Annotated in this window: 38 protein-coding genes and 2 tRNA genes; 21 read left to right on the top strand and 19 right to left on the bottom strand. The window is 60.1% G+C overall.

Features of this window, described 5'->3' with window-relative positions:
* Positions 1–291: 291 nt before the first annotated feature.
* On the top strand, positions 292–513 hold the full coding sequence (locus tag ACILSE_RS21145) for a hypothetical protein (RefSeq protein ID WP_395719429.1): 222 nt from the start codon (positions 292–294) through the stop codon (positions 511–513).
* 120 nt (positions 514–633) lie between these two features.
* On the opposite strand, the gene ACILSE_RS21140 is transcribed toward ACILSE_RS21145, so the two are convergent.
* Positions 634–3,177, bottom strand: a complete 2,544-nt coding sequence (locus ACILSE_RS21140) for a peptidase MA family metallohydrolase (RefSeq protein WP_395719428.1) — start codon at positions 3,175–3,177, stop codon at positions 634–636.
* A gap of 381 nt (positions 3,178–3,558) precedes the next feature.
* Here ACILSE_RS21140 and ACILSE_RS21135 point away from each other — a divergent pair, with 381 nt between their 5' ends.
* The 3 genes from ACILSE_RS21135 to ACILSE_RS21125 all read left to right on the top strand — a co-directional run bounded on the left by ACILSE_RS21135 (position 3,559) and on the right by ACILSE_RS21125 (position 4,758).
* Complete coding sequence (locus ACILSE_RS21135) at positions 3,559–3,861, top strand: hypothetical protein (RefSeq protein WP_395719427.1); 303 nt, start codon at positions 3,559–3,561, stop codon at positions 3,859–3,861.
* 37 nt (positions 3,862–3,898) lie between these two features.
* Positions 3,899–4,030, top strand: a complete 132-nt coding sequence (locus tag ACILSE_RS21130; protein ID WP_395719426.1) for a hypothetical protein — start codon at positions 3,899–3,901, stop codon at positions 4,028–4,030.
* 161 nt (positions 4,031–4,191) lie between these two features.
* On the top strand, positions 4,192–4,758 hold the full coding sequence (locus ACILSE_RS21125) for an elongation factor P (protein WP_395719425.1): 567 nt from the start codon (positions 4,192–4,194) through the stop codon (positions 4,756–4,758).
* 49 nt (positions 4,759–4,807) lie between these two features.
* Here ACILSE_RS21125 and ACILSE_RS21120 read toward each other — a convergent pair whose 3' ends face one another.
* The 5 genes from ACILSE_RS21120 to ACILSE_RS21100 form a co-directional block, all read right to left on the bottom strand.
* Positions 4,808–6,595 carry an ABC transporter ATP-binding protein gene (locus tag ACILSE_RS21120; RefSeq protein WP_395719424.1) on the bottom strand — a complete coding sequence of 596 codons (1,788 nt, stop codon included), beginning with the start codon at positions 6,593–6,595 and terminating at the stop codon, positions 4,808–4,810.
* A 94-nt stretch (positions 6,596–6,689) separates the two neighbouring features.
* Complete coding sequence (locus tag ACILSE_RS21115; RefSeq protein ID WP_395719423.1) at positions 6,690–6,911, bottom strand: hypothetical protein; 222 nt, start codon at positions 6,909–6,911, stop codon at positions 6,690–6,692.
* A 15-nt stretch (positions 6,912–6,926) separates the two neighbouring features.
* Positions 6,927–8,210 carry a class I SAM-dependent methyltransferase gene (locus ACILSE_RS21110; RefSeq protein WP_395719422.1) on the bottom strand — a complete coding sequence of 428 codons (1,284 nt, stop codon included), beginning with the start codon at positions 8,208–8,210 and terminating at the stop codon, positions 6,927–6,929.
* A 50-nt stretch (positions 8,211–8,260) separates the two neighbouring features.
* Entirely contained in the window at positions 8,261–9,205 is a 945-nt protein-coding gene (locus ACILSE_RS21105) for a GDP-L-fucose synthase family protein (RefSeq protein WP_395719421.1), read from the bottom strand.
* A 76-nt stretch (positions 9,206–9,281) separates the two neighbouring features.
* Positions 9,282–9,356, bottom strand: a tRNA-Glu gene (locus ACILSE_RS21100).
* A gap of 1,582 nt (positions 9,357–10,938) precedes the next feature.
* On the opposite strand from ACILSE_RS21100, the gene ACILSE_RS21095 reads away from it, so the two are divergent.
* The 4 genes from ACILSE_RS21095 to ACILSE_RS21080 all read left to right on the top strand — a co-directional run bounded on the left by ACILSE_RS21095 (position 10,939) and on the right by ACILSE_RS21080 (position 14,688).
* Positions 10,939–12,606, top strand: a complete 1,668-nt coding sequence (locus ACILSE_RS21095) for a hypothetical protein (RefSeq protein ID WP_395719420.1) — start codon at positions 10,939–10,941, stop codon at positions 12,604–12,606.
* A 62-nt stretch (positions 12,607–12,668) separates the two neighbouring features.
* A complete protein-coding gene (locus ACILSE_RS21090; RefSeq protein WP_395719419.1) occupies positions 12,669–13,313 on the top strand; it encodes a GTP-binding protein in 645 nt (214 codons plus the stop codon).
* A 20-nt stretch (positions 13,314–13,333) separates the two neighbouring features.
* Positions 13,334–13,732: a hypothetical protein gene (locus tag ACILSE_RS21085; protein ID WP_395719418.1), complete on the top strand. Its 399-nt coding sequence runs from the start codon at positions 13,334–13,336 to the stop codon at positions 13,730–13,732.
* A gap of 5 nt (positions 13,733–13,737) precedes the next feature.
* Entirely contained in the window at positions 13,738–14,688 is a 951-nt protein-coding gene (locus tag ACILSE_RS21080) for an FAD:protein FMN transferase (protein WP_395719417.1), read from the top strand.
* Positions 14,689–14,702: 14 nt separating this feature from the next.
* Here ACILSE_RS21080 and ACILSE_RS21075 read toward each other — a convergent pair whose 3' ends face one another.
* Positions 14,703–15,746 carry a zinc-binding dehydrogenase gene (locus ACILSE_RS21075; RefSeq protein WP_395719416.1) on the bottom strand — a complete coding sequence of 348 codons (1,044 nt, stop codon included), beginning with the start codon at positions 15,744–15,746 and terminating at the stop codon, positions 14,703–14,705.
* Positions 15,747–15,854: 108 nt separating this feature from the next.
* Here ACILSE_RS21075 and ACILSE_RS21070 point away from each other — a divergent pair, with 108 nt between their 5' ends.
* From ACILSE_RS21070 to ACILSE_RS21060, 3 genes are all read left to right on the top strand, one after another.
* Positions 15,855–16,754, top strand: a complete 900-nt coding sequence (locus tag ACILSE_RS21070) for a sterol desaturase family protein (RefSeq protein ID WP_395719415.1) — start codon at positions 15,855–15,857, stop codon at positions 16,752–16,754.
* A gap of 88 nt (positions 16,755–16,842) precedes the next feature.
* Entirely contained in the window at positions 16,843–18,318 is a 1,476-nt protein-coding gene (locus tag ACILSE_RS21065; RefSeq protein ID WP_395719414.1) for a TIGR04222 domain-containing membrane protein, read from the top strand.
* 78 nt (positions 18,319–18,396) lie between these two features.
* Positions 18,397–18,471 (top strand) — tRNA-Arg (locus ACILSE_RS21060).
* Positions 18,472–18,714: 243 nt separating this feature from the next.
* On the opposite strand, the gene ACILSE_RS21055 is transcribed toward ACILSE_RS21060, so the two are convergent.
* The 3 genes from ACILSE_RS21055 to ACILSE_RS21045 form a co-directional block, all read right to left on the bottom strand.
* Entirely contained in the window at positions 18,715–19,599 is an 885-nt protein-coding gene (locus tag ACILSE_RS21055; protein WP_395719413.1) for an ImmA/IrrE family metallo-endopeptidase, read from the bottom strand.
* 114 nt (positions 19,600–19,713) lie between these two features.
* Entirely contained in the window at positions 19,714–21,753 is a 2,040-nt protein-coding gene (locus ACILSE_RS21050; RefSeq protein ID WP_395719412.1) for a restriction endonuclease, read from the bottom strand.
* A complete protein-coding gene (locus tag ACILSE_RS21045; RefSeq protein ID WP_395719411.1) occupies positions 21,750–22,214 on the bottom strand; it encodes a hypothetical protein in 465 nt (154 codons plus the stop codon). Before ACILSE_RS21045 ends, ACILSE_RS21050 begins: the two co-directional genes overlap by 4 nt.
* A gap of 432 nt (positions 22,215–22,646) precedes the next feature.
* On the opposite strand from ACILSE_RS21045, the gene ACILSE_RS21040 reads away from it, so the two are divergent.
* On the top strand, positions 22,647–23,384 hold the full coding sequence (locus ACILSE_RS21040) for an NAD-dependent deacylase (RefSeq protein WP_395719410.1): 738 nt from the start codon (positions 22,647–22,649) through the stop codon (positions 23,382–23,384).
* Positions 23,385–23,595: 211 nt separating this feature from the next.
* On the opposite strand, the gene ACILSE_RS21035 is transcribed toward ACILSE_RS21040, so the two are convergent.
* The 5 genes from ACILSE_RS21035 to xerC form a co-directional block, all read right to left on the bottom strand.
* Positions 23,596–24,351, bottom strand: a complete 756-nt coding sequence (locus ACILSE_RS21035; RefSeq protein ID WP_395719409.1) for a hypothetical protein — start codon at positions 24,349–24,351, stop codon at positions 23,596–23,598.
* 6 nt (positions 24,352–24,357) lie between these two features.
* Complete coding sequence (locus ACILSE_RS21030) at positions 24,358–24,792, bottom strand: type II toxin-antitoxin system VapC family toxin (protein ID WP_395719408.1); 435 nt, start codon at positions 24,790–24,792, stop codon at positions 24,358–24,360.
* Positions 24,789–25,046 (bottom strand): type II toxin-antitoxin system Phd/YefM family antitoxin, encoded by a 258-nt coding sequence (locus ACILSE_RS21025; protein ID WP_395719407.1) that lies wholly within the window; start codon positions 25,044–25,046, stop codon positions 24,789–24,791. The genes ACILSE_RS21030 and ACILSE_RS21025 overlap by 4 nt, the downstream gene beginning before the upstream one ends.
* 849 nt (positions 25,047–25,895) lie before the next feature.
* Positions 25,896–26,123, bottom strand: coding sequence for a helix-turn-helix transcriptional regulator (locus ACILSE_RS21020; protein WP_395719406.1), 228 nt, complete (start codon positions 26,121–26,123; stop codon positions 25,896–25,898).
* A 207-nt stretch (positions 26,124–26,330) separates the two neighbouring features.
* Complete coding sequence (gene xerC, locus ACILSE_RS21015) at positions 26,331–27,503, bottom strand: tyrosine recombinase XerC (protein ID WP_395719405.1); 1,173 nt, start codon at positions 27,501–27,503, stop codon at positions 26,331–26,333.
* Between the two features lie 221 nt (positions 27,504–27,724).
* Between xerC and ACILSE_RS21010 the strand changes: the two genes are divergently transcribed.
* A complete protein-coding gene (locus ACILSE_RS21010) occupies positions 27,725–28,408 on the top strand; it encodes an LON peptidase substrate-binding domain-containing protein (protein ID WP_395719404.1) in 684 nt (227 codons plus the stop codon).
* A 3-nt stretch (positions 28,409–28,411) separates the two neighbouring features.
* Here the strand turns inward: ACILSE_RS21010 and ACILSE_RS21005 are convergent, their stop codons facing one another.
* From ACILSE_RS21005 to ACILSE_RS20995, 3 genes are all read right to left on the bottom strand, one after another.
* Positions 28,412–29,215 carry a fumarylacetoacetate hydrolase family protein gene (locus ACILSE_RS21005; protein ID WP_395719403.1) on the bottom strand — a complete coding sequence of 268 codons (804 nt, stop codon included), beginning with the start codon at positions 29,213–29,215 and terminating at the stop codon, positions 28,412–28,414.
* 3 nt (positions 29,216–29,218) lie between these two features.
* A complete protein-coding gene (gene hisA / locus ACILSE_RS21000) occupies positions 29,219–29,989 on the bottom strand; it encodes a phosphoribosylformimino-5-aminoimidazole carboxamide ribotide isomerase (RefSeq protein WP_395719402.1) in 771 nt (256 codons plus the stop codon).
* Positions 29,990–30,065: 76 nt separating this feature from the next.
* Complete coding sequence (locus ACILSE_RS20995) at positions 30,066–32,516, bottom strand: VIT domain-containing protein (RefSeq protein ID WP_395719401.1); 2,451 nt, start codon at positions 32,514–32,516, stop codon at positions 30,066–30,068.
* 294 nt (positions 32,517–32,810) lie between these two features.
* On the opposite strand from ACILSE_RS20995, the gene ACILSE_RS20990 reads away from it, so the two are divergent.
* From ACILSE_RS20990 to ACILSE_RS20975, 4 genes are all read left to right on the top strand, one after another.
* Positions 32,811–35,102, top strand: coding sequence for an FdhF/YdeP family oxidoreductase (locus tag ACILSE_RS20990; RefSeq protein WP_395719400.1), 2,292 nt, complete (start codon positions 32,811–32,813; stop codon positions 35,100–35,102).
* Positions 35,103–35,313: 211 nt separating this feature from the next.
* Positions 35,314–36,978: a 2-isopropylmalate synthase gene (gene leuA / locus ACILSE_RS20985; protein WP_395719399.1), complete on the top strand. Its 1,665-nt coding sequence runs from the start codon at positions 35,314–35,316 to the stop codon at positions 36,976–36,978.
* Between the two features lie 167 nt (positions 36,979–37,145).
* Positions 37,146–37,892 carry a hypothetical protein gene (locus ACILSE_RS20980; protein WP_395719398.1) on the top strand — a complete coding sequence of 249 codons (747 nt, stop codon included), beginning with the start codon at positions 37,146–37,148 and terminating at the stop codon, positions 37,890–37,892.
* A 41-nt stretch (positions 37,893–37,933) separates the two neighbouring features.
* Positions 37,934–38,527, top strand: a complete 594-nt coding sequence (locus ACILSE_RS20975; RefSeq protein ID WP_395719397.1) for an HAD family hydrolase — start codon at positions 37,934–37,936, stop codon at positions 38,525–38,527.
* Between the two features lie 74 nt (positions 38,528–38,601).
* Here the strand turns inward: ACILSE_RS20975 and rsmA are convergent, their stop codons facing one another.
* The gene (gene rsmA / locus ACILSE_RS20970; RefSeq protein WP_395719396.1) at positions 38,602–39,951 is read right to left on the bottom strand and encodes a 16S rRNA (adenine(1518)-N(6)/adenine(1519)-N(6))-dimethyltransferase RsmA; all 1,350 of its coding nucleotides are present in this window, start codon (positions 39,949–39,951) and stop codon (positions 38,602–38,604) included.
* A gap of 93 nt (positions 39,952–40,044) precedes the next feature.
* Between rsmA and panD the strand changes: the two genes are divergently transcribed.
* The 4 genes from panD (at position 40,045) to ACILSE_RS20950 (ending at position 43,901) form a co-directional block, all read left to right on the top strand.
* Complete coding sequence (panD, locus tag ACILSE_RS20965; RefSeq protein ID WP_395719395.1) at positions 40,045–40,395, top strand: aspartate 1-decarboxylase; 351 nt, start codon at positions 40,045–40,047, stop codon at positions 40,393–40,395.
* A gap of 162 nt (positions 40,396–40,557) precedes the next feature.
* Positions 40,558–41,325 (top strand): RNA polymerase sigma factor, encoded by a 768-nt coding sequence (locus ACILSE_RS20960; RefSeq protein ID WP_395719394.1) that lies wholly within the window; start codon positions 40,558–40,560, stop codon positions 41,323–41,325.
* A 900-nt stretch (positions 41,326–42,225) separates the two neighbouring features.
* Positions 42,226–42,405 carry a hypothetical protein gene (locus tag ACILSE_RS20955; protein ID WP_395719393.1) on the top strand — a complete coding sequence of 60 codons (180 nt, stop codon included), beginning with the start codon at positions 42,226–42,228 and terminating at the stop codon, positions 42,403–42,405.
* Positions 42,406–43,247: 842 nt separating this feature from the next.
* On the top strand, positions 43,248–43,901 hold the full coding sequence (locus ACILSE_RS20950; RefSeq protein ID WP_395719392.1) for a serine/threonine-protein kinase: 654 nt from the start codon (positions 43,248–43,250) through the stop codon (positions 43,899–43,901).
* Positions 43,902–43,999: the final 98 nt, after the last annotated feature.

Here is a 43,999-nt window from a genome sequence, read left to right as displayed (position 1 = left end):
GAAAAGATCAAACGCATGCAACGCGTGGCCACCCGGTATGACAAAACCGATGTTTCATTCATGGCTTTTGTCCTTCTTGCCATCTGCACTTTATCCCTCAGAAACCAATTTTAAAACACGCCCTAGTTAGGCGACTATGTATCGCGTGTTCCTAAACAACGAAGAAATTGGGACAACTTCGCTGGAGTCCGCTGATCCTCCGATGGGCGTCGTTTCCGGCAAGATTGCGTTCCATTCCTCCGCTTCGCCATACCGTCTTTTCTGGATCATTGCCGACTGCATAACGTCACCGTGAACGAGGAAGATCCGAAATATGAGTTCATCGACACACAGACGATTCCCGATCTTCACGTTCTTCGCTCCGACGGATTCGAGATCAGCGGCATCGGACGGTGTATTACCGGCTTCAGAGACGAAGGACACGAAATCACTATCCTTGGTATTCCGTATCCTTTCTACACAGAGGAGTTCCCGCACCACCGCAAAGCCTACGATGAACAGTTCAAGGCATAACCATGCGCTGCAGCGAGCAACTCCGGCTGTCACGCTGGCCGCTTCCGCCGCCACCTTGCCATCCGCCGCACAGCCAGCGCGCCAGCCTCCGCAGTCGCTGAGCTTGGGGTCGTTAGCTCTTCATAACTTCCACTCCCGCAGCATCGCCAATCCTTCGCGATTGCGTGGGGCGAGGGCCAGTGAGTCGAGCAGGTGACGTTTGGCCTCCGTGGCATCGCTTTCCTTCAACAGCTCGGCCAGTTTGAAGTGCGTCTGCGCCGCGCTGCCGGGATCGAGGATCAGCACGCGTTCGTAGGCGGCGATGGCCTCGGTGTTTTCCTTCAAGGCGGCATGCGCCTCCGCCAGCGCCCGCTGCGGCGTCACGAGGAACGGATTCAGCGCCGTGGCACGCTGCGCGTTCGACTTCACCTCCGCCCAGCGTTGTTTCGGCGCATCCAGTTCGATCAGACGCAGAAACGTGCTCTGCGCGCTCGATGATTGGGCCGCGCTCTTCCGCAGGACGGCGATTTCCTCGACCTCGCGCTTCAACTGGCGCAGCGCCATCACCTTGAGGCTGTAGCCGCTCTCCGCGCTGAAATCCTCCGGCAGCAGTTGGATCAAAACATCGGCCAGTCTGAGCACCTCAGGCCAGTTTTTCTGGTTCACCATTTCCTGCGCGTATTTCCGCGTCGCGGGCAGGTTGTTCGGATGCTCCTTCAAAAACGTGGAGAACGAGCCTTCATCAAAAGGATTCAATTCCTCCGGCTTCGGATCTTCCCAGTCGGCCTTGGCTCCAAAACCGAGCGCCCTGCCCTTGATGAACTTGGTGAAGCCTTTCTCGATCTCGTCCAGATCGTCGGTGTGCGACGCGATGGCGTCGTTGATGCGTTTTCCGGCGGCGAGATCACGCAGGATGCCCTGGAACTTCTCCTTGCCGTATTTCTCCAGCAGATACTCGACGACCTGGCTCGACTCGAAGTAGGCGAACATGAGGTGGTCCTGCGTCTCCGCGTTCATGAACGCGCCGCTGAGCCGCGAGACGGGCGTCAGCGTCTCCTCGTCGAGCACCATTTCGCGAAACGTCGCGTCCATCGGCATGCCCCACGCCGGATCGCGCTGGCGCTCCTCATACACGCTGATGCCCTCGCTCAACCAGCGCGGCATGCGGTTCTTCGTCACGCTGAGCGTGATCACATGACAAAACTCATGCCACAGCGTGCTTTCCCAGTTGTTGCGGCCATGAGCGAGGCTGCCAGGGCTGTTCATCGTCACCACCGTGCCGAAGCACACGCCCAGCATCCCCTGCCCGCCCAGCGCACCGAACGTGCGGATGGCGAAGTCCTGCTGCGCGCCGAAAAACTCCACCAGGACCGGCCTTTTCAGCTCCAGGCCATATTTCGGCGCGAGGACGGCCTTCGCATCCCGCAGCAGCTCCAGCGCGCGCTCGCCATAGATCGGCCAGTCGCGCTTCGGCATCTTCAGCGTGAAGTCCTCGAACGTCTTCGTGACGTAGCCGCCCATTTCCTTCTCCAGCAGGCCAAGGTTGTGCGCCTGGATGTTGTAGCCGTCCTCCGTGCGGATCGCTGCGGCCAGCTTCCAGGCCTCCTCCTCTTCACCGAGACGCAGCAGGTCATGGCAGAGCTGCACTTTGGCCGGCAGATACTTCGGATCAAACTCCAGCGCCTTCCGTTGATGCGCCGCGCTCTCCGCAAACCGATAGGCTCGCGACAAACAACGACCGATGATGTGATCCACCGCCGGATTTTTGTCCCAGCGCTTCAGCGCCTCCGCCCTCGCCGCGTCCATCTTCTTCTTGTCGGCATGAAACAGATGCGCCACCACCGCGCGCAGCGACCACGCCTGCGGATGGCCCTCATCATGATCGAGCACCTGCTGCACCGCCGCCTCGGCCTCGACAAACTTTTCACCGCCGACGAGCAGCTCGGCCCGCAGCAGATGCGCCGCCTTGTGATGCGGATTCAATTCAAGCGCCTTCGCGAGGTTCTCGACCGCCTTCTCGCGATCACTCGAGCGAAACGCCTCCGCCAGCCCAAGCCGAAGCGCCGCGGTCTCGCCATGCGCCTTCAAACCAGCGCGAAACACGTCCGCGGCCCGCTTCGCATCATCTTTGTCGAGCGCGAGATGCCCCTCGGCCAGATACGCGGCCTCCAGTTTCGCGTCCTTGCCCTGCGCGGTCTTGAAATACTGGGCGATGACCTTCTGTGCGTCCGCTCCAAACACCAGCGCCGCCTTCCCGAGCATCACGGTCTCCAGCGCGGTGCGATCCTTCGCCGGTTTCGCCTTCGCAGCTTCGTTCAAGGCTTTCAAAGCCTCCGCCATCACCTCCGTACTGCCGAGCATCTTCGCGAAATCATGCCGCAGCATGAGCAGCTCGAAATGACCCGGGAAAAACACCAGCGCCGTGCGCGATTCCTCGAGCGCTGTCTCGATCTGGCCGAGTTCGACCAACGCCTTCAGCCGGTAAATCCGCCACTCCGGCGCCTTCAGCCCCTTTTCCACCGCCGCCTCGCCAATGCGCGCCACGAGTTCGTAATCTCCGCGCGCCAGCAATTCACCCACCGGTCCCAGATTGCGGTCCTCGAAGATTTTTTCGAGGTCGATCTGCTGCGCGTGCAAGGCGGAGGTCGTGATGAAAAGCAGCAGAAGGGCTGGAAGCAGGCGCATAATTTCAAATCGCGTTCAAACACACGCTTCTCGCACAAGTTGTGCCGGATTAAGCGGCGATCAGACACTGCTAAACGAAAAGATAAACGACCCAACTCAACTTCGCCTGCCTGGCGCCAAAATCCAAATAAGCAACGCCTCTGTCGCACAAATTTGGCGCCCTGATGCCACCAGAAGCTGTAACTCTGTCGCCAGCCTTCAGTTTGGCAGCCCGATCATTCTCACTTTTGGGCAACTCTGGATGGGGGTATTTCGAGGCGGGCTAAAAAAGCGGATTTACAGCTTCAAAAAAAGGGGGGCTTCATCCCAGTCACGTGTGGCTTAGGCGGTGACTGCTTTGAGCCGCGACGGAAGCATTCCCCTAAGATTACTTCGCACATCTTGAGGAAGCCAGCGCTCGTGGATGCGACGGCCTGTTCACGCTCGACATGGGCCACGGCGACGATCTCCCGTGCCACCTTTGCGGGGCTGTCGGATGCACGCTCGGCAGTGAACTTCAACAGGTCGGCGCTGCGGACCACCGTGGCGGCCAAAAACGCGACCTTCAAGAAACTGCGCAAACGCATGCGCGACCTGATCAAGGAGCTGGACTTCCTGATGGCCCGGGATGATCCGCGCCGACGGCGCTTCGGTCTGAGACGTGCCTGCGGCCGAAAACGATTCCGCACCCGGTGGTGCAGGTGACGCTCACCGCGCTAGGCGACGGCCTGGTGGAAGTGAGGTGACCCCTGCCCCGCATCCGAAACGCTACCGCGTGCAGATGCACCTTGCGGGCGCGGAAGTCTTCGATCCCGTCATCACCGTACACGACACCGAAGCGGTGCTCCAGCATCTCGCGCCGGCAGCACGATAGAAGTCCGTGTGATCGCCGCGAACAAGCTGGATGAAGCCGCCCCAAGTCCGGTCGCGACGGTGGTGGTGAGTTGAGGGCGACGGCCACTTTAGTCCATCGTCCCACGGACCCCGAACCCGCGCTTGCAAAGCGCCTTAAACTCGCCATGGACTCTGGCTCTTATGCCAGCCACCCCCGTCATCAATCTCCGCAAAGGACACGCCGTCCGCTACAACAACGACATTTGCGTCGTCTCCGACTTCGAACTCAAGACGCCGCCGCGCATGGCCTCGTTCGTACAGATGTCCGTCCGCAGCATCACCATCGGCAAGATGTACAACCTGCGCATGACCTCCAACGAGTCGCTGGAGTCCGTGAACCTCTCCCGTGACGCCCACGAGTACAGCTACAAGGACGGCGACGGCTACCACTTCATGCACCCGGATACCTTCGAGGACGTGCTCCTCGGCGAGGACATGGTGAAGGACGCGAAGAACTACCTCATCGAAGGCCAGAAGTACCTCATCCTCCTCGCTGACGACGTGGTCGCCGGCATCGAACTGCCGGCCTCCGTGATCATGACCGTCGCCGAATCCCCCGAGGGCGTGAAGGGCGACTCCGCCAACAATGTGTACAAAGAAGCCATCATGGAGACCGGCCTGCGCGTGCAGGTCCCCCTCTTCATCGGCCCCGGCGACAAAATCAGCGTGAAGACCGAGGACGGCACCTACCTTGGCCGCTCGAACTGAGTTTCGCCCGGTTGATTCGATTCAAGACGACGCCTGACTGTGAAAGCAGTCAGGCGTTTTTGTTGAGTGATGAATCACGACTCCCCTCTCCTTGATCGAAGGCGAGCGCGGCCATCTCGCGGTAGTAGGAACAGGATTGGAGGAGGGTTTCGTGTGTGCCGTGAGCGAGGACGCGGCCTTGGTGAAGGACGTAGATGGCGTCGGCGGCGGTGATGGTGCTGAGGCGGTGCGCGATGACGAGGCTGGTGCGGTTGGCGCGGAGTTTGGCGAGCGCCTGCTGGATGAGCTGCTCGGATTTCACATCGACCGATGAGGTGGCTTCATCGAGCAGCAGAATCGGTGCGTCTTTGAGGAAGGCGCGGGCCAGGGCGAGGCGCTGACGCTCGCCACCGCTCAACAAAACGCCGCGTTCGCCGACCTCGGCATCGAGACCTTTGGGAAGACGCTTGATGAAGTCTTCGGCACAGGCATTGCGCAGCGCGGACCACAGTTCGTCGTCGGTGGCGTTGGTTTTGCCGAGCAGGAGGTTGTCGCGCACGGTTCCGGCGAAGAGGAACGACTCCTGCGTGACGTAGGCGAGCGATTGGCGCAGCGAGCGTTTGCTGATTTGTGTCAGAGGAATGCCATCGAGCGTGATGGTGCCGCTTTGCGGATCGTAGAAGCGGGTGAGGAGCTGGAAGAGGGTGCTTTTGCCGGAACCGGTGGCACCGACGATGGCGATGGTTTGATGACGCTGCGCAGAGAGCGAGATGTCGTGCAGCACGGGCTTGTCCTCGCGATAAGCGAAGGAAACGGAGCGGAATTCGATGTCGCCGCGGATGTTTTCGAGCGCCTGGCCGGAATCGAGGTCCTCCTCGGTTTCGTCATCGAGGATGGCGAAGACGCGTTTCGCGGCAGCGAGGCCGTTCAGCAGTGTTTGATTGACGCCGTGGAGGCGGGCGATGGGTTCGTAGAGGAATCCGACGAGCAGGATGAACTGCATCAACTGGCCGGGCGTCATGCTGCCCTGCACGCACCACCACGAACCGGCCATGAGCAGCAGCACGAGGCCGAGATTGCCGAGCAAGGTCATGGACGGCGCGTAAAACGCCCACGCGGCCATGAGACGCGTTTGTTTGTCTTTGAGACGATGGCTGGCGGCGAGGAATTTTTCCTGACGCATGTCCTCCGCAGTGAAACTCTTGATTTGACGGATGCCGGTGAGTGTGTCGTGCAGCGTGGCGTTGAGCGCGCTCGTGGCTTCACGCGCGGCGGTGGCGCGTGGAGAAACCCAGCGCGAATAAATCCATCCACCGGCGGCAATGAACGGCGTGGGGGCGAGAACCAATAGCGCGAGCTTCGTGTCCGCGATAAGCATGACCACGGCCGTGATGAGTATCTGGAGAACGGCAATGAGGCCCTGTTCGATGCCTTCGAGGATCACGCGCTGTGTGGCGGGCACGTCGTCGGCGAGCTTGGTGAGGATGTCGCCTGTGCTTTGATGATCGAACCAGCGCAGCGGCAGGAGTTCGACCTTGCGATGAAGCTGTCCGCGCAAATCGGTGATCATGCGCTGCTCGAAGGTGCAGTTCACGCGGGTGCGGAAGTAGAACAACGTTTCGCGCAAGGTGAAGGCGAGGATGGCGAGTCCGCCGGCCTGCCAGATGAGATCGGTGCCGCGCTGCGGGATGATTTCGTCGATGAACCAGCGCACCACGCCGGGAAACACGAAGATGAGCGACGTACCACCGACGGCGAGAGCAAACTGCAGCGCCGCGATGCGCCAATGGCCGCGTGCAAACGTGAGCAGGCAACGCAGAGCACTGCGGTTCGTCATTGGCTCTGGCTTGTCGTCCATGCGAAGGCTAGACGAGCGAGCGCGGAGCGGGATTCAAGTGGATGTGGCGGACAAGCCTGAGACAGTGTTTCGTCAGGGCAGGATCTTTTTGAGGTCATTCCCAACCAGCAACTCCACCGATCACAATATAAGCAATCAAAAGACTGAATGCGATGCCTGCCAGGCCGCATAAAACATCCATCGTGATGTAAAGCCAGCTCTCGTGCTTCCATCGTTCTCGCATTTGACGGCGGAACGAAGGTGAGAAGATAAACCGCCACCCGCCGAGCGTCGCACGAAACCAATCGGCGAACTCGAGCGTGTCAAAGAGCGACATATGCTTGGCTTTGACCTAGCCGACGAGATGCACTTTGGGCATCGGAACGACGAACTTGCCGCCGCGGGCGAGGAACTCGGTCTCGCGGGTGAGGAACTCGGGCATGAAGTGCCAGGGCAGCACGAGGTAATAGTCCGGCTTCGCGGCGCGGGACTCTTCCTCGGAGATGATCTTGATCTGCGTGCCGATGGTGTACTTGCCCCACTTCACCGGATTGCGGTCGGCGATGGCAGGCACGAGGTCGGGCGTGACATTGCAGTATTGCAGCGTGGTGCTGCCCTTGGTCGATGCGCCATAGCCGTGGACGAGCTTGCCCTCGGCCTTCGCTTTCTTCAGGAAGGCGGTGAGGTCGGTGCGGATGCGCTCGATGTTGTCGCGGAAGACGGCGTAGGGCGCGTCGGAGTCGATCGCCATTTCGAATTCGCGGATGCGCAGCTCCTGCACGCGGGCAGCGGCTTCAGCGCTCGGTTTGACCTGGCCGGCATGGGCGACAACGAGGCGGAAGCTGCCGCCGTTCACGTCGTTGAGGTGCACGTCGATGACTTCGAGACCGTGGTCGCCAAAGAGGCGCTCCAGCACTGCAAGCGAGTAGTATTCGAGGTGCTCGTGGCAGATGGTGTCGAAGCTGTTGATGTCGAGCATTGCGGGCAGGTAGCTCTGCTCGAGAATCCAGATGCCGTCGGTGGCGAGGACGCTGGCGATGTCCTGCACGAAGGCGTGCGGGTTCTCCAAGTCGTAGAACATGGAAATGCTGGTGACGACGCGGGCTTTTTCGACGGCGTGAGCGCTTTTGAAGGCGCGGGCGCTGAAGAAGTCGTTCACAACCTGGAAGCCTTTGGCGCGCGCTTTGAGAGCTACGTCGGAAGGATCGATGCCGATGTGGCGCAGGCCCTGCGTTTTGTAGCTGGAGAGGAGGGTGCCGTCGTTGCAACCGATGTCGAGCACAATGTCGTTCGCCTTGAGCGTGACGGTCTGCTCCACCAGCGCCGTGATGCCGGCGAGGTTGTCGCGCATGGACTGGTTGATGCCAGATTCGTAGTAGTAGCGGTGGTAGAGCACCTTCGGCGGCACGGAATGGCGCATCTGCACGAGGCCGCAGGCGTTTTCATCGACGGAAGGGTCGCAACGGACGAGATCGAGCGGAACCTTGCGCTTGATGAGCGCGCTGCCGTCCTCGCTGGCGAGGACGCCTCCGATGAACTGGTCGCCGAGGCTGACGACGGGCGTGAGGCTGCGTGAACCGCAGATGCGGCAGGTGTTGCGGGTGATGAGAACGGGTCGGAAAGCCTGGATTGCCATAGGGTCAATTGGCATAGGTGCGCAGGCGTGTCCAGCCGGACTTCACGTGTTCAAGTTCTCGCCGTCGCACGGTTCTCAAGAAACCAGCGATAGGTGTGCGCGACGCCTTCACGAAAACCCGTCTTCGCTTTCCAGCCAAGCTTTTCCATGCGGCTGATGTCGAGTAGACGACGTGGATTGCCATCCGGCTGCGAGGTGTCCCATCGAATCTCGCCTTGATAGCCGACAATCTCGCGGATGATCTCGGCGGCCTCACGAATGCTGATCTCCCACCCGCAGCCGATGTTGATGATCTCGGAGCTGCTGTAGTTCTCAAGCAGGAAGGCGCAGGCCGAGGCGAGGTCGTCAACGAAGAGGAACTCACGTTTCGGTGTGCCACTGCCCCAAAGCGTCACCGTCGGCGCATTCGTCCGCTTTGCCTCATGGAAACGGCGGACAAGGGATGGCAGCACGTGGGAGTGCTCGGGATCGAAGTTGTCGAAGGGGCCGTAAAGATTCGCCGGCATGCCACAGATGAAATCGCGGCCGTGCTGATGGCGGTAGCCCTGGCAGAGCTTGATTCCGGCGATCTTGGCAACGCCGTAGGGAGCGTTCGTTTCCTCCATCGGCCCGGTGAGCAGGCTGTCCTCGCGGATGGGCATCTCGACCACCTTGGGATAGATGCAGGTGCTGCCGAGGAAGAGCACCTTCTTCGCATCGTAACGATGCGCGGCGGAGAGGACCGAGTTCTGAATCTGCAGGTTGTCGAGCAGGAAATCGACCGGCTGCGTGTAGCTGGCCTTAATGCCGCCAACCTTCGCGGCGGCGAGAATCACGTATTCGGGGCGCTCGGCTTCGAAGAATGCATTGGTGGCCTGCTGATCCCGCAGGTCGAGTTCCGCGCGGCTGCGGGTGATGATCTGCCACTGAGGTTTGTCGGCATAAAAGCGCAGCAGCGCACGACCGACGAGACCGTTGTGACCAGTGATGAAAAGCTTGCCTCCGGATAAAGACATGAAGCTCGTTTAGCGAGCGTGTTTACCGGTGTCCAGCGGAGCTTCTCATTTGGCTCCAGCTTTGCTGGAGAAGAAGTGGCGACCCCTACGAGAATCGAACTCGTGTCGCATCCGTGAAAGGGATGTGTCCTAACCGCTAGACGAAGGGGTCATTTGCTCGGGACGAGCGGGCCGGGATAGTGCGTTCGATGCGCGATTGCGCAAGGGAAAATTCATGTGGATTCAAAATCTTCAACCCAGCTCTCCCTGGCACGCTTTCAGCATCATTTGAGTCAAGTGACCCGCCGCCGCTGTTTGTTACGATTGCACACAAGGCGACGGCCCCTGCGATGGCTTCAGAAAAACCATGAAAAAATCTTGAACTGCGACGCTGCAATATTTAATCTCACTTAATCAACGCAAATACCGGGGTATTTGTTTATAAAAACTAGATTTTCCACACAGGCTTGCTACTTTGCTGAGTCGGGCCGCTTCATCCTCTGATGAGTTTTTCGTTCCGAAGTTTGTTCCAGCGCGAAGCCGGTTCCCCTGAACCGGCCCAGGCAGGTCAACAGCACTTCCCGAAAACGCATCCGGGCATGACGGACGCGATGAATACCAGTCACTCCCTCATGCAAGCATCTCCCACACTGCAAGCTCCCGCCGGTGCCTCTCCATTCCAAATCGGCGGCAATCCCCTTTTTAAAACAGCGGGCAAGGAGCCGATTTCCGCGCCTCCGATCAATTCGTCCTCCGGCATGTCCCCGTTCGCCATCGCCGGCGCCACGCCAACCAACGCGCCGCTCACGGTTGGAGATGTGATTGACCAGCTTCCGCCCGAGGTCGTGCGCGCCGGAGCCCTCCCCGCCGAACAGCCATTGTCCCTGCCGCCGGCGCTGCTGGAAAATGCCCTGCGCAGCGGGCAGGCGGCGCTGCCCGTGTTTGAATTGTATCGTGTCTGTCCGGCACTTTTCCAAATGCCCATCTCTCCCCAAGATCCACGGCTGGTGCCGTTGCCGGCGGCAAAGCTCCCTGGCTTGATCCTTCAGGCACGAGAGGGACAGGAGGCTGCTGGAAAGAACGCAATGCATCCCGCTTCCCCGTCGCCTTTCTCTCTGGCGCAGCTCTCCTCCCATCCTCCGGCATCCACTTTTCAACTGGCCGCAAAACCGGAAGTAGAAGCTGCTACGGCCCAACCGTTCCCGATGAGTCCTTTTGCCGTGGCCGCTCCGGCGCATGCGCCGTCGGAATCCGCCTCAGCCGCGCCTGCATCTCCGTTCTCCATCAAACCGGCGGCGGAAAACACGGCTCCAAGCCCGTTTTCGATCAAACAGGAACCGCAGACGGCCAGTCCGTTCTCGATCAAGCCCGCCTCACCACAAGAACCAGCGCCAACTCAGCCGCAACCTGGCTTCTCCGCAGGAAACTCTCCTTTTAGCTTGATCCAGCCTGTGGCCTCACCTTTTGCGGCATCGGCTTCTGCTTCTCCATTTGCAGCCGTGCCGTCGGCGGCATCCTCTTCTCCATTCGCCGCAGCATCAGCGCCTGGCTCGAACTCTCCGCAGGATTCCATTAGCAGCCTCTTCACTGCAAAAGCACCTGAACCAAGTCCGACACCGACACCACAGGCAACAACATCCGCACCTCCTAGTCTGCCCTTTGGCTCCGCTTTTGCGGCAGCGATGAAGGAACCCGATCGGGCGCATTCCCCTGCTCCGCAACCATTCGCTCCTGTGCAGGCAACGACGCCCCCCATGCCTGCTCCAAACAGCGCCGCCTCCGGCATGGCAAAGCTCGGTTTCTCAGCCGTGCTGGCTGGTTACAGCGTCGAGGAGCTGGGCTTCAACCCGGTCATGGTCCCCGCTTGGATCACGACCAGCGTTCCTGCCAGCACGCTGAACGAGCAGATTTCCTCCGGCAGCGTCACCATTGAGCTCGGAGCGCTCGTGGACGGTCTTTCGGACATCGGCTTCCGCAACACACTCACCGCTGCGAAACGCGATGTTCGGATCAAACTGCCGCAAAACGAGGTTTTTCACGCGCTCACAAGCATGTCAGCCGCTCCGGCGGTTTCAGCGCCACCATCTGCGCCGCAGCAGGAGACCGCCTTCCGACCCGCCGCACCTGCGAGTAACGCCTTTGTTATCCAGCCCGGCGCGCCCGCAGGGCAGGTCACGCGCGTCGAGCCTGCCAGCCCTCCATCCCCATTCGCCGCTCCTTCGGCGCAAACCATCGCACCTCAGGCGGTCCAGCCAACGCCACATCCCCTTTCCGCGTTCGCCTCTCCGTCTGTGGCGAGCGAAGGGGCAGCCCAGCCTTCCTTCCCGCAACCAGCATCCTCGTCACTGTTCGCTCCGAAATTCGGCGCGGCCCTGAATCCCTTCGCGCAAAGCCAGCCTCCTGCACCCCAGGCAGAAGCTGCTCCAGCCGCCGCCCCTGCTCCTCAACAGCCTTTCGGAGGCACTTCTCCATTCGCATTCACACCGCCCGTTCCCTCCGAAGCACCGGTCAAAGCACATCCTCAGCCATCCTCCAACCCGGTGCAACCGCTCGCAGGTGTCTTCCAGCCTTTTGGCAGCCCGCCTCCTTCCCAGCCTGCTTCAGTTCAGGCACCTTTGACTAAACCCTTCGATCCTTTTGCGGCCTCCTCAGGCCAGCCAAGTTCTCCATTGCTCAAACCGCAGCAGGAATCCGGTTTCAGCAGCGCCCAATTGCTCGGGCAGGCCCAGGCTCCGCTCGCGCCCCAAACGCCCGGGATGTTTTCTCCGCCGCCGGCAAATCTCTTCAAACCCGCGCCTGAGTTTGGCGAGCCACCTCACGCGCATGAACCCGCCAGAGCCCCGGCCGCCACCCGTGGCCTGTTCGGAGCACCTCCGCCCGCCAGCGCCCCCCTCTTTTCTGAAGCAGCGCCATCCGCCAAGTCCGCCTCAGAGTTCAAACCGGCCCCGACTCCAGCACAATCTGCGGCCTCTCCGGCCAAAATGACGCCGGTGAAGCATTCCTTCCTCGGCCTCTCCCCCGTGGACACGCAAACCGACCAGCTTCTCCTCCGCGCCCTGCTTGGAACCGAGGAAAACCTCGCCGCGCCGCGAGTGGTCGAGCTGCTCGCCACCCAGCACGGCCTCAGCGCCTGCGTCTGCCTGCATGGCTCGCACGTGCTCAGCCACGCCGACGCCTCAAAGCCAGACTCCACCGAGTTCCAGCGCCAGGCGCCCGAGATCGCCCGCCAACTCCGCGGACTCGCGCCGCTCATCGGCATCGAAGGCGCGGAAACCTTCACCTTGAACGCGAGCGGCCGCCTACTCACCTTCTGCTTCCCAGGCAGCACAATCGTCGCCGTCCTGCACGATGACGAGCCATCCATCGGCCTGCGTGACAAGATCACCCTCATCGCCCGCGAACTCTCCCGCATGCTCGGTTAGAATGGATGGCTCCATCCGGGGCATTCATCGTTCGTCATTTTGGTTTCGTCATTTCTTCCGTCATGCCCAGCATCAACCACGACGAGCACACGATCAGCTTCAAGATCGTCTATTGCGGCACTCCGCTCAGCGGGAAGACCACCAACCTCCAGCAGATCCACGCCAAGCTCGACCCCAAAGGCTGCTCCGACCTCGTCTCGCTCTCCACCGCCCAGGATCGCACGTTGTTTTTTGACTTTCTCGCCGTCGAGGCCGACGCGCTCCCCGGCTACAAGACCACCTTTCATCTCTACACCGTCCCCGGTCAGGTCACCTACAACGCCACGCTCCAGCTCGTGCTCCGTCAGGCCGACGGAGTCGTTTTTGTCATCGATTCCCAGATGGACCGTCAGCGTGACAACTTGCAGTCCCTGCAAAGCCTGGAGGCCAACCTGCGCATGAACGGGAGCGCGCTCGAACGGCTGCCCATCGTGCTCCAATACAACAAGCGCGACCTCCCCAACGCCGCGCCAGTCGAATACCTCGAATACCTCTTCAACAACCGGCCCGCTCCTTTCCTCAGCTTCGGATCCGACGCCCGCACCGGTCGCAACGTCCTCGCCACGCTCAACGCCATCTCCCAGGCCGTCCTCCATCAGTTCCGCCTGCGCACGGCTGCCGAAAACTCGCCGGACGAGCTTCCCACCGAAGCCCTCGCCTCGGCTTGAGCATCACCTCCGCCTTGAAAATGGAACTCGCATCCCTGGCAGCCATTCCCGGTGTCATACAAGCCGCCGTGGCGGACGAATCAGGCTGCGTCATCGCATGCGCGGGCGGGAGCGAGCCTCCCTCCACCGTCATTCTCGTCCTCGCCCACGCCACCCTCTCCGCCGCGAACGAGCTGGGCCACCGCGGCGGCGGCGGTGAATGCGCTGACATCATCCAGCAGCACGCCAATGGCGTCATTTACCTTCGCAGCCTGCCGCGGCGCCGACTTTTGCTCGCCCGCTGTCAAAGCATGGATTCCATCCCCGCGCTCCGCGCCGCCTGCCAGCACCTCGCTGGGTCTGATGCAGCCGTTGAGGCAAAGCCGGCCGTCCCTGTCCTCGATCTCTCCTCCGCCCTTCACGCCGAGCCCGCGTGGTGAAAATAATGTTCCGGTTCGTCATCTCCAGTCTCAGCCTCTCCTGCGCTCTCCATGCGCAAGAACTGAAGCGTTTCGACTACACCGCGCCCTTGATGGCCACCACCTTCCGCATCTCCCTGCATGCGGAATCCAAGGAGAAGGCCGAAACCGCCGCCGACGCCGCCTTCAAGCACATCGCCTTCCTCAACACCGTCTTCTCCGACTACGAGCCCAACAGCGAGCTCATGCGGCTCTGCAACGCCGGTCCTGGCACGCCCTTCAAAGCCAGCCCCGCGTTGTTTGACCTCATCTCCCGCTCCCTCGACTTCGCCCGCCTCACTGACGGTTCTTTTGACATCACCTGCGGCAACCTCTCGCAGCTCTGGCGGCGCACCAAACGCGTCAAAAAACTGCCGCCTGCAGACCGTCTCGCCAAAGCCCTCGCCGCCACCGACTGGCGTGCCGTCCAGCTCGATGCTAAGGCGCAAATCATAACGCTGACAAAGTCCGGCATGCTCCTCGACCTCGGCGGCATCGCCAAAGGCTACGCCGCGGATGCCGCTTTGCGCATTCTGCGCGAAAACGGCATCAACCGCGCACTCGTCATGGCGGGTGGGGACATCGCCATCGGCGACCCGCCGCCCGGTGAAGACGCCTGGGACATCAAACTGCGCACCTTCACCAAACCCGCCCCCGGCGGCGAGGAACTGATGGAGACCGTCCGCCTCAAAAACTGCGGCGTCTCCACATCAGGAGATCTCTATCAGTTCACCGAGATCGACGGCGTGCGTTACTCGCACATCGTCTCTCCGAAGACCGGCCTCGGACTCACCGACCGAATCGCCTGCACCGTCATCGCCCCCAACTGTACCACCAGCGATGCCTTGGCGACCACCATGTGTGTCCTGGGAAAAGAACGCGGCGAATCTCTTGCCGCCGCACAACCGGGAGTGACCGTCAAATTTGCCAAGCCTTGAAGCTAGAAGCTTGATCAAACATACTCCAGCAACGCCTTGATCACCTTCCGCTCGCTCACGGCCTTGAAAGCATCCGCGATGTGCTCCAGCGGGAAACGATGGGTGATGAAGTCGGCGGAGTTGAGCTTGCCTTCGCGAATCCACTGGCAGAGCGCGGTTTGGGCTTCCTTTTCGTAGCGCCGCGTGGGCCACTGGTGGACGAAGAGGTTGAAGTTGAAGTCGGCTTTCGCCTTGTCGATGTGCAGGACGCCATGTGTGAGGACGCCGTAAATGCAGTGCGAGCCGCCGCGACGCAGCAGCGGCAGCCCCTGCTGCACGATGTCGGGATGTCCGACGGCGTCGATGACCGCGTCGAGCTTGTTCCCGCGAATCTTCGCGAGTTCGCTGATCTCCACATCGCCGGGTTTGAACGCCGCGTCGGCTCCAAAAGCCAGCGCCTTGGCCTGTTTGTCCGCATGGCGGTCCACAATGCCGATCCAACCCAGTCCGAAGAGCCGTCCGAGCTTCACGAAGCTCAGGCCGACTGGGCCAGCGCCGAAGATGAGCACGTCATCGCCGGGCTGGAGATGGAAATCGCGAAACGCGCCCAAGACCTCGCGCCAGGTGCAGAGCAGCACGGCCTGTTCCGGCGGAATGTCCGCGTCCACGCGGGTTTGAATCTCGAAGACCTCCACCCAGCCATGCGCTTCATCGGCCACGCCATCAGCGACCATCGCGTCGTGATCGTTCGCCAGCGTGAACTCGCCAAAGCCGCCCCAGCCGGAGTCCACGCCCTCTTTTTGAAGATCAAAAACCAATCCGCCGACGGCCTGATCACCCACCTTGAAGTTTTTCACCTTCTCACCGACCTCGACGACAATGCCGACGCTCTCATGGCCCAGCGCGAAGGGAAATTTGTCCTCCATGCCCGGAAACGTACCGCCGAGCAGCTCCGAATCCGTGCGATTGCACAGGCAGGCGCATTCTGTGCGTACCAGCGCCTGATACGGCCCCGGCCTCGGCTGCGGCGTGTCGAGGATGGCGAGCTCTCCGGGTGAGGTGGCGATGACAGACTTCATGGGCTGCGCATCGGAACACGCGGCCCGTGCGAGCGCAAGCTGGGAGATGTCATTCGCCATATCCACACTGGAAATCTGCCTGTTTCTTGCTTTGAGAACATTCGCCCCATGCTTCGCACGCTGCTCGATTACCTGCTCTGGCCCCTGATTCTCCTCGCCGCTCTGATTCCGACGGGAATCGGCATCGCCAACGGCCACGGACCGCTGGCCTTCAACCTCACCTACTTCAGCCTCGCCGCGCTGCTGTTCGTGCTGGAGAAAGTTCGCCCGCATGAAAAGCGGTGGCTGGAGTCGGACGGCCAGGAAATCCCCGATCTGGCCCACACCGCCTTCACGAAATCTTTCGTGCAGTTGCTCGTCGTTTCAGCCGCCCAATTCGGCCTCGCCAGCGTGGTGGGTGGCGATCAAGGCACGGGGCTATGGCCGAATCACTGGCCGGTTTTCGCCCAGGTCTTGCTCGGTCTCGTCATTGCGGAGTTTGGCCTCTACTGGGCGCATCGCGTTGCCCATGAATGGATGCCGCTGTGGTATTTCCACGCCGTACATCACAGCTCGAAGAAGCTTTGGTTCTTCAACACCGGCCGCTTTCACATCATCGACACGCTCAAAAGCATGATCTTTTCCGCTCCGCTGCTCGCGCTGGCGGGCGCGCCGAAGTTTGTCGTCGAGTACTTCGGCGCGATCACGGCCTACATCGGCTTTCTGACGCACTGCAACATCCAGATGCGCTTCGGCTGGCTGAATTACATCTTCAACACCCCCGCCCTGCACCGCTGGCACCACTCAATGGACCTACGGGAGGGCAACAAAAACTACGGCGAGAACCTCATGCTGTGGGATCTCATTTTCGGTACCTACTACGACGACACCAACCGCCGCCCACCTGCGAATATCGGCATCAAGGACGCCATGCCAAAGTCCTTCTGGGGCCAGATCATCGAGCCCTTCCGCTGGAAGAAGTTCCAGGCGGCCGCAAAAGCCGGGGAAGCGAAACAGGAGCTGCTTTAGGCCGACCGTTGGTTTGGTGACGGATTTGTCACATTTGAACCGGTGCAGGGCGCACGGCTTGGACGATTCGTTCACAGTCAAACAAACTATGAGCCAGACACAATGGACGCCTGAGGTTCAGGCGATGTGGGCGAAGCTGGAAAGTCTCCAGTTCGATAGCAACAACGCGGTGCTCGATTTCTCGGCACGGCTTTCAAAGGAAAACGGCTGGACCCGCGCCTTCACGGCGCGCGTGATCCAGGAATACAAGCGCTTCCTCCTGCTGGCGATGCACGCCGGCCATCCGGTAACACCTTCCGAGGCGGTTGATCAGGCCTGGCACCTGCACCTCGTCTATACGCGGTCTTACTGGCAGGATCTCTGCGCGAACGTGCTCGGACGCCCTCTGCATCACGAGCCGACGGCGGGCGGCCTGGATGAGGGCGCCAAATTTCACCTGCAATACGAGCGCACGCTGGCCAGTTACCGCCGCCTCTTCGGCGAGGAGCCTCCGGACGACATCTGGCCGGAGGCGCAGGAGTTCTTTAGGCCAAAGCTCAACCGCTGGGTCGATGTCTCCCGCCACTGGATGCTGCCGAAGCCGTCGTGGCTGAAGTGGCTGCGCCCGCGCTATGTCATTCCTGCCGCCGCCGCGGTTGTCTTTGCCCTGCTCCTGCCGGGTTGCGATGACCTGGGCGTCCTCGACTACCGTGGGGAGGACTTTTTGCAGTTCTACCTGATCGGCTTCGCGCTCGCCTTCATCGCTTCGCTGTTCATCACACGCACCGCACGGACAGACCGGCAGGAACGCCTGTCCGACGAGACGCCCGCGGATCCTTATGAGATCGCCTTCCTCGGCGGTGGTGGCCTGCGCATGGTCGATGCCGCGCTGGCGGCGCTGTTTACCCGAGGTCTGCTCAAGCTGGACGTGCCGAAAAGCGGCCGGGCGATGATTGGTGCCTCGTATCAAGGCAACATCGGAGATATCCACCCCGTCGAGCAGCAGGTGCAGCGTGCGCTGCCCACTGGCTTCAAAAGCGAGGTGCGTGACGTGCGCAAAGCTCTCACGTCGGTCACTCAGGCGATGCAGGAGTCTCTCGCAGCCCGCGGCCTCGTCTTCCATCCCTCGCAGTTCAGGCGCATGCAGTGGCTCGCGGCGCTGCCAATGCTCCTCATGCTCATCACCGGCCTGGTGAAACTCGTCATAGGCATCAGCCGTGACAAACCGGTGATCTTTCTGATCATCTGTCTCTTCGTCAGCGTCCTGGTACTCGGACTGCGAATGTCCCTGATGAAAAAACGCACCGCCGCAGGCGAGGCGCTCTGGAACCGGTTGCGTCTGAAGAAACGCCTCAGCCCGCTGGTAGAACGTGACGGACGGCATGTCCTCGATCCGACACTCGCCGCGATGGCAGTCGCCCTCGTCGGCTCCGTGGCGCTCGCCACGCCCTCGTACCAGCCGCTGCACGCCGCGATTCACCGGCAGGGTGCGGATTCCAGCGGAGGCTGCGGCTCCGGCAGTTGCGGAGGCGGGGGCTGCGATGGTGGCGGTGGAGGAGGATGCGGCGGCTGCGGAGGCGACTGAGCCGCGCCACACGCGACATCCGTCTGAAAACGACTTGCCGCCTTCCACCGCCCATGCGAAGCATCGGCCCCGAAGCAAGCGCCCGTAGTTCAACGGATAGAATGGTGGTCTCCGAAGCCGCAGATTCAGGTTCGATTCCTGACGGGCGCACCAGCCGGAAAACGGCTGGAATCCTTGTAAATCAAGCCTTGTGACGATATTTGGCTGATTTTTGACACCTGCCATTTTGAACAGTTGATTGCGCCCAAATGCACGAGAATGAGGTCAAAAACCATTACAAAACCATTACAGCGCTTGGGAGCTTGCTGGCAATCCGTTCAGGAGATGACAGCCAACCGCCACTTCGCGGCATCTTTTGGCTCACTGAAGACGCGACTACCGACGCCTTGAACGGCTTTAGCGGGCAGGCTGTAAGGTCCTCGTCCTTGGTTTGACCTCGCCAGCCTTCTTTTTGCGGGCGCGTTCGCGGGATGGGAGCTTGCCGTCCACCATTTCCTCGATGGCACCAGCGGCTTTGAGGATGTGTTCAAGGCTGAACGAAGGCAGCACGGTTCCGGGGCGGAGGTAGCCGGAGAGATACTTACTGGAGGCGATTTGCAGTTTGCGACGCGAGGCGACGAGGTAGGCGACGGCCTCCGCCTCCATTTCGCGGGTCGCTTTGTCTTCGTCGCTCCGATTGTCCCAGAAATCGGTGTCTGTGCGGCCCAGATGCCCGCAGAAGAGGTGCCCGAGTTCATGGGCAAGGGTGGCAAACTGCGCGGTGCGTTCGTGGCTATCGTTGAGAGTGAGGTCATACCCGCCGATGGGGCTTTGCTGGACATATCCGGCGAGGTCGGGATGCAGGACAGCGTGTGCCACACGGATGCGCATTGAGGCGCAGAGTTCATGCAACCGCTCCCAGACGTGATCTGCCACCTCACCCTTGGCTGCGAAAGGGTCTTCAATCTCTGCCTGCACGCTTGCGGGCAATGGGTTCCCATGGGTATCGGCGACATCGAAGACGAAACGCACCGGCCCCATGATTTTCAGGACAACGAGCGGGCGGGCACCGGGCTTGACCTTGAGACCCATCTCCGCCCATTCGGCGGCGGAGGCGATGTATCGGGCCTTGGGATTCTGGATGTGCAGCAGCATCGCATTGTAAGGCGCGTAGCGCGGCATCCGGCTGGCGAATTTCATCAGCTCCTCCAGCCGCTCCGGCGTGTGGTAGGCGAGGGCGCTCTCGATCAGCTCATTGACGGCTGATTTGGCTTCTTCGCGCTCTTTGTCGTTTGTCAGCATGAAAAGAGTGAAACGATGAGTGCAATCAGCGCAACTCAGAAACGTGAAAGCAAAGCGTGACTGATAATAGGTGACGCTATCCTTACATCTAGTTGGTAGTTCCGACGAGGCAGGTCAGGTGCCGTACACTTTGCGGGCGTGAGCCACAAGATCATCCAGTGTCCAGAGAATGACTCCCGCATTCCTTGCTGTTTCACGCGCTCCCGACGTGAAGCCGCTTTTGGAATACATGATGGCAACCTCGGCCCTCTGAATTTTGGCAGTGCCAATAAGTTGAACCACATCAGGTGAGCCAATCACGGTTTCATGCTGCTTGCATTGGATGACCACTTTCACGGAATCTTTGAGCGCCACTACATCGACGCCACCATCGTTTGATGGTGGTGTGGCTCTCGCATTGAAACCCAACCTTCGGAACAGGTTCGCTATTTCATGCTCCACAGTTTTCCAGTTCATGTCAGACCAATGGCTCCTTTCATGTCTTTTCCGTTCCTCTTGTTGCCGCTCATATACAATAGCGCGGGCTGCTATTTCGACCGCCTTTTGGTAGGTGGGACTAGCTGCATAATGCCTCCATTGATCCTCATTTGTTGGTGGGGCATTACACCCCCGCCACTTTCCAAATATGCTGCCAAAAAACGTTTTGGTTTTGCTGTCATCCATGCTTTCACGGAGCGCCCTGAATTGCCCCGCTGCGTGAGCCATGAACTGAATGTCGGAATCGTCTGGCTTGCGTATTTGTCCACGCATGATTTTGGCAGCTTCTAGTGATGGCGTGAGCAGATGATCGAGAAAAATCGAATCCGCCCGCCGCTCAAAATAGGAGTTTATCACAGCGCGATAATCGAGAAATGGAAGATCTCCGCTGCCACCCCATTCATTAACCTTGTCACGGAACGCATTGTACAATAAACGGGCCTTCTCGATGGGTAAGTTGGCGTCCTCGGCTACTTCCCCCCACGTTCTGCCTTCCAAGACGGCTCTGACAACGGCCTGTGTCTTTGCGTCGGCACGAGCAAGCAGTGGGCGGATTTCCTCTGGAATACACGCCTCCGCAAGTCTTCGCTCTTCCTCGAATCTTTCTTGGGTTGAGTCAATGTCGTATCCTTCTCTCTTTAGGTCTTCTTTTATCGCCTTGGACTTTTTGGACCATTCAGCCAGAAGCCGTTCTTTGTTGGACGGATTTCGCTTTATCTGTTCAAGGGTGGCTTTATCCGGTGTCGCCAACGCCTTCAGAATCGACTGCATGTTTCGCTCTGCTAGGGTTGGCAGCAATTTGTTCTTCCTGTTGCGGGATGTATGATTCGTGATTTCAACGGCATCGGCTCTGCTGCCTTGCACGGCGTAGTTTTCGGGTTGGAGTGATTTCCTCACAGCTTCGATTTTGTCGGGCTTTCCTCTCGTTGGCTTAGCCAACGCGAGGGTCGTGAAGTTGGCTTGTATTGGCTGCGCAGCCGGTTGGCTGTCGGCTTCGGCCTCGACGTTCGACTTTCTGGCGGCCTGATCCATTAGGATGCGGAACCGTCCCTCGGCCTGCCGTAGAGCATAACCGGCCATGTAGGGCGACATGTTGCGCTTCTTGGCGGTTTCCTCGATGGTCAGGCCCGCCCAACTGTCCTCCAGCACGTTGCGCTGGACGGGATGCAGGCTTTCGAGGATTTTGTGAGCTTGCTCGCTCAGTTCGATGGTTGCCTGCTGATTGGCGATCTTAATCTCATTTTCTGCGGGTAACTTCTCACGTTTAGGCGCTCTTACCGGAGCGGCTTTTTTGCGCGCTGGTTTCTTTTTTGGCTTGTCCAACTTTGCGTAGATGGCGTGCCAGTCGTGCGTGCCACGCAATGCCGGGTCAAGGATGCCTATGAAATCCCAAACCGCCTGCGAGAACTTGCGTGCTTTTTTGTTTTGAAATGTTGAATCCAAGAAGCTTGCTAGGGCTTCAGGAGTTCGGATACCTGCCTCGATTACAGAGCGAGCAGTTTTGAGCATCGCGGCGTGGCGATCCTCGGGTAATCCGACTTGTTCCAAATGTTTCCTTGGTGCAGGAGCAGAGTAAAGAACAGACAATTCTTCCGCTACACCAACGCTGGTAAGCTCGGGTTCCAGCAGCCGTTCAAGTTTAGCGGCGGCTTTGGCGTTGGATTCGCGCAGGCTCATGCGGCTCGTTGGTACATGGCTGGAAAGCGTTGTTTGACGGCCTCCGCGATCTCTGCCGGTGTCGAAGGCTGCACCGGCTTCGGCGTGGTGGGACGATTGGAGCTTTCGAGGTTCAGGCCAAACAGCTTCGCCATGGTGGCAAGGCATTTGAGTTGCAGCAACGCCCCACGATAGCGGTCTGGCAGGCTGCCAGCCTCAAAGTAGGCAGCTTCCAGCCGCGCTTCGACGATGGCCCGCATGGCGACGAGTTCCACCTTCGATAGCGGGGCGTTCTGCTCGATCCGGCTCATGCGACGATCCAGATAGCGAGAAACGCGGGTGGGCGAGAGGCCAAGCTGGTTGGCGATTTGCACCTGCTTGAATCCCTTCAAGGAGAGCTGCCATGCTTTTTCTTCCATCTCCATGCCATGCGCACGCTGGCAGCGTGTGCGGCGGACGAGCTGGCGGGGTTGACGGTGCATGGCGGGATTCTTGGCTCCGTAGCGAAAGCCGCAAGTCTATTCGTGGCGCAAGAAAACAGGCAGCCAAAGAGGATTGACCCATCATACCCTTTTGGTTATCATTCCCTTGACCAGTCTGGGCAGGGATCGCTCCCGCTTCATCCGGCTGGCCTGGCTGTGGGGCAAGCGTTTGGCCCGCGTTGGAAACAACCGCAGCAGTCAGCCCCCTCACTTGCTTGAGGACAGCGCCCTCAAATCGTTGATTCGGTTTGGGGGCGAACTGCGTAATGAGCTTGGCGTCATATTCTACCGACTGATCCAGCACGCCCCCGTTGCGATCAGTGACGACCATGTGAAGCTGCCTGTTGGCTTATCGGCGTAAATAGGGTTCTCATTCCCGCATCGGGTCGGTTTGACGGTGGAATCTGTGAGGCTGCCGAGCTACATGACCTGATGATTCCTCCAGAGTCGAACATCGTCATTCTCACCGGTGCGGGCATGTCTGCGGAGTCAGGCGTGGCGACCTTTCGCGACGCAGGCGGGCTGTGGGAGGGCCACAAGATCGAGGAAGTGGCCTCGCCGAAGGGCTTTGCTCGTGATCCCGAACTGGTGCATGAGTTTTACAACCAGCGCCGCGCCCAACTAAAAGCGGTGGAACCGAATGCCGGACATGAGGCGCTGGCACGGCTGGAGCGCCAATGGAGCGGCGGCTTTCTGCTGGTGACGCAGAACGTGGACGACCTCCATGAACGTGCAGGAAGCGAGTATCTCGTCCACATGCACGGCGAACTGCTCAAAGCACGCTGCGAGGACTGCGGCGCGGTCCTGAGTTGGTCGCGTGATCTTGCCAGCGGCTCGCGCTGCCGTGCGTGTGCGACGATTGGCAGCCTGCGCCCGCATATCGTGTGGTTCGGCGAGTATCCCCTGGAAATGGACCGCATCACGACCGCTCTAAAAAAGGCAGACCTGTTTGTGTGCATCGGCACTTCCGGCGTGGTGTATCCGGCTGCGGGATTCGCGGCACAGGCGGCGGGAAACGGAAGATGCCGACTCATCGAGGTGAACATGGACCGCACGGGCATCTCGCAGCATTTTCACCAGCACATCACCGGCCCCGCCGCAGTCGAAGTCCCCAAGCTGGTGGATGCCATCCTCGCAGAAGCATCTTTGTCTGGCCTGGAGAGTGATTGACCACCATCGGCTTGCCGTTTTCGTTCACGACCTTGGAGATGGAGTCGGGATTGACGAAAAAGATGCGGGCGAGTAGGCTTTTGATGGCTCCAGCGTCGCCGTTTCGCGCACCCTCACCGGTGGTCAATGCTTCGGTCTTGAACGACGACTGGAGCTTTTCTGTTAAAGCAACCTCGTGAGCTTAGGCTTGGCGAGAGGATGCGTGACTCGCCTACTTCGCTGTTGCTGGTCGCACATTAGCAGACTTCGTCTTGCCGAGGCTGGCGGCTTCTTCCTCGTCCGTGACAGGATTGATCCAGTCAGCCGGGGGCCAATCGAACTCGCCTGCAAGAAAGGCACGATTGCCGCCCAACTCTTTAAACTTCTTGTCTTCTGCCTGAAACCGGAGAGACACGCCCGCTGGGAGAGTGTGAAGCTCCTCCACTCTCCAAACGAGGCGGTCTCCGCGCACAAGCAGGGTCCCCATGCTAGGCGGTGTCCGGTATTTGACGAAACGATCTCCTTCGCGGTGGAACGGGCTGAATTGATGCCAGAGCCAGTAATCGGTGTTGCTGCCGTAGGCTTGCTTGACTGCTTCTAACGTGGTCCAAGCCAGAATGCCGCACCATTCGAGGCAGTAGTCTGCGTTCAATGCCTCGCCGGGGTCCATGCCACGCAGATGAAGGCTGTAGGCGCACGTCAGCGCATTCGCCATGTCGGTCTTGTGATATAGCCGGTAGGCGTCCAGCGCCTTGCGGATGGGAGCGCCCCAATGCATGAGGCGAAACTCATCGGTGATGAGTTCGCCTACCTTTCTGGGGGTGGAACCCCACTCGTGGAAAGATTTATCATCCCGGTAGAGATAGCCGCCCGACAAATCTTCCCTTACTTCCTTTGGAAGGGCCGCGTCGAGGTAGGCGAACACGCCGCGCACAGCATCAGGCAGATTGAATTGCGATGGCATAGCGTGGGGAATGGCAGTGGGCATCGCGAGTCACGGAATCACGTTCATACCTTCCGCGCTGGCCGTCTGCCGCTGGCGATGGTCGAAGCTCAAAAAGTCAGCCGCTCCGATTTCGAGGGCGGCGGCGATGTGGATCAAGTCCAGCGTGCGGGTGCCGAGCGTGGCGGTGTGCTTGTCCGTGAGAGCCAGTGTGCGGGCAAGCACAGCCGCATAGTCCGGCGTGATGATCTCAAACCGGCCAGCGGCAATGTCGCTGGTGAAGTCCTGCCAGAGCTGGGCGGCCTGCGCGGCGGTGATGCGGGCGGTTTTCACGGCCCGCTGGAAGGCGTTCGCGATCTCGACGCGGTGCCAGTCGGTCAAAAGCACGGGCGGCTGCACGGCAGCGCAGGCGGCATCGGCACGCGGTGAGTCTGCCTCATTGAGATAAAGCGCCACGATGAGGCTGCTGTCAGCCGTGGCACTCATGCGCCGCGATCTTCATTCACCAGTGCCGCTGCGGTGCCAGCGGGGAGAACGACATCCCCGAACACGGCACGACGACGGGCGGCAAAATCAGGCCAGCGGACGGGGGATGCGACGCGGGCTGGCGCTTCCGCAGGCGGCACGAGGCGTGCGACCTCCTGCCCGCCGTCCACGATGGCAACGGTCTCACCACGACGAACCAAGTCCAGCCAGGAAGGCAGGCTTTGGCCGAATTGCTGGAGGGTGGCTACGCTCATGGGCGAAGGATACCCGGAGCGGGCAGTGGCGGCAAGGGTGGATTTGTGCCACGACGGAGCAATGGGCGAGGCTCGTGGCCGTGCTCTCGAAGCGGCCCGCTGATGCTTTTGTGGTGGAGAGATGCCGCCTGGGAGGATTTCATTCTTTCTTTCCGAGGTTTGCTCCGACTTCCCAGTATAGCTCGGAGAAATGGAGTGAGGAGGTGTTTTGAGAGCTGGTGAAGTCACTCTCTTTTTCCGAGGTTTGGCAGCAGCACATGAGCCATTCAAGACAAGAAAGCGAAAGCCCACCTCCCAGCAGGGAGCAAAGGTCATCCAAGGCCAGGGGCACTTCACGCAGATGCGCTTATCTTTGCGGGTTTTCGAGAGGTAGCTGGCGATCTTGTCGGGCTCGATGTCAGGTTTCCATAAGAACGCGTCGGGGCTGATCTCAACGCCGAACACGGCCAGCGAACGCTTACGAAGCCTAGCTCGCCAAAGCCGCTCCAACCCGGCTGAATATGGAATGCCAAGGGCGATATGCTGGTGATAGCCTGGCCCTTCCCAAACAGCACGAGCAGGGATGCCCTTCTCCTTGCAGAAGTTGCGGTTGCAGGCATTCATAGCGGCAAGCTGGTCAGGTGTCGCGTTTGCGGGGTAGATGACGGTCACACCGGTCTGAATGTGCGGGCGTAGCTGGTCAAATCGGCGGCGGTTTGTCCTGAGCTTTTGATCCGTCCAGCCGGGGGAGCTTTTCCTGCCGCCTCCACGCCGCAAGCAGCCCGGACGCGGGGGAACGATACGGATGGCCGCCTGCTGCCGTGATGATGACGGCAGCATGTGGAGGTGGTATTCCATCGCTGGATTGTGTTACGATGCGCTGCCTTTGGCGGGCTTCCCGGCCTTCGCATTGACGTGGAAGCGTTCGCGAAGCGCGGCTTCCACCTCTGCAACATCGAAACGGATCGACTTTGTTCCGATGCGGAAATGAGGCAGTAGAGCTTTCGACAAGAGGTCGTCGATGGTGCGGAGGCTGAGGCCAACGTGTGCGGCGAGTTGCTTGCGCGTTGCGAGAGGGGACTGAGTTGTGATGGTCATGGGTGTAGCGGATGAACTTGTTGCGATCTCAGCACGGCACGGCGCATCGTATGGCGAATGCGTCGCCTCATTGCTGGTTTCGGTCGAAGCTCTGCGCTCTCTTCCTCACCACCTCCGCCACGCTCGACGTATGGATACGCCGCATGGGTTCGGATGGAATAGCCTTGGGGCTCGCCTGTAAGCAGTCAAGCGCGAAGATTTACATTCTCACGCGGCACTGCTCATGCAGATGACATTCACAGGCCGGGCTGATTCCGGCGTGATGGCAAAGAATGTCTTGGCGTCCTCCGGCGTGGTAAGCTCGCGGTAGTGCTGGAACAAGACGGCGGTGTTGGTGTGTCCGAGTTGAAGCGCGGTCTTGGCGGCGTCTTGATGCAGGGCAAGGTGATAGCTGGCGAAACTATGGCGGCAGGCGTTCGCAGGCCAAGCCACGTCTGCGACTTTCCGGGCGAGGTTGAAGCGGTCCCTGTGCCGCATCTCGGTAAGGCGCACAGGGCCAGAAAGGCGAGCGTGAGGCTCCAGCCACGCACGGAGGTTTGGTGTGATCTCTACGAGGCGGCGCTGGCTGCTCTTAGCGTCCTCGGCGGTGACTTCGATAAAGCCGCGTTTCAGATTGATCTCGCTCCAGTCCAGTCGCTCAATCTCCGCCGTGCGCAGACCGGCAAAGAAGCCAATGGCAAGCGCAGGCACGATCTCGGCAGGCGAGACAGCCAGCAACGCGGCGGTATCCGCAGGCGTGAGGATGCCGGGAGGCCTCCGAATGACTTTCACCTTGGCAGCGCGTGCCACCGGATTCTCGTCGGTGTAGCCACGGCCAGCGCAGTAGCCAAAGAAGTTGTGCAGCAGGCGACGGTGCTTGTCCTTCGACTGCGGGGCGTTCTTGAGGCCGAAAATCCACGCGTCCACGTCCTTTGTCGTGATCTCTGCCACAAGGCGCTTGGCGTGCTTCTTGGCGAAGCGCTCCAGTCGATAGGTGAAGTCGCGAAGGTGGACGGCGCTCACGCCCTCGTTTCGCCGTGTCTCGAAAAACTCATCGTAGGCGGTGAGCACGCTCACCGAACGGCGGCGCAAATGCAGGTGCTCCGCATAAAAGGCCAAGGCGGCATCCAAAGAGAAACCCTTCACGCCAGCCGCCGCGAAGCCCTCAGCCAGTTCCCGCGAGCGAATCACGGCCTTGCGCTCCTCCGTGGTAAACTCGCCATGCTTCCGCCCCTCGTTCAAAAGCTCCACCTTCTTTTCATTCATGAACGCATCCGCGCCATCCGGCCCGGTGCGGGCGGTGAAGTATCTTTGCTTGTACTCGTCTCCTTGCTTGAAGGTGACGCGGAACTTGTAGCGCGGGTGTTTGACCTTTTTCAGTGTGATCGAAGCGCGTGGCATGATTGCGCGATGATGCACCGACTTGCGACTGAATCCAAGAAAAAACCATTACAAAACCATTACAGATAAATAGAAGCATTGATCTATAAGGGTAGTTTACGGTCTCCGAAGCCGCAGACTCAGGTTCGATTCCTGACGGGCGCACCAGGCACCGCCACAGCCCGCAGGGCTGGCGGTTCAGAGTGCTGAAGGTGCCAAATGAGTCCTTCATCCAGTGCGGAATGCAGTCAGACAGACGAAGCCCTGAACCGATCCAGGGTGACAGGCGTAACTCTGGCAGACCTTCCATGGAATCCCGCCCCACTTCCAGTGCCAAGCAATTCGTCCTGCCCTCCCGGCTGCCGCTGATCGTGCTTGACGATTGCTATCATTTTCCGGGCTGCCATCTGCCGCTCTTCATTTTTGAGGAGCGCTATCGCCTCATGCTGGACCATGCCTTGAGGACGGACCGGATGTTCAGCGTGGGTGTGAGCCAGGGCGAAACTGAAGTGCTTCCCGTCGTGACAGCAGGCTTGATTCACGCCTCCGTGAAAAATCCGGACGGGACTTCACAGGTGATGCTTTACGGCGTGCATCGCATGCATATCACCGGCTGGGAGCAGGTAGCCCCCTTCCGCATCGCCCGTGTGGAGCCGATGTTGTCGAAAAATGCACCTCCAGAAAATCTCCAGGCTCTGAAATCGCGCGTACTCGAACTCCTGCCAAACCCCACGGACGACAGTTGCGACAACATGCGGCAACTGCACCAGGGGCTTGAGCAGTTGTCCGAGCACGAAATCGTATGTGACGTCATCGCTTTCCATTTCTTGAGAAAGAAAGCCCTGCTGCGGACTTTGCTCGCCGAAACCTGCCCTGAGCGCCGCTACAAGCTGCTGATCAGTGAACTCGAAAAGACGCGGCGTTGATGCTCAAGTCTCGTCGCGCACAGGATTGGTCAGAATGCCGATCTTTTCGATTTCCACGCTCACCGTATCACCATCCTCCATGAACACCGATGGCGTGCGGGCCATGCCCACGCCATGCGGCGTGCCGGTGAGGATCACGGTGCCCGGCATCAGGGTCGTGCTGCCGCTGAGGAACTCGATGAGCGTGGGCACATCGAAGATCATGTCGTTCGTGTTCCAGTCCTGCATCGTCTGGCCGTTCAGCACGGTTTTGATAGCGAGGCTGTTCGGGTTTGGAATTTCATCCGCCGTGACCAGCACCGGCCCGAGCGGGCAAAATGTGTCAAAACTCTTCCCGCGGCACCACTGGCCGCCACCTCCAGATTTCTGCCAATCGCGGGCGCTCACATCGTTCGCGCAGGTGTAGCCCAGCACATGCTTCAAGGCGTCCGCCCGGCTCACGTTCTTCGCCTCCTTGCCGATCACGACCGCAAGTTCGCATTCGTAGTCCACCTTGTCGCTTTTCAAATGCGTCGGTAGCAGGATGGGATTGCCGGGATGCTGCACCACATTGGGCAGCTTCATGAAAACGACCGGATGCTGCGGAATCGCCGCCTTCGTCTCCTCCGCATGAAATTTATAATTCAGCCCGATGCACACGATCGCGAACGGTTGAACCGGAGCGAGCAGCTTCACCACCTCCGCCTTGCGATTCGTCACGCGGTAATCACCAAAAATGTCGCCTTCAATGACAAGCGCCATTCCATCGGTCTGTTGCGCGGCGTAGGCGATGTTCCCCTGCGAGTCGGTGTGGCGGATGATTTTCATGGTTCAGGCAGTACGGCGGTTCCAAGCCACCAATTCGTCGTATTTGGCACCGCTGCCGCCAAAAAGGTCCAGCGCGCTGCCCACCGTGCCATCCACGCGGCCCTGGCTCAGCTCGTCGATGCGTTTTAAATCATCCAGATGCCGGATGCCGCCCGCGTAAGTCATCGGAATCGGCGAATGCTCGCCGAGGAAGGTCACGAGCGCTTCGTCGATGCCCTCGCACTTGCCCTCGACATCCACCGCGTGGATCAAAAACTCAGCGCATTGCCCTGCGAGCCATTGCAGCGACTCAGACGTGACATCCAGTGTCGTGAGCGTCTGCCAGCGGTTCATCGCCACCGTCCAGCCTTTCGCCGTGGCTTTGCAGCTAAGGTCGATCACAAGTTTCTCGCGTCCGGCGGCCGCGACCATCTTTTCGAGCCGTGTTTCGCTGAAAGTGCCGTCCGTTTCAAACAAGTAGCTCGTCACGATCACATGGCTGGCACCGGCATCGAGATATTCCGCCGCGTTGCATGGCCGGATGCCGCCGCCGATCTGCAAACCGCCCGGATAAGCCGCTGCGGCCGACTTCGCGGCCTCTTCATTTCCTTTGCCCAGCAAAATGACATGCCCGCCGGTCAATCCATCGCGCTTGTAAAGCTCCGCATACCACGCCGCGTCGCGATCGCTCACAAAGTTCGTCTTCAGCCCTGTCCCGTCATCCCGCAGCGACGACCCGACGATCTGCTTCACGCGGCCGTCGTGGAGGTCAATGCAGGGGCGGAATTTGGTCATGGATGGAAGAGACAATTCTACCCCTTCCTCCTACTCCTGCACCTCCTTCCTTCAAGGCATGAATCTCGAAGGATGATCACCTGCGCCGGCGGTTCAGCGCCAGCAGTCCCAGCACCAGCAGCACCAAGCTCGACGGCTCTGGCGCGGCGCTGGTGGGAATCTGCGGCGTGCTACCGGCATCCACGGGCTTCAACCCGGCGCGGTCGTATTGCTGCTTGTTTTCGAGCACGACAGCACCGGAATACGGCGTCACGAGCTGATGCTGCGCCGCCTTTTTCGCCTGATCCTCGGGCACACGATCACGACCTTGGAAAACAGCCATCACTTCGCGGAAAACAGCAAGGCGTGCCAGTTGGTCCCACACTTCTTTCCCATCCGCAGGCGGTGTAGCTGAGCGGGAGACATGCGTGATTGTCGCTGGCCCGTCGTGGATCTTTTGCAGCGTGGCGGCCAGTTCATCCGCGCCACCACCGGTCCAGCGCAGGCCGCCAAAAACCGGAGCGGCATCGTACAGCTCCTCCAGCAGCTTGTTCCGGCCATGCTCCAGCTCCAGCGCATGAATCTGCGGCGGTGTGCTGCCGCGTTCGAGGAGTTGTTTGATCACTTCCTTGCGGCTGAGGTCCGCAGGCTGCGGCCCGTGGAGCCAGATGATCGTCGCAGGAGCCGTGGAGCCGCGCAGCCTTTGCAGCGCGGCCTTGAAGGCGGGCACGGCATCGCGTCCGCCGGCGAAGTTCGCGTTTTGCAGGCGGCCTTCAATCTCCGACACGGGCACCTCGACCGCATCGCCATCAGTGCTGGCCCAGATCGTCACCGGCACCTGCGCGGCGAGCTTTTGTAAAGCGCCACGAATCACTGCGGCATGCTTCTGCAGGCCGGCGGAGGCATCCACGATCACAAAAACCGGCCTCGCAGCGGCCTTAGGTGCGGGAGAACGTTCTACGACGACGATTGGCGGCTCGCTGCCGGCAAGCTTGTCAGTCGTCCATACCTTTGGCAGCGGTGGTTGCTTCAGGCCGAAGCTCAGCTTCGCCATCTCGACCTGCGGCACCTCCGCCTGCCAGGTCCAGACGCCATTCTGCGTCGCGGCAGCATCTTTCTCCGATTCCGCGACTTCCAGCGTCTGGGGCGACTGCACCCACACCGCATGACGCGTCCCCTCGTGGATGCTGAAGTTCCGCTCCACGATCAACGGCATGAACAGGGCCGCAGGAGCCTGCGCGTCCAGCGGTGCGGTGATGCCAAGGCGGATTTTCATGCTGCCACCCGGTGGCACGGGAAAACACTGCGCCAGCACACGATCCGGCCCGGCCATGTTCACCAAAACGGGATCGCGGCGGTCCACGACCACGGTTTGACGATACGCCTGCGTGACCTGCGAGCGCGCGCCGAAGGCCGCCTCACGCGGCTCACCATCGATCCACAACATCAACCGCGAGACACACGCACCGGGAGGCAGCAGCATCTGGCAGCGGGCTTCCTGCGCGTTGCGGTGCCGGTTGTGAAACTCCAGCGTCCACTCCCCATGGGCCAGCGCCGAGTCCGCATCGACATGCCAGTCCATGCGCGATGACTGCATCGACAGCCCGCGGATGCGCGCGCCCACCTCCGAGCCGCCACGATCCTCATCCCAGGCAAAGGATTCAAACCGCTCATCCTCCACCATGCGAAAACCTTCCCGCATTTGAATCACTCCCGGCGGGGGCGGCACGTCGCTGAAGGAAGAGCCGGTGACACGGAAATAGAGCGACCTCAGCGCCTCACGATCGAAAGAACCGGTGCGAATGGACTCGTCGCCCATTCGACTGAGCCCTTGGCGGATCAAGCCGCGATCAAACAAATGCCCCAGCGGCCCGAAATGGCCCGCGCCACCGCCCGTGTAGCACAGGCGCAGCAGAAACTCCTGCCGCCATGCCGTGCGCAGCTTCGGCAGCGCTTTCGCGGCATCGCCCTCCTGCCATTGCACGGCACGGAGGGCTTCACGGATGTCCCCATGCACACTCACCATCTGCCATTCCGCCGCGACGCCAATCAACAGACCGGCCGCCAGTCCGCCACGCCACAAGGCCGGGCGGCGTTTTTCCACTTGCTGACGACGCAGGCTCACCAGGGTGATGATCCATGCCACCAGCGCCGCGAGAGGCCCCAAGGCGGCCAGGACCAACGGCAGGATCATGAACCCCTGAGGCACGCTGAACAGAAACAGGGGGGTGAAAGGCAGGAACATGAGACCGGCGATGTTCATCGGCCCCATGGCAAGCACATAAAGGACTGCGGAACACAGGCCCGCGCCGTGCAGGAAAACGCCAGCCGGCTCCCACTTCGTCCCCGGATGACGCCGCGCCATCCAAGGGGCAAAAATGGCCGCGGGCATCAGCAGCACCAGTAGCACATGCATCCAGGTCGGGATGGGATCGCACAGCGTCGAGGCGCAGGAACGCGTGGTGAACTCCATGAGCAGCGAGTTCAGTGGAAGAATCAGTCCCGCGCCGAGCAGGAGCCGTTTCAGGAATACGAGGAATCCATTCATGCGCCGCATTCTAGCGATCCAGGCGTTCGCGAGTCATGCTCTTTTGTGTGAAATCGGGGTGAAGTCACGGTGGAGTGGTCATCGGTCCATTTCCGGCCCCGGCGCGGACACACTCCGCCGCATTGCACGAATGGATGCCAGCGCCAATCTGCCAGCCGCTAGGGAGGTCGATGCAGTTGCGGAAATCCGTCTTAAAGCAGGCGGGCGATGTCCGATCAAAGGTCAAGGTCCGCTCAACAGGCGATCCACGCACAGCTTGCGCTCGTAATTCCTGCGGTTATCTGCGCCTCCCCCATGCCTCCTGTTACTCCCCCACTTGTGCCTGCACAGCCGCCGGATCGTCTCACCGGCATCGAACTCGATGACCCGAAAGCCGCCGCTGCGGGCGTGCCTGCCGTGGCAAACTCGCTGAAGCATGTCTATGGCAACAGCGGCCTCATGCGCGGCACCTCGGCGATGCTGAATCTGAACCAGTGGGAGGGCTTCGACTGCCCGAGCTGCGCCTGGCCTGATCCGGAGGATCACCGCAGCGCTTTCGAGTTCTGCGAAAACGGCGCGAAGGCCATCGCCTCGGAGACGACGAAGAAAAAAGTCACCCCGGCTTTCTTTGCGCAGTTCAGCCTGCCGGAGATCGCGAAGATGAGCGATTACGAGATGGATCAGGCAGGGCGCATCACGCAGCCGATGGTGCTGCGACCCGGCGCGACGCATTACGAGGCCATCGCGTGGGACGACGCGTTTGAATTGATCGCGAAGGAGCTGAACGCGCTCGCCTCGCCGGACGAGGCGGTGTTTTACACCAGCGGCCGAGCCACGAATGAAGCGGCGTTTCTTTACCAGCTTTTCGTTCGTCAGTTTGGCACGAACAACCTGCCGGACTGCTCCAACATGTGCCACGAGAGCAGCGGTGCGGCGCTGGGGCAAAGCGTGGGCATCGGCAAGGGCACGGTGACGCTGAAAGACCTCGAAACGGCCGAGACGATCCTCATCATCGGGCAAAATCCGGGCACGAATCACCCTCGCATGCTGAGCTCGCTGCAACGTGCCGTCGAGGCCGGTGCGGAGATCATCGCCATCAATCCGATGAAGGAAGCGGGGCTCACCGGCTTCATGCATCCGCAGCAGGTCAAAGGCGTGCTCGGCATGGCCACGCCGCTGGCAAAGCAGTTCATGCAGGTGCGTGCGAATGGCGACCAGGCACTGCTCAAAGGCATCGCAAAGACCTTGGTCGAAGATGGCAGCATTGATCGTGAGTTCATTTCCACGCACACGCTCGGTTTTGCGGACTACGAGGCGCATCTGCGGTCGCTCGACTGGGCGGAACTGGAACGCGTGAGCGGCATTTCGCGCAGCGAGATCGAAAAGGCCGCGCGGCAATGCGCCCGCGGATCGCGCAAGGTCATCACGTGCTGGGCGATGGGCCTCACGCAGCACAAAAACGCCGTCGCCACCATCCAGGAGGTGGTGAACATCCACCTGCTGCTCGGTGCCATCGGTCGCGAGAGCGCCGGCCTCTGCCCGGTGCGCGGCCATAGCAATGTGCAGGGAGACCGCACGATGGGCGTGTTTGAGAAGATGCCCGCGTGGTTCCACGACAACCTCGACCGCGAGTTCGCTTTTCAATCGCCGCGTCATCATGGCTACGACACCGTCGCGGCCATCAAAGCGATGCACGAAGGCCGCGCGAAGGTGTTTTATGCCCTTGGCGGCAATTTCCTCCAGGCAACGCCTGACACCGAATACACCGCTGAAGCCTTGCGCCGTTGCTCGCTCACCGTTCACATCTGCACGAAGCTCAATCGCAGCCACGTCATCACCGGTCGCACCGGCCTGATCCTGCCCTGCCTCGGCCGCAGCGAGCGGGATCTCGATGAAAAAGGCGATCCGCAGTTCCTCACCGTCGAAAACAGCATGAGCGTTGTCCACGCCTCGCATGGCAAGCTCGATCCCGCCTCGCCACATCTGCTTTCCGAGCCGCAAATCATCGCCCGCACCGCTGCGGCGACCTTGAAAGGCCGCACGAGCGTCCCGTGGCTGGATCTCGGCCGCGATTACGACCTCATCCGCGACCGCATCGAGCGAGTCGTGCCCGGCTTCGAGGACTTCAATCAACGTGTGCGCAAGCCCGGCGGCTTTTACCTGCCGAACAACGCCCGCGACCTGAAATGGGACACCGCCACCGGGAAGGCGAATTTTGCCACGCATCCGCTTTCCTGCGTGCAGCCCGCGGAGGACCAACTCGTGCTCCAAACCTTCCGCAGCCATGACCAGTTCAACACGACCGTTTACGGCCTCAACGACCGCTATCGCGGCATCGGCAATGAACGCCGCGTGGTCTTCATGAATCCGCAGGACATGAAAAAACGCGGCCTCAGCCCGCTGCAGGCCGTGGACATGGTCAGCGAGCATTCTGGCCAGACTCGCGTGGCCCGACGCTTCCTCGCCGTGCCCTACGACATGCCCGCCGGCAGTGCCGCAGCCTATTTTCCTGAAGCAAACGTGCTCGTGCCCATCGACAGCTTCGCCGATGTGAGCCTCACCCCGACCTCGAAAAGCGTGCTGATTCGCGTGACGGCATCGGCATGAAGTCGGAGCCTTGACGATTCGGCCATTCCCCCTACCATCTAGCTGTCATGACCCCGACCGCCACGGCTCTGCTCCTTCTCTCCCTGCGACTTACGCTAGGGTAGGCGGCCCGCGTTTCCTCGTCATGCATCCCTCGCCGTCACGTTACGGCAGTTCTTTGGATCCCAGGAACCTCTCCGGTCCTTCACAGCTCTGTTACCTTCGTTTTCTCATGTTAAAAAATCCGTCCGTTAAATACCAGCGCTTCGATCCCGTCTCGTTGCCGAACCGCCGCTGGCCCTCCCAAACCATCACGAAAGCGCCCATCTGGTGCTCCGTCGATCTGCGCGATGGCAACCAGGCCCTCGCCGTGCCGATGAATGTCTCGCAGAAGCTCGAAATGTTCGACGCCCTCGTGAAATGTGGCTTCAAGGAGATCGAGGTCGGCTTTCCCTCCGCCTCGAACACCGAGTTCAGCTTCAACCGCCGCCTCATCGAGGAAAACCGCATCCCCGACGATGTCACCATCCAGTGCCTCGTGCAGGCGCGTGAGGATTTGATCGAAAAGACCGTCCAAAGCCTCATCGGGGCCAAAAAGGTCGTCATTCACATGTACAACTCCACCTCGCCCGCGCAGCGGAAGTATGTGTTTGGCAAGTCGAAGGAGGAAATCATCGCCGTGGCCATCAAAGGCGCGCAGATGATCAAGGACCGCCTGCACCGCCTCACCGAGGGCGGCACGCACGTCACGCTGCAATACTCCCCGGAGAGCTTCAGCGCCACTGAGGTCGAATTCGCCAAGGAGATCAGCGAGGCCGTCATGGACGTTTGGCAGCCCACGCCGCAGCACAAAATGATCCTCAACCTGCCCGACACCGTCGAGGTCTGCATGCCGAACGTGTATGCCGACCAGATCGAGTGGATCTGCACGAACATCAAAAACCGCGAGAGCCTCATTGTCAGCCTGCATACGCACAATGATCGCGGCACCGGCACCGCCGCCACGGAGCTGGGATTGCTCGCAGGCGCGGATCGCGTCGAAGGCACGCTGTTTGGAAACGGCGAGCGCACCGGCAATCTCGACATCGTGCAGGTCGCCATGAACCTGTACATGCACGGCCTCGACCCGAAGCTCGACTTCAGCGACATGAACGGCCTCATCCAGATGTATGAGCGCACCACCGGCATGACCGTGCCACCGCGTCAGCCGTATGCCGGTGAACTCGTCTTCACCGCCTTCAGCGGCAGCCATCAGGATGCCATCAAGAAGGGCCTCGCCGGTTACGAGCAGCACAAGACCATCTGGGATGTCCCTTACTTAACCATCGACCCCAACGACATCGGCCGCGAATACCGCGAGGTCATCCGCGTGAACTCGCAGAGCGGCAAAGGCGGCGTCGCCTACCTGCTCGAAAGCGAGTTCGGCATCGAGCTGCCAAAGGACATGCAGCGCGAGTTTGGCCCCATCGCCAACGACATCGTCGATTCCCTTGGTCGCGAGGTCAGCGGCGCGGAGTTGAAGCAGATGTTTTGGAAGGAATACATCGAGCGCGACACGCCCTTCGCGCTCCACCACTTCCATGCCGATGGTGTGGATGGTGTCTTCACCTGCCGCAGCAGTTTGGTCGTGAATGGCAAGGAACGCGGCGTCACGGGCAAAGGCAACGGCCCCATCGCCGCCTTCGCCGATGCCCTCATCACCGATGCCGGTGCCCCGAGCTTCGAAGTCACCACCTACCGCGAGCAAAGCCTCTCCAGCGGCACCGAAGCCGCCGCCCTCGCCTTCATTCAGATCAAAACCGCCACCGGCAAACTCATCTGGGGCGCGGGAACGGACACCAACATCGAACTCGCCTCGATCAAAGCCGTGCTCAGCGCGGTGAACCGGGCGATGTAAGCCCATTCGGATTCACCGCAGAGTCCGCAGAGGAGCGCAGAGATTCCATTTTGAGCCTCTGTGAAGCTCGATGTTCTCCTCGGTTTGATTTTGCGCGAGGCAGGATGTGAAAGTTCTTTTCGCGCAACGCATTCTCTGCCAGCCTCTTCTGGAAAGACTTTATCCTCATGAAATTGTGCCTCATTTCCATTCTTCTCGCCTCTCTTTGCAGCGTTCAGATCATGGCAGCGGACCCTGTCCTGGAGGCATTTGCTGAACGGTATGCCAAGGCCAAGGATGAAGGTGATGCGGCCGCCCTCATGGCCATGCACTACATGGAAGGCGCGACTGAAGCGGAGGTCGCCAGGGTGAAGGAGAGTGTGGAGTTAGGCATCAAATACAAGAACGCGGACAAGCACACCGCGGTGACGATTGATGACAAGCTGAATGAGGACATTGAGTTCACCCGGGTCAGCAAAGGGGAGAAGGTCGAAACAAGTCTGCCGCCGGCAGGCATGATCACCATCACCTATCCCAAAGGCGGGCACATGGCTCCCTACGGCCTCAAAGACGGCAGGCCGTGGCTGCTGGGTGTGAAAATCACCAAACTCGACTGGAATGGGCCTGCCGAGGATTTTTATCAGGTGTCGGTGACCAACAGTGGCGACACGCCCGTCGATTTCACCATCGAGTATGCCTACAAGGCCAGCGGACTTTCCTTCGAGAAGAAAAAGCAGTCCACCGTGAAGGCCCATGGCTTCAAGGGCACCAGTATCATCGCCAATGAAGTTCTTTCAGTGCGTATCAGCACCAGCCAGCCTGATGTGAAGTTGGAGGCGGTGCTCAATCGCAATGACTCCGGCAAACCAACGGAGATACTCAAGAAGTCGGTCGATTCCTCCGCTCCGTTCGTCTTTGAAGGCAAGAAGCCATGAGCCAATCCGTGCACGGTGCGCTAGTTCCCTTCTGTTCATCCATGTCCCTACAAATCCCCGACTATCCCTTCCAAGGCTTCATTTTCGACTGCGACGGCACGCTCGTCGATTCGATGCCGCTGCACCACATCGCGTGGGTGGAGGCGCTCAAACAGCATGATGCAGCCTTTGAGTTCACTGAGGAGGTGTTTTACGCACACGCCGGCATCAAGGAGCAGGACGTGGTGAAAATCCTCAACGCAAAGCACGGCACGAACATCGATCCCGTGAGCGTGGACGAACTCAAGATGGAGATTTTCCGTGAGCGCATCCCCGAGCTTCAGCCCGTGCGGCCTGTGGCCGAGTTTGCCCGGTCTCTGCACGGCCGATTCCCCATGGCGGTCGCCTCCGGCAGCGCAGAACCCACCGTGCGTGCCAGCCTGGAGGCCACCCGGTTGATCGACCTGTTTCCGGTCATCATCACGCCGGAGCGCGTGAAGCATGGAAAGCCAGCGCCTGACATGTTCCTGCTTGCAGCCGAACTGATGGGCGTGCCTCCAAGCGAGTGCCTAGTGCTGGAGGACGGAAACAGCGGCCTCGAAGCCGCCAAGGCCGCAGGCATGCAAGCGGTGTTCATTCCGCGCACGCTGAGGTAATTGCCGAAAAAGAGGAGAAAAGAATTTGAGGACCTGATTTCAGACTTTTTCCTTCTTTTCTCTTTTTCGGCTGATCAGGCTTGGCTCAGCCACGCTTTCCAGCAAGTCACAAAACCCTTCGCAAAGTCCTGCGGTCTCGCATCCACCCACGCGGTGATGTCCTCGGGCCTGAACCACTCGCCACAGGCGATCTCCTCCGGCAGACAACGTACCGGGCCATCGTGACGGGCCAGACGCAGTTCGACGAATTCGTGATCAGTATTGTCTCCGGCCGGGATCTGCGCGGCAAGATCGGTGGTATCGACATGGATGCCGATTTCCTCGCCCAGCTCTCGCACGGCGGCGGTGGCGTAATCTTCACCGGCATCCAGATGACCGGCGGCGCTGCTGTCCCACTTCAAGGGCGACACGTCCTTGAGGTGTGAACGCTGCTGCAGGTAGATGTGGCCGCGCTTGTTGATCACGAAGATGTGAACAGCACGATGCAGGAGTTTGCGTTGGTGTACCTCCCCACGCGTGAGCTTGCCGATGACCTCGTTGCGCTCATTCACCACGTCGAACATCTCGCTCGCTTTCTGTCCCGCGTCAGCCTCGTGCCGTTCCTCATACCATCGGGCGACCTGCACCCACTGCTCCAGCGACAGCTCCTCCGCACGCACGGTGAGCGACACGCTCAGGTGCTGCACCAAGGCTTCCCAGCCGTTCGGCGTTTCTGGCAGGAGATTCTTGAGCTGCTTCCGCCGTTGCGAAAAGCTCATGCGCACGAGGCGGTCGAACAACGCATGATCAAACACCGGCAGCGTGGCGGGATCACGCGGCGTGAGCCGGATCACCGCCGAATCGACCTTCGGCTTCGGTTTGAAAACCTCCGGGGGCACGACGCGCAGCATCTCGACGTTCCAATCCTTCTGCACCAACAGGCTAAGAGCGCCGTAAGCGTCTTCGCCACACTTCGCAGCGAGGCGATCACACACTTCCTTTTGCAGCATGAACACAGCGCTGCCCACCGGCGACGGCATCCCGAGCCAATGCTTCAAAATCTCGCCGCCGACGGAATACGGCAGGTTTCCGATCAGCCGCACCGGTCCGTGCCGGAACCATGGCCTCAGGTCGATGCGCGTGGCATCATTGTGGATCACCTCCACATCATCGCGCCCCGCGAAGTGCTCGGAGAGCTCAGGTGCGAGCTGCGAGTCCTTTTCGATCAACACGAGTTTCTTCGGCCGGCCGACGAGGTGTTTGGTCAGAGCACCGAGCCCTGGTCCGATCTCCACGACCAGATCCGCGCCATCAGGAACAATCTGATCCGCGATCCAGCGGGATATCTCCTCATCCTGGAGGAAGTTCTGCCCCATGCTCTTGCGCGGGGTCACCTGCATGCCGGCGGCGTTGGAAACGGAGCGTCGTTGATCGCGGAATCTCATCACCGCCATCATTCACCAATCCACCGGTCCATCAATGCAATCATCCATTAATCCCACGGCTTGACCCCTGCCCCGAACGACGCACTCTAAATCGTGCTCCGAACCCTCCTCAAATCCAAGCTCCACCGCGCAGCCGTCACTGATGCCAACATCGACTACGAAGGCAGCATCACCATTCCGACCGACCTCATGGAGAAAGCCGACCTGTGGGACGGCGAAAAAGTGCTGGTGACCTCCATCACCAGCGGTGCACGCTTGGAAACTTACGTCATACCTGGCCCACGTGGCTCAGGTCAGATCGTCATCAACGGTGCCGCCGCCCATCTCATCAACACCGGCCACCGCGTCACCATCATGGCCTGGGGGGAAAGCGAAAACCCGATCATACCGAAACGTCTGCTGCTCAACGAGCGCAACGAGATTGTGAACGAAACGGTGCTGTGAAGGCCGTCACGTTTTTATCTAAAACGCAGACTCCTCAACCTCTCGTGGCTGGAATGGCCAGACGATCAAATAATTGAGAAATTGCTCTAAAAGTGAGGCTGAAAAATAAAGATGCTCATCTCGCGAGGCGTTTGAGATCCTGTCGTTGGGTTAACGAAGTTCATGAACCCGTCATCAAACTCCGTTTCATCACTGATTGAAGTTTCCGCGCCGCGTGCTGGCGCGTTTCCAGCAACCCGGTGGAGTTTGGTCTTGCAGGCGCGCGACGAGCAAAAGCTCAAGGCAACCGAGGCGCTGGCTGAACTGTGCAAGGCCTACTGGAAGCCCGTTTACGCCTTCCTACGGCGCAAGGGGAACACACCGCATGACGCCGAAGACCTGACGCAGGGCTTTTTCGCCATGCTGCTGGAGCGGAATTCCTTCGCCACCGTCGAAGAGGGGAAAGGCAGATTGCGCTCCTTCCTGCTGGTGGCCTTGAAGCGGTTTGCCGCGAACGAGCACGAACGGTCCATGGCCTTGAAACGCGGAGGAGGCGTCTCCCATATGGCCTTGGATGCCAATGCGGCGGAAGAATGCTGCGCAGTTGATCCGGGCACAAACGTGACTCCGGAGTTGATGTTTGAGCGCCAGTGGGCTGTCGGGATGCTGGACACCGTCTTGAACAAGCTGCGGTCGGAATACGCGAAAGACGGACGCGAGGGTGTGTTCGATGCATTGAAAGTCAGGCTGTCCGCTGACGGAGACGGAGAAGGCGACACGCTCGCCCTTATTAGTGAGAGGCTGGGCATGAACGAAGGCGCCCTCAAGGTGGCCGTTTACCGAATGCGACAGCGCTACCGCCGGCTTCTAAAAGACGAAATCACGCTTACCGTGGATTCGCCAGAGCAGGTGAATGACGAGATCATGCACCTGTTTCGTGTCTTCGGATGATCTGGAAGCCGGGAATTCTCTTCAGCTCTGTAACCTTCTCCGTTGGTTCCGGAAAACACAGGTGATCACTTTTGCCGTGTCCCTTATGAAACCAAAAATCTCTCTCCTCGAGCTGCCGACCGGCTGTGATCCACTACAGCACGGTGTCAAATGCCCCCTCGTCACCATGCTTGCTTCTCCTTCCCCCGTTTCTCTGTGCCTCATGGTCTTCAGTCTCATCTGCCTCAGCCTCTCCCAATTTGCTCAATCGGATAAGAAGACGACCACATCTCCGCCACGGGTCGAATGGCACCTCGCCTCCAAAGAGCCACCGACCTTCAGCCCCAAGGGACATGCATTACCCCGACATGGTAGCGCCGAGGATGCACAGGCGGAATACATCACGATTCCGGGTCGTCCCACGCGTTACTACATCCCGCCCTCCTGCGAAGCCCATCGCAAACTCGCACTTCAACTGCGGAATCAGGCTGCCAGCCAGGGCCGGGATTCTGCCAGTCGGCGGCTGAATTGGGAATCGCCTCGATCTCGGGAATCGCAGAAGTGGTGTTGAACGTGGCTTCCATCCCGCTGTGGCTGCGCCTGCAGATGGCGGAAGCCAGCGCGGAAAGACACCGGGAGGTAATCCAAAAGTTTGAGCAGAGGCAGGCGCGCAAAACCGCCGCTGAAAGCGGGTCACAGGCACTAGAGGAAACAAGGCCACCCCTCGAACCAAGAACCAGTAAGTCAGAACGCTGAACTTCAACGCCGTCATGCTCTCTTCTCCTTTCCCGGTTTCGCTGTGCTCAATGGCCGTCACTCTCGCCAGCCTGGGTCTCTCCCGATATCCCCATTCGGATAAGAGATAAGAAGACGCGGCGGCGAAAGCTCCGCCCCACGTCGTCGAATGGTCCATCGCCTCACATGAGCCGCTCACCTACTGTCCCAAAGGCAATGTGCTATCTGCATTCGACGGCGGCACCGGTCCTCAAGATTCCCCGTGGTAAAGTGAGCGCAGCGGAGTTGCAGGCGACGATCAATGACAGCAACACAAGCAGCCATGCGAAGGCGGCGCTGACCTTTTGGCGCGAACTCCGGCGATGATTGGGCGCAGAGGAAGGAAGCCAGCGCCAAGGTGAACAAGCTGATTTCAGCTTTGAGGACGTAGGCTTTTGTTCCCTGGCCTTACCCCCCCGATCCCGCCAAGGCCCCGCCTGCAATAAATGCGGCTCCTACCACTGCCGTCCCCGTCACCTCGCAAACCACCTCCGTGATGCCCCAGACGCCATGGCCTGCTTTTTTCCAGCCCGGTGCCTGACGCTTCTGTTCGGTGAGGCTGGCTTCCCTCCATGCCAATGCCTGCCGCAGATGGACAACGTCGCCCCGTGGAATGTAGAAGCGAGTCTGCTTGTCAGCCAACGAGACGTATTGCGGTGGATCGTAGTGATTGTTCGTTGGAAGTGCGTGGCCGGGAGGGCAGTAAATCAAGGGGGTCTTGGACGCGACACGCCAGCCAGATTCGGCCGGGGAACAACTCTGCATGGGGTGTTGCGCACATTGTGCCAGGAGAAGACAGCTCATGGCGGCAAGGCACAGGGAAAGGCAGGAGCGGGTATATTTCATGACAAAGCGAGGGACTGCCTATGAAATCCGAATTGAGGTCCCGAAGGTTACCCCCTTTCTTCACCTCAAGCCTGCGGACGGTACCATGGCTGGAACCAGCAGCCACAACACCTACCCGCCGGACGAGGATACTAGCGTCGGCGAGGCCGCCCGGCATCATCTGCGGTCAAAAAAAAGAAATCCAACAGGTCGCCCCCCTATGCCATGATTGCGGACCGACGAGCATGGCACCCTATTTCATCATCTTGTCATGATCATTATGCTAACCTGCGTTTTGTTCTTGAATTGAGCATTTTGGCTGGGGTATTCAATCGTGTGCATCCATGAGCACTCCCGCCATATGTCCCTCGTGCGGCACAACGCTCGCCAAGGCAAGCCCTCAGGGACTGTGCCCGGGCTGCCTGTTAAAGTCGGCATTGTCGGATGAGGCAGACACGCTGAACGTCCCCTCTCCACTCGAAGTGATGAACACCGGCGCGACTCTCGGCGGCTATGAGATTTTGGGGATACTTGGAAAAGGCGGCATGGGGGTCGTTTACTCAGCAAGACAAAAGAGCCTGAATCGCAAGGTGGCTCTCAAGATGGTGCGCTCCCCACAACATGCCACCGAGACGGATCTGGCGCGGTTTCAGCAAGAGGCTTCTGCCGCGGCGAGGCTGGATCATCCAAATATCGTGCCCGTCTATGAGATCGGCGAGGCCAGCGGCATGTGCTACTTCACAATGAAACTCGTAGAGAAAGCCCGCAGCCTGGCGACCGAGCTTCAGGCGGGCCCCATTCCCGCCCGCCAAGCGGCGGCATCGATGATCAAAATCGCCCGTGCCACGCATTACGCGCATCAGCGTGGTGTGATTCATCGTGACATCAAACCCGGGAACATCTTGATCGATTCCGAAGGTGAACCCTGCCTGGCGGACTTCGGACTGGCCAAGCTCCTGGAGGCAGACATTAGGGCGTGTTTTAAAATTGGTTTCTGAGGGATAAAGTGCAGATGGCAAGAAGGACAAAAGCCATGAATGAAACATCGGTTTTGTCATACCGGGTGGCCACGCGTCGCATGCGTTTGATCTTTTCA

It is taken from the genome of Prosthecobacter sp., assembly GCF_044236155.1.
Classification (GTDB): domain Bacteria; phylum Verrucomicrobiota; class Verrucomicrobiia; order Verrucomicrobiales; family Verrucomicrobiaceae; genus Prosthecobacter.
The sequence above is the reverse complement of the archived record's forward strand: the minus strand, read 5'-3'. Positions and strand labels throughout refer to the sequence as shown.

Bases quoted from the DNA above. Each gene is read 5' to 3' on its own strand.
- hisA (WP_395719402.1), bottom strand. From the start codon at position 29,989: ATGACCAAATTCCGCCCCTGCATTGACCTCCACGACGGCCGCGTGAAG.
- ACILSE_RS20990 (WP_395719400.1), top strand. From the start codon at position 32,811: ATGCCTCCTGTTACTCCCCCACTTGTGCCTGCACAGCCGCCGGATCGT.
- ACILSE_RS20960 (WP_395719394.1), top strand. From the start codon at position 40,558: ATGAACCCGTCATCAAACTCCGTTTCATCACTGATTGAAGTTTCCGCG.
- ACILSE_RS21045 (WP_395719411.1), bottom strand. From the start codon at position 22,214: ATGCACCGTCAACCCCGCCAGCTCGTCCGCCGCACACGCTGCCAGCGT.
- ACILSE_RS21040 (WP_395719410.1), top strand. From the start codon at position 22,647: ATGATTCCTCCAGAGTCGAACATCGTCATTCTCACCGGTGCGGGCATG.
- xerC (WP_395719405.1), bottom strand. From the start codon at position 27,503: ATGCCACGCGCTTCGATCACACTGAAAAAGGTCAAACACCCGCGCTAC.
- ACILSE_RS21030 (WP_395719408.1), bottom strand. From the start codon at position 24,792: ATGAGTGCCACGGCTGACAGCAGCCTCATCGTGGCGCTTTATCTCAAT.
- ACILSE_RS21010 (WP_395719404.1), top strand. From the start codon at position 27,725: ATGCAGTCAGACAGACGAAGCCCTGAACCGATCCAGGGTGACAGGCGT.
- ACILSE_RS21085 (WP_395719418.1), top strand. From the start codon at position 13,334: ATGGAACTCGCATCCCTGGCAGCCATTCCCGGTGTCATACAAGCCGCC.
- ACILSE_RS21005 (WP_395719403.1), bottom strand. From the start codon at position 29,215: ATGAAAATCATCCGCCACACCGACTCGCAGGGGAACATCGCCTACGCC.
- ACILSE_RS20950 (WP_395719392.1), top strand. From the start codon at position 43,248: ATGAGCACTCCCGCCATATGTCCCTCGTGCGGCACAACGCTCGCCAAG.
- ACILSE_RS21140 (WP_395719428.1), bottom strand. From the start codon at position 3,177: ATGCGCCTGCTTCCAGCCCTTCTGCTGCTTTTCATCACGACCTCCGCC.
- ACILSE_RS21080 (WP_395719417.1), top strand. From the start codon at position 13,738: ATGTTCCGGTTCGTCATCTCCAGTCTCAGCCTCTCCTGCGCTCTCCAT.
- ACILSE_RS20955 (WP_395719393.1), top strand. From the start codon at position 42,226: ATGAGCCGCTCACCTACTGTCCCAAAGGCAATGTGCTATCTGCATTCG.
- rsmA (WP_395719396.1), bottom strand. From the start codon at position 39,951: ATGAGATTCCGCGATCAACGACGCTCCGTTTCCAACGCCGCCGGCATG.
- ACILSE_RS21025 (WP_395719407.1), bottom strand. From the start codon at position 25,046: ATGAGCGTAGCCACCCTCCAGCAATTCGGCCAAAGCCTGCCTTCCTGG.
- ACILSE_RS21050 (WP_395719412.1), bottom strand. From the start codon at position 21,753: ATGAGCCTGCGCGAATCCAACGCCAAAGCCGCCGCTAAACTTGAACGG.
- ACILSE_RS21075 (WP_395719416.1), bottom strand. From the start codon at position 15,746: ATGAAGTCTGTCATCGCCACCTCACCCGGAGAGCTCGCCATCCTCGAC.
- ACILSE_RS21110 (WP_395719422.1), bottom strand. From the start codon at position 8,210: ATGGCAATCCAGGCTTTCCGACCCGTTCTCATCACCCGCAACACCTGC.
- leuA (WP_395719399.1), top strand. From the start codon at position 35,314: ATGTTAAAAAATCCGTCCGTTAAATACCAGCGCTTCGATCCCGTCTCG.
- ACILSE_RS21115 (WP_395719423.1), bottom strand. From the start codon at position 6,911: ATGTCGCTCTTTGACACGCTCGAGTTCGCCGATTGGTTTCGTGCGACG.
- ACILSE_RS21090 (WP_395719419.1), top strand. From the start codon at position 12,669: ATGCCCAGCATCAACCACGACGAGCACACGATCAGCTTCAAGATCGTC.
- ACILSE_RS21065 (WP_395719414.1), top strand. From the start codon at position 16,843: ATGAGCCAGACACAATGGACGCCTGAGGTTCAGGCGATGTGGGCGAAG.
- ACILSE_RS20980 (WP_395719398.1), top strand. From the start codon at position 37,146: ATGAAATTGTGCCTCATTTCCATTCTTCTCGCCTCTCTTTGCAGCGTT.
- ACILSE_RS20995 (WP_395719401.1), bottom strand. From the start codon at position 32,516: ATGAATGGATTCCTCGTATTCCTGAAACGGCTCCTGCTCGGCGCGGGA.
- ACILSE_RS21120 (WP_395719424.1), bottom strand. From the start codon at position 6,595: ATGGACGACAAGCCAGAGCCAATGACGAACCGCAGTGCTCTGCGTTGC.
- ACILSE_RS21020 (WP_395719406.1), bottom strand. From the start codon at position 26,123: ATGACCATCACAACTCAGTCCCCTCTCGCAACGCGCAAGCAACTCGCC.
- ACILSE_RS21055 (WP_395719413.1), bottom strand. From the start codon at position 19,599: ATGCTGACAAACGACAAAGAGCGCGAAGAAGCCAAATCAGCCGTCAAT.
- ACILSE_RS21095 (WP_395719420.1), top strand. From the start codon at position 10,939: ATGCCTGCTCCAAACAGCGCCGCCTCCGGCATGGCAAAGCTCGGTTTC.
- ACILSE_RS21070 (WP_395719415.1), top strand. From the start codon at position 15,855: ATGCTTCGCACGCTGCTCGATTACCTGCTCTGGCCCCTGATTCTCCTC.
- ACILSE_RS21105 (WP_395719421.1), bottom strand. From the start codon at position 9,205: ATGTCTTTATCCGGAGGCAAGCTTTTCATCACTGGTCACAACGGTCTC.
- ACILSE_RS21125 (WP_395719425.1), top strand. From the start codon at position 4,192: ATGCCAGCCACCCCCGTCATCAATCTCCGCAAAGGACACGCCGTCCGC.
- ACILSE_RS20975 (WP_395719397.1), top strand. From the start codon at position 37,934: ATGTCCCTACAAATCCCCGACTATCCCTTCCAAGGCTTCATTTTCGAC.
- ACILSE_RS21035 (WP_395719409.1), bottom strand. From the start codon at position 24,351: ATGCCCACTGCCATTCCCCACGCTATGCCATCGCAATTCAATCTGCCT.